This window comes from Segatella copri (assembly GCF_026015465.1).
In the GTDB taxonomy this organism is placed as follows: Bacteria; Bacteroidota; Bacteroidia; order Bacteroidales; family Bacteroidaceae; genus Prevotella; species Prevotella copri_E.
Window position 1 is genome coordinate 173,014 of record NZ_JAPDUQ010000004.1, and the last position, 57,671, is coordinate 230,684.

Here is a 57,671-nt window from a genome sequence, read left to right on the forward strand (position 1 = left end):
TTGCTCTCAGGGAAGGTGTAGGTAATCCACTCTGTGGTGTTCTTCTTTGGCCACCAGTGGATGTATGGGATAGAACGGTCGTTCTCATCGGCAGGAACCAGTCCGTCGGTAATGCTGCTCTTGGCAGGCACTGGAGATGAGAATTCTACCTTAGCCTGTGCTGCGAGAGTTGCAGGAGCTGATGGCTTTGCTGCCTTGACATCCTGTGGCAACCATACCTTCATGTTGCCGTTGCCACGATGAGCCCAGGCGAAGTATGGGATGAGAGTCAGGGTCTGGTCCTTGGTACTCAGCTTGCCGCTCTTGTCGTAGGCGAGAGTCTGCACGTTCTCGGTCAAGGTCTCCATATTCTGACCCTTGTAGAGTGTCAGTACATTCTTATATTTAGGGGCGATGAAACCATCGTACGAGAGCTTGCCCTCAGCGAACTGAGGTTCGCGGTTCTCCAGGATGCTCATGATGTCGAAGCCCTTGTTGTCTGGCCACTCTGCACAATATACAATAGGACCACGCTCGATGCTGATGCAGCCACGGTCGGCCTCTACCTTGTTGTTGGCACGTACGGTGCGCGCCTCCATATCGAAGTGAACGCGAACCACATCGCCCTTCTTCCACTTGCGGTTAATGGTATAATAGCCATCCTCTGTTACCTGGGCTACTACCTTCTTGCCGTTTACGGTGATGGTATAGCCCAGTCGCTTGCCGTCGCTGTAGTAGTAAAGATCGGATGGTACAGGCTGACCCTTCACCCATCCAGGGATGCGGATCTTCATACCGAACTGATCTGCCTTGTTGTCATCCACCTTGATGGCGATATCTCCGTTCCAAGGGTACTGTGTATCCTGGCTCAGAGAAACCTTCTTGCCGGCTACTTTCAGAGAAGAAGAGTTGCTGAGGAAGAGGTTGACATATACATTCTTATCCTTTACGGCATATACATAGCCCGGGAGGGATGGTAGGAAACGGCAGATGTTGCTAGGGCAGCAGGCACAGCCGAACCAAGCCTGACGCTGGTGCTGACCCATGCTCTCCAATGGGTTAGGGTAGAAGAAACCGCCGCCGTCCATGCTCACACCACTGATGAGACCATTGTAGAGGGTACGCTCCAATACATCGTAATATTTGCTCTCGCCATGGAGGAGGAAGAGACGGTAGTTGACATAAACATTGCCGATAGCTGCGCAGGTTTCGCAGTAGGCACTCATGTTAGGCAACTCGTAGTTCTTACCGAAAGCCTCGCCATTGTTGGTGGCTCCGATTCCTCCGGTGATGTAGAGCTTCTTGCTCACGATGTTGTCCCAGATACGGTCGATGGCGTGGATATAGGCGGTATCGCCGGTGAGGGCAGCTACATCTGCCATACCAGCATACATATAGGTAGCACGAACGGCATGACCTACAGCCTCGTCCTGTTCCAAAACCGGTTTGTGGCTCTGAGAATATTCCTGTTTGATAGATGTCTTTCCACGGTAGTCGAGGAAGAACTTAGCCTCTTCGAGATATTTCTTGTTGCCTGTAGCGAGATAGAGCTTGCAGAGCGCCATTTCGGCAATCTGATGTCCCGGTACCACGCAAGCCTGTCCTGGGTTAGGACCTACCTCCTTAACCACGCAGTCGGCATAGCGGATGGCGATATCGAGGAACTTGCGGCTACCTGTAGCCTGCCAGTGAGCCACGGCACCCTCCACCATGTGACCGAGGTTGTAGAGCTCATGGCTCAAGTCTTCCTCCATGCTCCAGCGCTTGTCGCCTGCCCAGAAGTGAGGATGCTTCGGGTTCTGTGTACGGGCGGTATAGAGATATCCGTCAGCCTCCTGAGCCGGAGCGATGATGTCGAGCACACTGTCGATATAAGCCTTTAGCTTCTGGTCTGGATAAGTCTGGAGCACGTAGCTAGCGCCCTCGATAGTCTTGTATGGGTCGGTATCGTCGAAGCTGTAAGGCATCAACTTGCCCACATCGTAACTATCGCTAGGATGTGCAGCGCGCTCAAAGTTCTTGTATCTGCCTTCTGATTCGCACTTGCTGAAAGCCAACGGGATGGTTACCTTGCGAGAGGTCTCGATACGCTGTCCCCAGAACGTATTGTTCCAAACCTTTACTGATGTGAAAGGCACCGGAGTGATAGGATAACCACCCGAGCTCTTGTTCACTTTCTGTGCCGAAGCAGGCATCAATGCCAATGCCGCTAAGGCTGATGTTACTAAAATCTTCTTCATGTATTGCTAGTTTATTTTGTTTGGTTTTTTGTAAGGAATGTATTCATCCCAGAGTTTCAATGAGTGCAGATAGCCTGAGAAAGGCCATGCCTCTTCGGCATTCTTACCCAGAAGCATAAACTGCGAAGGCTTGACGAGGAGCTGGATATCCTTCTGACTGATGAGCTTGTCGTTGATGTAGATGCTCTCGATTCTGCCATCGAAGCAGACATATACGTGCTGCCACTTGCCTTCCAGGGTCTTCATCTCCTTGTAGCCGGCATCCTCATACCATCCGTAGTGGTTCATCACACCGCAGCGTGGTTCGGTGCCGTTTACCAGCATCAGCTTCTCCAGTTCATCGTGAGAAGAGGTGAAATCGGCTACGCATTCATTCTCGGCAATCTCCGGATTCAGAATCCATGCCTCGATGGTGTATGGAGCGTTGTCGCGGATAGTAGCTGGGAGCATGAAGTTGCTTCTGTAACTCTCCTTGCCGGTAAAGGCGAATGCCTTCTTGCCCTCTATGGTCTTGATGATGGCTGCTGTATCGTGCTGTGTCTCAAACTCGCCCTTGAGGTGAACGTCCAGCGGGCTGCCGTTCTTGATGTAAGGCACAGTATCGCCCTCGTTGTAGTAGTCAGCGCTGATATCTACCACCAGTCCCTGACTGTTCTTATCGGCTACAGCCTCACGCACGATGTTGCTCTGGGCATCGAAAGCCTTTTCTGCAGCCTCCTGTTCCCAGTTATAGTAACGGAGATTGGTGATGGAAAATTGTTTTTCGTCTGCACGAATTTCAAGTTTTCCTTTAGAAAGATTCAGACGAGGATCGTTTTCATCTATCTGATGCCAGCTTCCGTTGTCGAAAGCTTGGGCGGTGAGGGTATGCTTGCGTGTCTTGCCGAGCTGTGGATGAATCATCACCAGCTGGGTGCCCGGTTGCAGGGTGATGACATCTTTGCCAGCCATACGCTCTCTGAGGGCGGTGCCTTGAAGGAGCGAAAACTTGCCGGCGAGCATTCCCTCGTTGTTATGCCAGGTAGTGCCATCGAAATCAGCTGCTGTCAGACCGAGCCACTGCTGTGGGGCTGAATCTTCTACAGAACCGTAAACCTTGATGTTCCAGATGGCGCCACCGAAACCGTTCTTCTGTCCGCCGGTATAGGTGAGACGGATGTACTGTGCCTTGGCATTTCCGAAATCTACCATCGGCGAACCAGCCAGACGGTTCTTTCGCTTGTCGGAGAAGGTCTGCCAGTGCTTGCCGTCATTCGATGTCTCGATGAGATACTGATAGAACTGTGTTCCGTATTCAAACTGAGTCCAGATGCTCTTGATGCTCTGCTTCTTGCCCAGGTCAATTTGGATCCAAGCCGGTCCGGTGGTGCGAGGGCGCCAGAGTGTGCCGTTGTTGTCATCAACCGCATATTCCGGACGGAAATCGTTGTCGTAATAAGAGGAAGCTGTAACCTTGGCACCGAAGGCGAGGTTCTTTGCCACCTTCATCTCCGGTTTCAGATCGAGACCTTCGTGGGTTGGAATGACCTCCTTGATGGTACCGTCTGCATTGAATTCGAGTTTATCGACTGCCACCTGACGATGGAATCCACGATTGGAATGTGGATTGTCGTGGCGATGATATACGATGTAGTAGTTGTCACCTTCCTGGAGCACGCTGTTGTGTCCTGGACCATGAACGGTTCCGTCGGCATTGGTCTTGAGGATAGTGCCATGGTAGGTGTAAGGACCCAGTGGATGCTGCGCAGTGGCATAGTCTACACGATAGCTAGCATCCTCGCAGTGTTCGCAAGAATAGAGGAAGTAGTAGATGCCATTGCGCTTGAATACGAATGGAGCCTCAAAGAAGTGAGTAATCTCGGTGTTAGGGATGAGTTTGGTCTCGGAGAATGATTTCATGTCAGGATTCAGCTTACCTGCTCCGCAACCGAAGCCTTTGTAGATGCCCCAGGTGCCCCAATACATATAGACCGAACCATCATCATCTCGGAAGGTCTGACCATCCAGGGTGATGGCATTCTTTACGAATCTGTCTTCCACCAGTACGGCTTCGCTCTCGCCCAGCACATTCTTCCAAGGACCGCGAGGTGTATCGCCCACACCCAGATGGAGCTTGCAAGGCTGGCAGTAGAGATAGTAATACTTGCCGTCGGCTTCGTTCTGCATTACATCGGGTGCCCAGATCCAGTGGCTGTCTGGCCAGTTCATCGGCATCAAGGTCCAGTTCTTGAAATCCTTGCTGCACCAGAGCTGTGCCGGTCCGAAACCGGCTCCGCTACCATCGGTAGTAGCATATATATAATAGGTGTCACCAAACTTCTTGATGGTTGGGTCGGCAAAGTAGCCTGGCAGGATAGGGTTGCCGGTTCCCGGAGTGTTGTAAGCAGCTTTCTGGGCAGCCCCCGTTTGAGGCGCTGCCGCAGCTGCTGTTACGAATAGTGTTACAATTATATTTTTACTAACCATATGAACTTTTTTTTTCTAAATGCTTTTTTATTTCTTGATAACCTTGATGACGAATCCACCGCCAGAAGCAAGTTGAATCTTCATTTCTGATTTCTGATTGATGACAGATTTCTCTATCTTGTAATCCTCGGCATCGTGGTTGGCATTGATGCCATCCTTCAATACGATTGCTTCGTAATCTCCATCCGCGAGGAAATCAAACTTCAGGGTGAGCGTGCGCTCATCCCAGTTGCTCTGACCGCCAACATACCAGTCGTTGCCCTTCTTTCTGGCGGTAACGATATACTTTCCGATTTCGCCTTGTGGCACGATGGTCTTGTCGAAAACTACAGGCAATGAAGCGATGTATCGGGTGTATGGCTCATCCGCCTCATAGTTGGTAGGAGTGTCGGCGAGCATCGTAAACGGACTGTCCTGTACGATGTAGCAGGCAGCCTGGTGGCATCGGGTACCCATCGAAATCGGTTTGGTGTAGATTGCCTTCCAGTTGTCGCGGGTTCCGTTTCTCATCGCTCCCGGTGTGAAATCCACCTGTCCTGCCATCATTCTGATGTATGGGAAGGTGACATCGTAGAGCGGCATATCATTCTTTGCTTCCGTCCAGCGGCATTCTTCCATACCGAAGACACTCTCGTAGTTGAGGATGTTAGGATAGGTGCGGTTCAGGCCGTGTGGCTTGTAGATGCCGTGCAGGTCGAGGATGAGATGATGCTTGGCGGTGCAGGCAGCCAGACGTTCCACCATTTCGATGGCGGTCTGGTCGTCGCGGTCCATAAAATCCACCTTGAAACCCTTGATGCCCATATCGGCATAGGTCTTGCAGATGGTTTCCAGGTTCTCGTCCATCACGTTGAAGACTGCCCAGAGCACGATATCCACGCCCTTGCTCTTACCATATTCTATGAGCTTAGGCAACTGGATATCGTCTATTGGTTTCAGAATGCTTCCCTCTTTCGAGTTGTACCATCCTTCATCAAGGACGATGTATTCCAAACCGTGCTTATGAGCAAAATCTATGTAATATTTGTAAGTATCGAAGTTGATGCCTGCCTTGAAATCCACACCTTTCAGATTCCAGTCGTTCCACCAGTCCCAGGCCACCTTGCCCGGTTTGATCCAGGAAGTATCGCCTATCTTGTTGGGAGCAGCCAGGGCGTACACCAGGTTGTTGGTTGGCATCTGGGTATCGTGTTCTGTGATGGCGAAGATACGCCAAGGATAATTGCGCTTGCCGGTGCTGGTAGCGATATAATCGCAGGTGCTCTTTACATGGCTCATGTGGCGCCAGGGATAGTAAGCCATCTCCTTAGGGTAGGGAGCGAAGGCGGCTCTCAGAATTCCCTTCTCTTTATCCTGTTCGCTGCTGTTAGCCTTCAGCCACATGCTCGGATACTTCTCCAGGTCGCTCTCCAGGATAGTGACTTTCGCCTTTCCGCAATCTATGGTTGCCGGGAGAAAAGCCAAATCCTGCTTAGCGGTATCGAGCCGTGTTTCGTGATAGATATTCTGGAAAGCCATGGCAAAAGGCTTTTCTGGTGTCGTAGTGTATGGCAACCATGCTTTCTTGTCCTTGCCAAACTGGTAGGCGGCGGTTTCATTCAGTATGATGGTCTTGCCTTTTCGCTGGGTATAGAATCGGTAAGCCACTCCCTCATCGTAAGCTCTCAGGATGATGCCGAAACCATTCTTCAGTTTCAGATTCAGTTCCTGATATGCTGTTTCAAAAGTTTTGCTGACGATAGAATGGCGCATGGATGGTTTCCTTATGGTTGCTAAGCTTGTGACTTGCTACCTTCGGATTCTTACCCATGTCCATTCCATCGTTCAGCGTTACACCTATTGAAGACTCCTGTAAAAGAATGGAGCCATTGTATTTAAATTGAAGAGAGAGAGACTTGTTGGTGTTGAGTTCTGCTACGATTTTACCATCTGGTGATTTCACCAGATAGTTCTCTGCCGATACTGTTGCCCCTATATATAATAAGGTGGCGATGAAAAAGAGTTTCTTAACCATAACTTTCTAGGTTTATTGTTGTTTTGTCCGTTTTGTTGTTCGCTTGGTGGCAATGCCTGTATTACCGGATTGCCACAAGTTTTTATTTCTGCTGCAAATTTACGAATAGAATTGTTTATGTAATGCAAAGAAAGTCCAAAATGATGAAAATATCGTATCACAAGTATCCTGTTAGACGATAATTGTATCTTTATGTACGATATTTTTAGGACTTCGTTGATTTTTTCTGTTATTTTGCAGCCAGAAAAATAAATGAAACAATAATAAACCTAGAAGATATGGATTTAAAGCAGTTTACATTATTGATAGGTGTAGCCAGTTTGCCATCCATGACAACGGCAGCCACTGTTTATCGCACCATCTCTAAGGTGGTGGCAATATCAGTAGATTGTCCGGTGGGCACAGTTCCCCGACTTCCTAATCTCGTATGGGTAACCTATTCTGATGGTTACTCAGAATACCGGCAGGTACGCTGGGCTAACTCTCCGCTTGCTGATGAGCAGGCTGAGGCTGATGCGCAGAAACATCCTGCCGGGAGCCAATATGAGATAGGTGGTTTTGTGATTGGTGATGAGACTACCGACAATGGTTATCCTGTCAAGGCACAAATCAAGGTGGTGGCTGAAGGCTATCAGACTCCAGGAAAGGAAGTGGCTCATACCTTCTCACTCGCTGATGTGAGCATAGATGGTGACAACCGACTCACCCACAACCGTGATGAGGCACTCCGTGAGATCTGTTCCTGGGATGTTACTCAACAACTCTACAACTATCGCGATACCTATGGACTCAGTACCGAGGGTTATACTAAGAGCGATGGCTGGGATTCGCCAGACACCAAGCTCAAGGGTCATGGATCTGGTCACTATATGTCGGCTATCGCACAGGCATACGCCGTGGCAACCAACCCAGAGCAGAAAGCAATCCTCCGCAAGAACATCACCCGAATGGTGAATGAGTTGCGAGAGTGTCAGGAGAAGACCTTCGTATATAATAAGGAACTGAAGCGCAACTGGGAGGCTCGTGATTTCGCTCCTGAGGCAGAACTCAGAGAGATGAAGGGCACCTGGGCTGCTTTTGATGAGTATAAGAAGCACCCTGAACTTTATGGCTACGGTTACATCAACGCTATTCCGGCTCAGCATTGCGCCCTGATAGAAATGTATCGTGCCTACAACAACTCCGATTGGGTTTGGGCACCTTATTACAGCGTACACAAGCAACTTGCCGGTCTGATAGACATCGCAACCTACTTTGATGATAAGGAAATCTGCGATAAGGCTCTCCTCATCGCCAAGGATATGGGACTCTGGGTATGGAACCGCATGCACTACCGCACTTATGTAAAGCAGGACGGCACCCAGGATGAGCGCAGAGCCAAGCCGGGCAACCGCTACGAGATGTGGGACATGTACATCGCCGGTGAGGTGGGAGGTATGAGCGAATCGCTCTCCCGTCTTTCTGAGATGGTTTCCAATCCGGATGAAAAGGCAAAGCTCCTCGAGGCAGCCAACTGTTTCGATGCGCCTAAGTTCTATGATCCGCTGAGCAAGAACATCGATGACATCCGTACCCGCCATGCCAACCAGCATATTCCGATGATTATCGGAGCGCTGCGCAGCTACAAAAGCAATCAGAAGCCATACTATTACAATCTGGCTGAGAACTTCTGGAGACTGGTGCAGGGCAGATATATGTATGCGATGGGTGGTGTAGGCAACGGAGAGATGTTCCGCCAGCCATATACCCAGATACTGAGTATGGCAACCAATGGACTGCAGGAAGGCGAATCGGAGGCTTATCCGGATATCAATGAAACCTGCTGTGCGTATAACCTCGTCAAACTGAGCAAGGATCTGAACTGTTATAACCCTGATAATGCGCAGTATCTCGACTATATCGAGCGCACGCTGTATAATCAGATTATCGGTTCGCTCAATCCGGACCAGTATCAAACCTGCTATCAGTATGCAGTAGGTCTGAATGCCACCAAGCCGTTCGGCAACGAGACTCCTCAGAGCACCTGCTGCGGTGGTACAGGTTCTGAAAACCATACAAAGTACCAGCAGTCGGCTTATTTTGCCAACGATCATACCCTCTGGGTAGGTCTCTATATGCCAACCACCCTCCACTGGAAGGAGAAGGGTGTGACCATCAAGCAGGATTGCCTGTGGCCGGCACAGCATTCAGCCATCAAGATAACGGAAGGCGAGGGCGATTTCACCCTGAAACTCCGTGTACCATACTGGGCTACGCAAGGTTTCTCCATCAAGGTGAACGGCAAGGAAGTGGCAAAGAGCTATCAGCCTAGCACCTATGTAGAACTGGAGCAGAAACACTGGAAGGTGGGAGATGTCGTAGAAATCGACATGCCGTTCAGCAAGCATATCGAATATGGTGCCGACAAGCTTTCGAGCGACGTGGCAAGTATGGACGGTACTCCGCTGAAGACATCCTGGGTAGGAACCCTGATGTACGGACCATTGGTGATGGCGGGTACAGGCGCACAGACCTGGAACCAGGCTACGCTGAACATCGACTCCCGATTGAGTAATATCACCGTGGGCGAATCAAACGGCGTTACCACAGGTGCAGGAGCCAATCTCCTTACCCTGAAGCTGGATGGCAAGGAATTCCAGCCTGATTATTATCGCAACGCTAACAGTACCCACTACTACCGCATCAATCTGACCGATGCCAAGAGCAAGAAGAGCAAGAAGGTGAAGATAGATTTCACCGAACTGAATTCTCTCCTGAATCTTGCCGCAGAGCGTAAGGCAGACCAGGAGAAGTGGAATGCCCTCTCTCAGAAGGTTCCGGAGTATGCTCCATGGGCACCGTTCGGATATGAGCGCATGCAGAAGGTGATGGCTCAGGCACAGGAACTGGTGTCAAAGGGCAAGAAGAAGGTAACCCAGGATGAACTGGAAGGTACTACTGCCATCCTGAACCGTGCCATCAACACGATGCGCCCTGGCAATCTTGCAGAGATGGAAGACCTCCGAGAACTTTCCGGTCTGCTTCGCCGTGCCGGTTGGCCGGATGACAACACCAGCGAGGAACTCAAGGAAGCTATCAGTTATGGCAGAATGGTTCAGAAATACGTAACCGACGGAAGTGGAACCCACGACATGATTCATGCCGCTGTGGGAAAACTGAAGAAGGCGATGAAACAATAAAGAAGATATAGAAACAACAAAACAATAAAACATTAAAGACAACAAAGACATCATTTAGAATAAACAACATTTAAGAGTAACAAAATCGGCTTAAAAGACGAAAATATCGTCTAAATCGCCAGGTTTGGACGATATTTTCACTTTTTTAGACGATAATGTAGCATAATATACAAAATATTTTGTTACTTTGCAATCGAAATTTTTAAAAAACAATTATCAACCTAACAAACAATAGAAATGAGACAGACACAAAACATTTCAGGCTTTGTACATAGTCAAGCTTATGTAAAAGCCATCGCGTGTTTGGTCCTTGCATGTGGGGGGGGGGCATTACCTACTCTAGCAGCAAGTGAGACCTCATCAAGCCCAAAGGTAGAAAATGTTCAGCAGAACGAAGTTACCATAAAGGGTGTAGTAAAGGATGCCAATGGTGAAGCCATCATTGGTGCGAGTGTAATCGAAAAAGGCAACGCCAAGAATGGTACAGTTACCGATCTTGATGGTAACTATACCTTAAAAGTAAAGCGTGGCGCTACCTTAACAATCTCCTATATCGGATATATTAGTCAGGAAACCAAAGGCGGTGACGTGACACTTCAGGAAGACATGAAGTCTTTGAACGAAGTAGTCGTTATCGGTTATGGTACCCAGAAGAAGGGTGATATTACTTCAGCCATTACCAGTATTAAGGCGGAAGACTTTACAACAGGTAAAGTAAAGGATGCTGCCGAATTAATTAAGGGTAAGGTTGCAGGTTTGACTATTGCCAATGGTTCAGGTGACCCTAATGCAGAATCTACTATCCGTCTTCGTGGTGTAATATCCTTGAATGGTAGCAACACACCTTTGGTTCTTGTAGATGGTATTGAAGGCTCTCTTAGTACTGTAGCTCCTGAGAATATTGCAAGTATTGATGTTTTGAAGGATGCTTCTGCTGCTGCTATCTATGGTACTCGTGGTGCTAATGGTGTTATCATCATTACCACTAAAGGTGGTCAGCGTGAGTCTAAGACAGAAGTAAGCTATTCTGGCTATGCTTCTTTGTCAGCTTTTGCCAAGACTCTTGATTTCATGGATGGAGCAGATATCCGCGAAGGTAAGACGGATTTTTCGGATAAAGGTTATGATACAGATTGGTTGGATGCTATAACTAGAACAGCATTTAGCCATAATCATAATGTGTTAATTCATGGCGGTAACAAGACTACTACTTATTCAGCAGATTTTACTTATCGTAAGGATGAGGGTGTCTTTTTGGATACCTATAATGAAAATATGAAGGCAAGTTTCGACTTGAGCCATTGGATGCTTAACGATATGGTCAAGATTCAAGTAAATCTTTTGAAAACATGGCATGAGAATGGTCCTATCGATGCTGCTGGTCAGATGCTATATCGTCAGGCTATTATCCGTAATCCTACTGAGCCAATCTATAATGCTGATGGTAGTTATTGCGAGAATTTTGGCGTAAACTACTATTATAACCCATTAGGAATCATCAAGGAGCACAAGGGACAGTATAAAACAGAAACTACTCGATATACAGGCTCTCTTACTTTCGAACCAATTAAGGGCTGGCAGACTAAGGCTATGTTCTCTACTGATCGTTTCAATAATCATGATCAGACTTATTATACTTCTAAGTATTATAGTCAGGCTTCCGAAAACCATACTGGTTATGCTTCTCAGAACTATGCTACAGGTCAGACCGATAATTTCGAGTTGACAAGCAATTTCAACCATCAGTTTGGCGAGCATCGTTTTAATGCGCTTGCTGGTTACAGCTATCAAGAAGACACATGGTATGGATTCAGTGGTAGCAACTATGATTTTCCTACCGATATGTTCGAGTATAACAATATGTATATCGGTGCAGCTCTTAAGAATGGTAAGGCGGGATTAAATAGCTACAAGAGCGAGTCGAAGTTGATTGGTTTCTTTGGACGTATCAGTTACGGCTATGCTGATAGATACAATATTCTTGTCAGTGTTCGTCATGAAGGCTCTTCTAAGTTTGGAGCCAATCATAAGTGGGGAACTTTCCCTTCTGCATCACTTGGATGGACTATCAGTAATGAAAAGTTTATGAAGGATGTAAAGTGGGTGAACAACTTGAAACTTCGTGCTGGTTTTGGTGTTACAGGTGTAATTCCTAATGATCCTTATCAATCATTGACTCGTTGGACATATGGTAGTAGCACTATAAATCCTACTTATTATTACGACAATAACAAATGGAATCTTGGTTTGATTGTAAACTCAAATCCAAATCCAGATTTGAAGTGGGAAAAGTCAACAGAGTTCAACATAGGTTTGGATTGGAGCATCTTGGGTGAGCGATTGAGTGGTACTATAGATGTTTATAAAAAGACCACAAAGGATATGCTTTGGTGGTATGATGTACCAACCCCACCAAACTACTATAAGCAAACTCTAGCCAATGTGGGTGAGATGCGTAACCAAGGTATTGAGGCTTCTGTTACGGCAATTCCTGTTCAGACAAAAGACTTTGAATATAAAACAACTGTTACAGTTTCTCATAACTCAAATAAGTTGATCAGTTTGTCAAATGATCTTTATGAGACAGCCAATCAGCGTGATGAGGCTTATTTAGGTGAGCCAATTTCTATTTCTACACAGCGATTGGAGGTTGGTAAGTCTATTGGAAATTTCTACGGAATGAAATCTGTGGGCGTTTCTGAGAATGGATTGTGGATGATAGAGAATGTTGAGACAGGAGAGGCTGAGGAGTTTAAAGACAATATGTTGTCTAATGACAAGTATCGTCAGTATTTAGGCAATGCTCTTCCTAAGGTGTATATGGGATGGACTAATGCATTCCGTTACAAGAACTTCGACTTGTCTTTGCAGTTCACTGGTCAGTTCGGGTTCAAAATCTTGAACGAGGCTCGTTGCTACTACGAAAATAACTCTATAGCATACAATCGCTTGAAGTCGGCAAATGATGAGCCTTACGGATGTGGATATAAGTTGTCTTCTGCACAAAAGCAGACTTTTGTCAGCTACTATCTGGAGAATGGTGATTTCTTGAAATTGAGTAGTGCAACTTTGGCTTATAATGTGCCTCTTAAGGAGAATAAGTATGTAAAAGCTGCACGTGTTTATCTTTCAGGAACAAACTTGTTTACTATTACAGGTTACAAGGGGTTGGATCCTGAGTTGACTAATAGTGATGTGCAAGCTTCGGGTATTGATTGGAGAGATAAGTATCCGTCTATTCGTACCTTTACATTGGGAGTCAATCTTACATTCTAACAAATTTAAGCGTTATAGATATGAATACTAAATTTCGTAATATATTATTTAGTACAATGCTGGGAGTAGCAGGATTGGCTACTACAGGATGTACCGATTTGGATGAGCATTTGTATGATACAATTGCTACCGAAAACCATGAGTTTACCAATGAGGAAATCATGGCTATGTTCGGTCCCGTATATAGCAGTTTGCGTGATGTATATTGGGGATGGTATAGTTATGCCGATATGATGGACCAATCTTCTGATGTTTGGTGTATTCCTTATCGCATTGGTATTGGTTGGGGAGATCTTTATGTGTCTATGCATAAGCACGAGTTCCATTCACAGATTGCGCATTTTAACGATACTTGGACTCGTAACTATGCAGGTATCAATGCTTGTAATAAGTTGTTGGGATATCAGCAGATTCAGGAGAATCCTAAGTTGGTGGCTCAGTTGAGAGGCTATCGTGCCTTGTATTACTATATACTTTTTGACTTGTTCCGCAATATTCCTTTGGATACAGAATTTGAGCACCCTGATGGTTGGTTACCAGAGCAAGCTAAGCCGCAGGAGACCTTTGATTTCTTGGTCAAGGAATTAAATGAGATTGCAGACGATTGTGGCACAACTATAGAGATGGGCAAGCTCAACAAGTATGCCATCCATATGATTTTGGCCAAAATGTACTTGAATCATAATGCTTGGTTCCAGGATGATTCCGACAATAGCTGGTATGGTAAGTGTATAGATGAACTTAATCAGGTAATAGAGGGTCCTTTCTCTTTGGCTTCTGCATATTCTGCTAACTTTATGGATGATATCTCGGGCTCTCCTGAGATAATCTTTGGTATACCATTCGAGAATAAGTATGCTTCAGGTAATTATATGGCAAATATGTGGATGCACGTAGCTGGTAAGGCAACTTGGGGCTTTGATGGTTGGGCAACAGGTGGTGCTGCTGTGATGCCTCAGTTCCTTGATACTTATGATAAGGATGACTCTCGTTTTAAGGATTGTTGGACTGGTGGTCAGCAGTATGATGCTTCTGGTGCTCCTATTTATTATGATGGTGAACCTTTGGTTTACACTAAGGAGTTACACAGTATAGATAATCCTGGTTGTTATCCTTTCGAAAGCTACCGTTTAGTGAAGTATGAAATCAAGGGTGGTGAGTATGGTTCTTCATATGATGATGTACCATTCTTCCGCTTGGCTGATGCTTATATGATGAAGGCTGAGTGCTTGCTTCGTCTTGGTGGTTATAAGGGCGAAACAGAGCAGACTGCAGCAGATTTGGTTACCAAGGTTCGTGAGCGTAACTTCTTGAACACCCCAGAGAAGGCAAAGGTGACCGTGGAGAAATTGAAAGGCGGTAGTGTGTATGCATACGGACACCGTGAAAACCAAGGTAAGATGGGCGAAGCTGACAAATGGATTATTACCAATGAAGGTGGACAAGACATCGAACTCGGTGGAATGCTCGATGAGTTGGCTTGGGAATTTGTAGCAGAACATCATCGTCGTCAAGATTTGATTCGTTTCCACATCAAGGGTTCTAAGGAAAATGTCTATAATGGTAAGTCTTGGTTCTGTAAGGATGCTAATCCTGATAAGACCGATCGCCATAAGGATATATTCCCTATTCCAAAGTCGGCTTTGGATGGCAACCCTAAGTTGAAACAGAATCCTGGTTATGCTGATAATAAACAGTGATAAAGTAAAAACTGAAAATAATAGTACAATATGAAAAAGATATTTTTATATACAATGTTAGCTTGCATGGCCGTATCATTCGGCTCATGCAGCGACGATCCAATGGATGCTACCGAGAAGCATGTATATGGAGAAAATGAAACTCCATATTTGCGTACAGATGCTTCTGCAACGATAGCATACACAGCTGAGTTTCGTAAGGGGCATGTAGAGGCAAAGACTATTCGTTTGTCTGATTATGCTGAGACAATTCAAACTAAGCTTGGAATGACAGTGGACGAGTTGATGTCTGCTCTGGAAAGTGGAAATGCTGTATTCTACAATATCAACCCATCTCTTGGTCAGTGGAATAAAACAGCTCCAACCAAAGGTTCTACAGGTTGGTATTATGATAACAATGGTTTGATTTGTGACCAAAGTTCTGAGGTTGCAAGTGTAGAATTAGACAAAGCTAATAAGGCCTTAGTTATAGATGTACCAGAGAATTCTGCGGCAGGTGTTTCTATTTCTGCAAATGTAGGTTTTGCCATAAATAATGGAAAGGATTATGATGATTATGTAAGATTTAACTTTACAATCATGGTGACTGATCCTAGTCTTATCATGGCTAATGTGACAATTCCTGAAGGTGATTATAATACCTATTCGGTGAAGTATGCTGATTATGAACATGCAATTACTACATGTTTGGGTATGACTGTTAAGGAATTGAATGATGCTGTATCAAATACAGAAAATGATATTGCATTGTACATGGTAAATGCAGACGATTCGTGGAATACCACAGCTTCTTATAATACAGATGCAGGTGTTATTGGCTTCTGGTGCACCAAGGATGGTACTATTCAAAATTGGGGCTCAGGATGTCTGTACTTTGTTCAAGCTGTTGACGGTAGTTTGAATATAGGACGTTACGAAAAAATTGCTTCAGGTACAACGGGCAAAGTGCACTGTGTTCTTGCTAGCAAGAAAGATCCTTCTAAGTATGTTGAGTTTATTGTAAATATAACTTTTGCTTAGGTCTTATACTAAGAGGGTGTGTCATAAGTTTATGATTCACCCTCTTCTTGTTATTGGATGAGATAGGATATGTTGTTGGATGAGATAGGATATGTTGTTGAGACAGTCAGTATCTTCGGCCGCACAACAGCTGTTATGCGCCAACTATTATTCAGACTTATGACACACCCTCATTGTACCAGAATCCATACTGGTCTATGGAACCAGATGAGGCTGCTGAGCAGTAATACAATTCTTTTGAAATAACGAATAATTCGCCCAATAGCAAAACACATAAGCTATTGGGCGATATTTTTTCCAACTCTTTAGATCTCTGTATTTAATCAAAATCAACTTAAACATAAATCATGAAACAAATTAAACTAAAAACGGGGATAGTGACAGTATTGTCAATGTTCTTTTTATTATCATTCTGTAGTTGCAGTTCCGGTAATGATTCCATGGAAACTGATACTCCTGTAAATCCCAAACCATCGGATGTGAAGCTGATGAATAAATCAAAGATAGCCAACTATGGTAAGTACTATTGTCCTGGTACATGGAATGAAGGATTTGAAAAGGGACCTGACTACATGCTCCGCAGCGATGCCAGATGGTCGTGGTGGAGAATGAAGCAGAGTGAGCACTTCTTTGTGTTCTGGGAGCCTGGCTTTGGAGATGATCCTAATGCAGAATCTGTACCGGAGGCTTTGCGTGTGGATATTGATGACTTGTTGCAGAAGGCTGAGCAGTTCTATAAGACCAATGTAGAGAAACTCGGTATGGCAACTGTCGGACAGGGAAAATCGGTCCTTGATAATCATAAGATGCAGATTTATCTCCTTTATCAGACAGAATGGCTTGCTACTGGTTCCGGCTATGATGACAAGATAGGTGCCCTTTGGGTAAATCCATCTACCTGCAAGCCGGTTGGTTCAACCATCGGTCATGAGATAGGGCACTCTTTCCAATATCAGGTTTCTGCCGACAAGCTCTTCACGGGTGAGGCTACGCCAATAGATAGAGCTGATGGTTCTCAGCTTGTGCCTGCTGGATTCCGTTATGGATTTGGTGAAAATGGTGCTGGCGGTTGTGCTTATTGGGAACAATGTGCTCAGTGGCAGTCGTTCCAGGATTATCCTAACGAGTGTTTCGACCAGGATGCTCATTATGCTGTTTGGCTCAAGAATCATCATCGCCACTTCAACCATGAGTTCATGCGTTACGCAAGCTACTGGTTCCAGTATTGGTTTACTGAAAAGCATGGCATCGAATCATACGCCCGTATCTGGAAAGAAAGCAAATATCCTGAGGATCCTCTCCAGACTTATATGCGCATCTATTGCAACAATAGTCTTGATGCCCTCTACAAGGATTTGTATGAGTATAGTGCTCATTGTGCTGATTATGATTTCAAGGCTGTGCATCAGTATAAGAAGGAGGCGGCTATCAATTACTCTACCAAGCTTTATAAGAGCAATGGTTATTATCAGGTGGCTTATACTAACTGTCCGGGTACAACAGGTTTCAATCTCATTCCGCTGAATGTTCCTGTTTCAGGCAAGGTAAGTGCTACACTTGAGGGGTTAGCTCCTGGTTCTGCTTTGGCAGTTGCAGATCCTGGTACTGTGGTAGATGGAGATGGTAATGCCAAAAGTAATGTGACCAAGTATAATTCACAGAGCAACACTCAGAAGAATTATCGTTATGGTTTTGTGGCAATCACCAAGGATGGAAAGTCTCATTATGGAGAGATGCATACAGGCAAGAAGGGCACAGCAACCTACGAAGTTCCTGCCAATACAGAGCGATTGTACCTCTGTGTACTGGCTGCTCCTGATAAGTATAATCGTAATGCCTGGGATGATGATGAGACCAATGATGAGCAATGGCCTTATCGTGTGAAGTTCTCGGGTACAGACTTGCTCGGCAACGTGACGATACCTGAAGGCGACCCTACTGATTTGGAGACTTCACTTGAGGTAAGTCTTGACGCAAGCAGCGAAAGCTATCCTCTGCATACCTTCAATCTCTTGAATAATGGTGTCATGGAGAAGATTGCAAAGGCATTCAAGTTGCAGCCTTCTGAGATTGCAAGTGCTACATTGGAGGCTGGCGATGTGAAAGCTGAGGGCTTTACGGGTCCTGCTGATGGCAAGGTGGCTGTGGGCTTGACCAACCCTGATGGTTCAGTATCTTATGCATACTCTGCCAATGGAATCGGCTTCTGGATTGCAGAAGATGGTTCTGCCGGTGTTTGGGGAGACGGAACGAAAATCTCACTTCGAATATGATACCGGTGGCTACGCCCTGACTGTGGGGCATAAGCCTGGTGCTTCTGAAAAGGGCAAGACTTATATCATCAAACCAACCATGGTTTATAATAAGAATGGTAAACAGCATAAGGCTGTTATTACCATCAAGATGAAATTCGCATAGTTAATATAGTTAGTTCCGTTGCTGACGTAAAACTGTTGTTTTGCAGAATGCAACGGAACTTTTTTGTTTCTTTGCTTATGTTGATAACACTCTCGTTTCTTCTTTTAATACGTACGCATCCGAAGCGTAAGATGTGTTGTCTTAATACCCTATAACTCATTACTTAAACAGTTATACTTCTACGTTTATTTGGCTTGAACTTCTTGATTTGTATAGTTGCTGCCATATGCCGGAAACATTGCTGCCATATGCCAGCAATCTTGCTGGCAATTGCCGACAACCTTGCTGGCATATGGCAGCAATCGCATACATCTAATTCTTTAAGGCGATAGATTGGTCTTCTCACATCATATCAGCTATGTGTTTTAGCCTTTTAAGAATACTAAAGAAAGCATTCTTTCATCAAAATAATAAAGAAATATAATATTGAGGTTTCGTATTAAAAAGAAAACCATCCGGTAGAACTAATGCTATCAGATGGTTTCCTTGTTTTATTATTGTTTAAACAAGTCTCTCTATATCTTCTATTGAAAGACCTGTACCTTTGGCAACTTGCTCTAGTGTGAACCCCATGCCGAAAAGACGCTTGGCGGTGGCCAACTTTTCTTTGGCAACACCTTCTTCTCTGCCTTCTTCTCTGCCTTCTTTTCTGCCTTCTTCTCTACCTTCTTTTCTGCCTTCTTCCTTCGCAGTATCGATTGAATTTTTTATGTCTCGATAGGCCTTAAGACTATCCTCGTATTCTCGTAATTCTTGTTGACTGAATTTAGCGATTTCAGCTTCTTCAAACAATTTCGTGAAAATTCTCTCTTTTAAAGCTTTCGGTCGTTTGTCAAGCTTGGGTAAATTCTTGAGAACATAGAGCCATTTGTCATACAGAGTTTCTAGCTCAGTCTCGCTTTTGTTGAATTTGGCAATCTCAATATACTTGAAAGAAAGCTTGTCGTTAAAGACCTTGAATGTCTTTTTGTCTAGCAGGCCAACATCGTGATTGATTTCTTTTTGGTCGAAAGCTTCTTCCTTAAAATCAAAGTTGAGCAATGCTACTGTATAAACGTGGTCTAGCTTGAAATTCCAATCCTGTCCTTTTGGTGCTTGCTCTCTGATAGGAAATGTAGAATAGAAGAGAGAACGGTCTTTGAAGTATTTCTGAAAGGCGTTCTGCATTTCAACGATGAACTTTTCTCCTTTCTCATTTTCACAATACACGTCAAAGATAGCTTTGCGCTCAGCGAAAACATCACCAACGTGCTCGCTATTAAGGTAGCGAACATCCTTAATGACTTGCTCTCCATCAAAAAGTGAATTCAGAAAGTTGATGAGCAAGTCTTTGTTTGGCTTTGTTCCAAATATACGTTTGAAACCAAAGTCGGTAAGTAAGCTAATATATCGTTCTTCTGATAATCTCATAATCATTTCTTTTTATAGATTTCTTTTGGCAAAGATACGACTTTTTATAATATCTCCCAAGTTTTTTTGCACAAATCTATCATTTTGATGTAATTTTTGACAAATCTCTGAGATGTTCTTTGAGAAGATACGATATTTATATCATTTTAGACGATATTGTGAGCGTTTTTGCAAGATTATCAGTACTTTTGTGGCGAAATATCAATAACGAAAATAATAAATAACGCAAAAATATAAATAACGCAAAAATCATAACCGAAATGAAACGAATCTTTTTATCGCTGATACTCACAGCGGCAACCTTGCCTTGGGCTACTGCAGTCCTGGCACAGCAGGACCCATCTGAGGCTCCTGCCACCAGACCCGTAAATCCTGTTTCTGCATCACAGAAACTCATCTTCGTACCGGACTCTCTGAAACCCTATGATTTCAATAAGGATGATGAGAGATGGTGCTGGCGACATAGTGCACAGACCCAGAATATCGTGTATTTCTGGGAAAAGCCATTCGGAGATAATCCGCAGAATCCTCCTTCGCTCGAAGGTAAGCCGATGAAATTCGACCTGGGTAATCTTCAGACTCAGGTAGAACGGTTCTACCGTTTCTTTCGCGATACCCTGAAATTCTCTCTGCCGGGAAGCATCTGCGACCAGTATAAAATGATGGTGATGGTGAACTATTCGCTGGAAGGAACCGCTTACGGCGGAACTTATGATGACTTTATCGGGGCGCTTTGGGTAACGCCTAACCGTATTCAGGATCAAAAACTCAACTGTCTGGCTCACGAGTTGGGACACAGTTTCCAGCTTCAGATTATGGCAGACAAAACGGGTGAAGCCTGGGGTGGTAGCGGTTTCTTCGAGATGACATCCCAATGGATGCTCTGGAGAGTGAATCCCGACTGGCTAACGGACGAGAAGTTTCATTTTGATGCCTTCAGACAGCTTACCCATAAGGGTTATCTGCATCTGGACAACATCTATCATTCGCCATACGTGATAGAGTGGTGGGCTGAGAAGCATGGTTTGGAAAGCATCGCCCAGCTCTATCGGGAGGGAAAAGTAGGAGAGGACCCGGTTGTTACCTACAAGCGGAAGTATAAGATGAGTCAGAAGCAGTTTAATGATGAAATGTTCGACTGCTACCGTCATCTCGTGGACTTCGATTTCAATTATGCCCGTAAGGAGACCCGTCCTTATGCCTGCACCTTCGACACCAGGATGCTGAAGCAGAAGAACGGTTATCTCCGTCCGGATACAGCTTCGGTTCCAGAGAACTATGGTTTCAACGCCATCAAACTGGAAATCCCGAAGGCAGGCAAGAAGGTTACTGTAGATTTCAGAGCACTCGATGCTGAGGGTAAGGCGTTCAAGGCTTCCAAGGACAAGATGGCACGCACCATCGGTTATCGTTATGGATTGGTGGGAGTAACCGCCGATACTGATGAATGCATCTATGGTCAGATGGGTGATGCGATGAATGGAAAGGTTTCGTTTCAGGCTCCAAAGTCCCAGCTTCTCAAGGCGCTCTATCTCGTGGTGATGGGAGCTCCTTCGAATCATTCGCTCGATCCATCTTCCCGCCGTTTCCCTTATGAGGTAAGAGTGAAGTAAGGATTGGACTTCCCTTAACTTCTCTAACTCCCCATATACGAAAGTTCGATACTTAAGAAATCAACAAGTAAAATTTTAAATATAATGAAGAATCAGATTTTAGCTCTTTCGCTGTTGAGCGCAGCTTTGGCGATGCCGGCAGCTACAGCTTCAGCACAGGGCACATTAGAAGATTACAACAGAGCCTATGCGCTGCGTCATCAGTTCTCTGCCGATTCCGTGTTCTATTGGGCACGTTCATCGGCTTGGTGCGATTCCACCCACGTACTGCATTATCAGATTTCTACTCCTCAGGGCAAGAAGTTTGTATCCTATGATGCCGACAAGGATGAGATGAAGACTTATGATTCGCAGGAAGCGATGGAGAAGGCGCTGGGCATCAAGCCTCGCCGCCCTTATAAGCCTCAGTTTGGCAGACGCCATGAGCGCCATTGGATGGAGGTAGATGAGGAGAAGGAGGCTTATCCGGTACTTTCGCCCGACGGCAAGATGGAAGCCTACATCGAAGGTTACAACGTGGTGGTTCATGAGGCAGGAAAACCTTATACCGAAGCCAAGCGAATCCTCACTCAGGATGGTACCATCGGATGCTATTACAGCAACCGCATCCAATGGAGTCCAGACGGCAAGCACATCTTCGTATGCAAGCGTGTTCCGGTAGAGAAACGCTATGCCTACTACGTAGAATCTTCGCCTGCCGACCAGCTGCAGCCTATCCTCCACAAGCAGGAGTATGCCAAGCCGGGCGATGCCCTGCCACAGCACTATCCGGTCATCATCGATGTGGCTACCGGAAAGAAGGTGGAGGCTGACAAGCATCAGATAGAAAACCAGTATGAACTGGAGTGGATGCAATGGACACCAGACAGCAAGGAGGTGACGATGGAGTACAACCAGCGTGGGCATCATCTTTATCAGATGCTGGCGATGAATGCCGAAACCGGCAAGCTTCGTACCGTGGTAGAGGAGCGTGCCAATACCTTTGTGAACTATGGTCGTCTGTGGCGTCAGTTTATCAAGGATGGCAAGCAACTGCTCTGGATGAGCGAGCGCGACAACTGGAATCATCTCTATCTCTACGATGTGCAGAAGTCGAAGGTTATCCGACAGATTACAAAGGGCGACTGGTTTGTTCGCGGCATCCAGCGTATGGATGAAGAGAAGGGAGAAATCTATTTCTCGGCTAGTGGCGTGAACAAGAATGAGGACCCATATCTGGTGCATTATTATAAAATAGGTATCGACGGCAAGAATATGGTGGCGCTCACTCCTGAAGAGGGAAATCATAGTGCCCAATATACCTATGATTACCGTTATCTTCTGGATACCTATTCTAAGGTGGATGCTGCTCCTGTTACCGTGCTCAGAGATGCGCAGACCGGTAAGCTCGTCAAGACTCTGGAGACGGCTGATATTGCAACGCTGAAGAAGCACGGATGGGTTGCTCCTGAGGTATTTGTGGCTAAGGGGCGTGATGGTAAGACTGATATGTGGGGCATCATCCAGCGCCCTACCAATTTCGATCCGAACAAGAAATATCCGGTTATCGAGTATATCTATTCGGGTCCGGGCGATGCCTATACTCCGAAGAGTTTCATGCCATACAACTGGTACACCACTTCGCTTGCCGAACTCGGTTTCATCGTAGTTCAGCTCGATGCGATGGGAACTTCCTATCGCGGCAAGAAGTTTGAGGAGGTTTGCTACAAGAATCTGAAGGATGCCGGATTCCCAGACCGTGAACTCTGGATCAAGGCTGCAGCCAAGAGGTATCCTTATATGGATGCTGATAATGTGGCAATCTATGGCTGTTCGGCAGGCGGACAGGAGAGTACCACAGCCGTATTGCTGCATGGCGATTTTTACAAGGCAGCCTATAGTGCCTGCGGCTGTCATGACAACCGGATGGATAAAATCTGGTGGAACGAGCAATGGATGAGCTGGCCTATCGATTCCAGTTACGTGGAGTGCAGCAACGTGGAGAATGCCCACAAGCTGGAGCGCCCATTGATGCTGGTGGTAGGCGAGATAGATGACAACGTAGATCCTTCGAGCACCTATCAGGTGGTGAATGCGCTGGAAAAGGCGAACAAGGATTTCGAACTCGTGGTGATTCCTGGAGCCCATCATACCATGGGCGAACTCTATGGCGAGCACAAGCGTTACGATTTCTTCGTGAAGAATCTGCTGGGTGTGAAACCGCCTAAATGGAGTGATGTAAAGAGCAAGTAATTCAGGTTTCAATCTGTTGATAGTGAAACTTCTCACTTGAATCATTATTTAAGTTTTGCCCTGAAGCAAACGGATAGTCTTACTATTAAAAAGTAGCTATTTGCTTGTTTCGGGGCTTTTTTTGTTCTTTTTGTTGTATTTCTCGTTATATTTTTGTAATTTTGCGGCATTAAATTATCTAACAACAGAAAATAAAGACCCATATAATGAGAAAGATATCTACTCTAATGGTTTCTGTGCTCTGCATGATGATGCCTGTAGGGGCTGAGGCGCAGGTGCCGACCGCTTTTGTCTCGAAAGGGGCTACGGATATTCAGGCGCAGCCACATACGGTAACGCAAACCAACTCGGGTGCACAATGGGCTCCTATCGACCCTATGGTGCGCTCTATCACGATGGATGATGGTTTGCCGAGTAATGCTGTGCGTAGCGTGGTTCAGGGTTCCAAGGGATACATGTGGTTTGGTACAGACAACGGATTGTGCCGTTTTGACGGATACGATGTCAAAACCTATTATAATCCCTTTACGACTGTAGACCAGTTTGTGAGCGCCCTTACTGCTTGCGAAGAAGGCCTGCTGGTAGGTTGCAATAATGGAGCCTATCTGTTCTGTAATGCAACCGACCGATTCCAGAAACTGAGTGATAAGATTACGGCGCCTGTCTTTAATTTTTCGCTTGACGGCGATCAGAATATTTGGATTTCTACCAACGGACAGGGTGTGTTCAGATACAATCGGACAACTCACGAACTGCACCAGTATCCAATGAAGAATATTCAGGGTAAAGTGCAAAGTACGCTGGTTGATGCCAACAACCAGGTATGGATGCTTTGTAACCATGGTGAAGCCAGCATCTATCATCTCAACAAGTCGACAGACCAGTTTGAAGCATTCCCTCTGAAGGGCGATGCAACCATGTTTCACGGCATGGCGATGCTGGCTGCTCCCGATGGCAATCTTTATGTCGGAACCTGGGAAAACGGACTTTACAAGCTCAACGCAGATGGTAGTGCCGAACAGCTCATCAGCGGAACCTTGAGTAATGCTGTTCATCATATCCACCAGCTTTACAACAACGGCAACAAGTATATTCTCATAGCCAGCGATGATGGATTGGTGCAGTATGACATCCAGAACCGCTCTTGGAGTATGCTGTCGGAAGTAAACGATCCGAGCCGGAGTACCAACGAGCGTTTTGTTTATGGTATTGCTGGCGATAATGAAGGCGGCATCTGGGTAACTACTTTCTATGGTGGCGTAAGTTATCTTCCTTCTACGAGTGTTGAAGAACGTTTCCGTGCTTACTCAGCTCGACAGGGGGGATTGCGCGGTAATGTGGTAGGAAGATTCTTCGAAGACCAGCAGCATCGCATCTGGATAGCTACCGATGATGCTGGACTTGACTGCTTCAATCCCCAGACCAACAGTTTTGTTTCTTATCCGGGCAAGGCGGCTATGGGCAAGTATAATGTTCATGCTCTCTTTGCCAATGGTAATGATCTGTGGGTGGGAACCTATGGTAATGGTGTCATCAGAATGAACATGGCTACCGGAGCGCAGCAGATTTTCCAGACCGATGGAATGGTTTCGGGAAGTAATGCCTATTGTATTTATCGTGACCGGAAGAACCGGCTGTGGGCGGCTTCGATGGATGGAGCCAGCCTTTTCGATGAGGGGCAGCAGAAGTTTAGTAAAATCAAGTCGTTCAAGTCGCTTACCATCGATATCAAGGAAGATCCTCAGGGCAACGTATGGTTTGCTACCCAGGGAGGTGGCTTGTGGCGCTTGGACAAGAATAATGCCTGGAAACAGTATAAGCATGTTGAGAATGATTCTACTTCGCTGGTAAGTGATCAGGTAAACTGTCTGGTTATTGGAGAAAAGGGGCAGCTCTATGCCGCAACCGGCGATGGGCTTTGCGAATTTCTGCCTTCAAAAGGTATATTCCGACGCATCACCATCGAGGCGCCTAGCCTGGATTTCGCGAGTCTTGTCATTTCGCAGGGAGTAATGTGGATTTCTACCAGCAAGGGTATTGTGAAATATACGCCGGGTGAACCTGTCCAGCTGTTCAATAAATATGACGGACTTACCTGTGACCAGTTTATGCCAAACGCCGGACTTCTGGCCTCTGATGGCAGAATCTATTTCGGTTCTACAAGAGGTTTCAACTGCTTTTATCCATATCTCGTCAAGATCAACCAGGTAGCTCCTCCTGTAGCAATCACCTCGGTAGAACTCTTCGGTCAGCCGATAGAGGCGGGGAGCGACCAGCTGGAGAAATCTCTGAGTCATGCAGCAGAACTCAATCTGTCTCATAACGAGAATACCATCAATATCTCGTTTGCCGCCCTAAGTTATGTATCGCCTGAGAAGAACCAGTATGCTTACAAACTTGAGGGAGTAGACAAGGATTGGATTTATACCCACGAGCATCGTGCCAACTATACCAATCTTCCTGCCGGAACCTATACCTTCTTGGTTAAGGCAACCAATAATGATGGTGTATGGTCGAAGAATGAGGCAAGACTCCAGATTGTGGTTCATCCGCCGTTCTGGTGGTCTCTGCCAGCCAAGATTCTGTATCTTCTGCTCATCGGTTACGCAATCTACTGGTTCATGCAGAGCCGGTTGAAACGTGAGAAACTCCGTCATCAGGAAGAACTCGACCAGTTGGAACTCAAGCAGGATCAGGAGATGAGAGATGCCCGCCTGCAGTTCTTCACGATGATTGCCCATGAAATCCGTACGCCGGTAACGCTTATCATCGGACCTTTGGAGAGTCTGAAAGAGCATTGGAAACAGGTTTCCGGAAAACTGGCCGATGGTGAAACTATCACGCAGACGCTTTCTGTTATCGACCGTAATGCCCAGCGGTTGCTCCTGCTCGTCAATCAGCTGCTCGATTTCAACAAAGTGCAGCAGAAGGGCATGCAGGTTCATTTCCGTTTGAACAACATTTCGAAGCTGATGCATGCTGTGGCAGAGCGCTTTGCTCCTACCTTCGAGCAGAAAAGCATCCGTTTTGAGGTAGATTATCCAGCTGATGAGCTCGTGGCGATGATAGATCAGGAGGCCATTACCAAGGTTATCAGCAATCTGATGACCAACGCCTTGAAATATACCGGAGATTATGTACGCTTGTCCTGTCGCCTTCTGGAGAATGAAACCCATTTCCGCATAGAGGTGGAAGACAACGGATTGGGAATCAGTCCTGACGAAAAGGAGAAAATCTTCGGAGCCTTCTATCAGGCACGCGACAATAAACCGGGAACAGGAATCGGTCTCAACATCGTGAAGAATCTCGTTGAGGCTCATCATGGTATGGTTGAAGTAGAATCTGCAGTAGGTAAGGGATCTACCTTTATCGTAACCTTGCCGCTTAACCAGGTGGATGCTGTGGTAGAAAAGGCAGACGAAATGGTGAAGGAAGAAGAGGTTGACGCAGAGGAAAATCTGCTGACAGATGAAACTCCTGCTGAGCAAGGTTCTCAAAAGGCAGGCGATGCTATTGTTAGTCCGCTTCGTGAACCGGCAAAACCGGCGATGCTGATTGTGGATGACGATGAAGACATGCGCCAGTTTGTGAAGGCTCATTTCGAAAAGATGTATACGGTTTATACCGCCGACAACGGAAAGGATGCGCTCCGTAAACTGGAGAAACATCCGGTTTCGCTCATCATAAGCGACTGGATGATGCCGGAGATGGACGGTCCGGAGTTCTGCCGTAGGGTGCGTGAAAATTCTGAATATTCTCATCTGCCGTTCGTGATGCTTACGGCAAAGACCGATGATGCGGCGAAGACGGAGAGTATGAACTGTGGAGCCGATGTCTACATAGAAAAGCCGTTCTCGATGAAGTATCTTGAGGCAAGCGTAAGACAGCTTCTTGAGATGCGCCGTCTGTTGAGGAGTAAGTTCTCTCATACTCCGCTTGAGCCGATAGCAGAGATTGCTCCAACTCAGGTTGATAATGCGTTCCTGGAACGAATGTCTCGCATCATTGAAGAGAATGTGGCGAATCCGGAGCTCAACGTGGCGTTCCTTGCAGAGAAGATGGGCATGAGCCGCTCTTCGCTCTTTAATAAGATTCGCGGTCTTGCCGATGTTACGCCAAACGAGATGATCCAGCTCGTGAAACTGAAGAAGGGCGCAAAGCTCCTGAAAGAAGGAAACTACCGCATCAGCGAAATCAGCTATATGGTAGGTTTCAGCAGTCCTAGCTATTTTGCCAAGTGCTTCCAGAAGCAGTTTGGCGTCAAGCCGATGGATTTCGTAGCTGCGGAATCGTAGGATAGAAAAACTATTCGGATAGAATAAAAAATCGCCTGGGTGCTCAGATGCATCCAGGCGATTGTCTTATTTGTAAAAAGCCTATTCTTTATTTCTTTGTGGCTCTGATAAAGAAACCGATGAGGCAGATGTAAGCCAGGAGCGAACAAACCTCAGACATCGGATTAACCCACCAGCTGTCGGCGATACTTACTTCGATGCCGCCAAACTTCAGAAGGGCGCTAACCACACCCATCAGGGCTCCACCGGCGATGAAGCCGCTGGCGATGAGCGTTCCCTTCTCACCACGTTCGCTGTTCACCTTGGCATCCTTGCTGCGTGAAGTAACATACCAGTTGATGGCTCCACCCACGAGCAGAGGAACGTTCAGTTCCAGCGGAATAAACATACCCAGAGCGAAAGCCAGGGCAGGAATCTTGAAATAAGTCAGCACGATGGCTATCATGGCTCCGATGCCATAGAGCACCCAAGGAGCTCCCACGCCATTCATCAAAGGGTCGATAACCGCAGCCATCGCATTAGCCTGAGGAGCTGCAAGCGAACCCGATGCGAAACCGTAAGTCTCGTTCAGCAGCATCATCACGCCGCCCACGGTAGCCGCACTCACCAGGGTACCGAGGAATTTCCATCCCTCCTGTTTCTTAGGAGTTGTTCCCAGCCAGTAACCAATCTTCAGGTCGGTAATAAACGAACCTGCTACCGAGAGGGCTGTACAAACCACACCACCCATAATCAGGGCAGCCAGCATGCCGCCAGGACCTTTCAGGCCGACAGCCACCATCACCACAGAGGCGAAGATGAGCGTCATCAGGGTCATTCCCGAAACTGGGTTTGAACCCACGATAGCGATGGCATTAGCCGCTACGGTAGTAAAGAGGAAGGCGATGGCAGCCACGAGCAGAATGGCGATAATGGCGAAGAGAAGGTTGCCCTCCATCACGCCAAACCAGAAGAAGAGGAAGGTTACGAGGATGGTAACAAGCGAACCGATAGCGATAATCTTGAAAGAGATGTCGCGCTGGGTACGCTTCACGTTCTCATCCACATCGCTCTTGCCCTTCAGCTCCGTGGCAGCCAGACCTACGGCACTCTTGATGATGCCCCAGCTCTTGATGATGCCGATGATACCTGCCATGGCGATACCGCCGATACCGATGCTGCGGGCGTAGGCACGGAAGATTTCCTCCGGACTCATCGCACCCACGGTCTTCACGATGCTAGGATCCCAGGCGCTCAGCACGCTATCATGGAAGATAACGCTCATGCCCGGAACAATCAGCCACCATACTACGAGCGAACCCAGACAGGTGAAGAAGGCATATTTCAATCCGATGATGTAACCCAGACCCAATACGGCTGCACCTGTGTTCACCTTGAACACGAGCTTCGCCTTGTCAGCCAGGTCGCATCCCAGACTTACCACACGCGATGTGAAATTCTCATTCCACCATCCCAGGCTGGCTACGATAAAGTCGTAAAGACCACCCACCAGTCCGGCTATGAGCAGCGGCTTAGCCTGGTCGCCTCCCTTGGCTCCGCTCACCAGTACCTGCGTGGTAGCCGTAGCCTCAGGGAACGGATACTTGCCGTGCATATCGCTTACGAAGTACTTGCGGAAAGGAATGAGGAACAGAATTCCCAAGACTCCTCCCAAGGCCGAAGCCATGAAGATCTTCATAAACGAAGTTGTCATCTCCGGATATTTAGCCTGCAGGATGTAGATGGCTGGCAGGGTAAAGATGGCTCCTGCCACCACAGCACCCGAACAGGCTCCGATGCTCTGGATGATGACATTCTCGCCCAGCGCCTTGCTACGCTTGGTAGCGGTACTTACGCCCACGGCGATGATGGCGATTGGGATGGCTGCTTCGAACACCTGACCCACCTTCAAACCCAGATAAGCTGCGGCGGCAGAGAAGATGACTGCCATCACGATTCCCCATGTAACTGACCATCCGTTCACCTCAGGATAAACCTTGTCAGGCGACATCAGCGGCTTATATTCCTCCCCGTCTTTCAGTTCGCGGAATGCGTTCTCGGGGAGTTGCAAATTGTCTTTTTCTTCCATTATTTCTCAATTCTGATGATATACTCACTCATGAAACTTGCACCTGGCTGCAGACGGTTCATCAGATACTTGTCCTTAAACTCGCCATCATATTCAGCCCAGTCGTTCAAACCATACCATGGCTCGATGCAGATGAATGGAGCGTGCTTGCCTGTTGGGTTCCAGATACCTACGGCTGGAGTCTTGAACTCGAGGGTTACATGAGGTTCGCCCTGCTCGTTGAGAATGCTCACCTGCTTAACCTGACTCTTGTCGAAGATAACAGCATCTTCTGCGAAAGTCTCCTCGTTTACTTCCCAGATACCCTTGTCGGTTTCTACGGTTTCCTTAGCCTGACGGTCGATGCATCCGCCTACGTTGCCATAGAGACGAACAGGAGCCTCGTTGTCGAGTTTCAGGGTAGCCTTCATTTCTTCGCCCTTCTTGCAGCCAGGAACCATGAATGCTGGGTGACCGCCAATCTGGAAGAAGATTTCCTTGTCGTCGGTATTCTCTACGTGCCAGATGACATGAATCTCGTTGCCCTGCAGGCGGTAAGAGATGGCAAGGTTGAAGTGGTAAGGATAGTTCTTCTGAGTCTCTTCGTTGTCGATGAGCGCGAAGGTGAGGCGGTCGGCAGTCTTGCCAACGAGTTTGAACTCTGTATCGCGTGCGAAACCATGGCGAGGAAGGTGATACTCCTTGCCCTCTATGCGATAAGTGTCTTTCCACAATCCGCATACGATAGGGAAGAGGATAGGAGAGTGGCGGTTCCAGTATTTCTCGTCGCCATCCCAGAGATATTCATTACCATTAGCATCCTTGATGCTCTGAAGTTCTGCTCCGAGAGATGAAATCTCAAGTGTGAGCTGATCATTCTTAATCTGTTCCATTGTTATTAATTCTTTTGTTTAGTTTTTAATGTTTCATCTGATTATCTTTTTTCAAAGATATTGCAAAGGTACAATTTATTTTCGTAAAGCACAAGAAAAGAGCGTTTTTTCTCAGATATTACAATATATTTATACGATTTTGTTAGCTTATCTCGAATATTTGCTGTAACTTTGTAGCCCGAAATAGATAGATAACAAGAAGTATAAGAAAAAAATAGTATTTAATCTAATGACAAGCAGTAATAAAGTTAAAGGCTTTGCGGCGGGTATTGTTGCCGCAGTATGTTATGGTACCAATCCTTTGGGCACGCTCGAACTCTATGGCGACGGATTCAATTCCAGTTCTGTACTCATCTATCGTTATCTCTTGGCGGTACTGATGTTTGCCGTGGTGATGCTGTTTCGCAAGGAGAGTTTCAAGGTGAAGTGGGGACATCTGATTCGTCTTGGCGTGCTGGGCTGCATGTTTTCGCTCTCATCAGCTACGCTTTATGTCAGTTTCCATTATATGGCGGCAGGTATTGCCAGCACCATCCTCTTCGTTTATCCTATTATGACAGCCATCCTGATGACGGTCTTCTTCCACGAGAAGGTAACGTGGTCTACCTCGCTTGCCATTCTTCTGGCGGTATCGGGAGTAGGATTGCTCTATCAGGGCGATGGAAACGATAAGTTGAGTACGGCGGGTTTTGCCCTCGTCATGTGTTCATCCCTGCTTTATGCCCTTTACATCATCTCCATCAACCAATGGAAGAATCCGGGCATGTCGAACATCAAGTTCACCTTCTACATTCTGGTGTTCGGACTCATCACGATGCTCATCTATTCGTTTATTGCGGGCGAGCCGATACAGATGCTTCAAACGCCTAAACAATGGCTCTGTGCTGCCCAGCTGGCTTTGTTGCCAACGGTATTGTCGCTTTTCTTCATGACCATCTCCATCAATCTTATCGGCAGCACGCCAGCCGCCATCATGGGAGCCCTGGAGCCAGTAACAGCCGTCATCATCGGCGTATGCGTCTTCGGCGAGAGCTTCTCTCTGCAGCTGGCGATAGGCATCCTCGCTATCCTGGCTGGCGTAACGATTATCATCGCAAGAAAGAAAGGGTAAAAAGGCTGTTTAAAGGTAAAAAAGTAAAAGGGTAAAAAGGTAAAAAAGCCTAGCGGGGTTGCGTGTCATCCCTCTGGTTCCCGTTCCCAGCGATTCCATCGCTGGTCCCCATAAAGGTAAGAAGAAAAAATCCTCGCTCGAAAAAGAACTCGAACGAGGATTTTTTTTATCTGTTCTAGCCGCAAGCAAATAGGCTCGCAAGCCGCCAGGCGTTAAGATGATTATCTCAGGATATCCTTCAGGGCAAAATTGGCGAGGATGCTGGTGCTCTGGCTCAGCATGCGGATAAACTCCTGGGCTGAGTTTTTCATGTAAGCATCTTTCAGAATGTGGATGCAGCCATCCATTTCGTTGTCGGCAGCATCGATAGGAATCGCCTTCATGCCGTTCTGCAGAATGGTGGTCGATTCGGAGAGAATGGTCACCAGATTGCTGCGGCTCAGAAGGTCGAAGATGATGTTTACATTATTCACCTCTACCATAATCTTGTAGTTCAAATCTTTGCCCTCTACCATGTGATCAAAGGCGTTGCGTGCCTGCAGACCCTTGCAAGGAAGGATGAGGTCGTAACGCTCCAGATCGGAAAGCTTGACCGATGAAAGGCGCGCCAGCGGATGATTCACGTTCACGATGGCGGCAAGACGGTTGCTGAAAATAGCTCGGCTGTCTACCGCCTTTTCGTTCTTCAGAGGCTTGAAAGCCAGAACGAGGTCGAGTTCGCGCTTCTTCAGTCCGTCCATCAGTTCCTGCATGGTGCGGTATTGGATGTTGAGCTTTACATGAGGATAGGCGTGGAGAAAGGCGATGAGCGTCTCGGACATGATGTTGCTGAAGGAGAACGTTACGCCGATGTTCAGTTCGCCTGTAAGCATTTCCTTCAGATCGTTCATGTGGTCTACACAGGCTTCGGCAGAATTGACCGCGTTTTGGGCGTAAGGTCTCAATTCCTTGCCCGCCTCTGTGAGGTAAACCTCATGAGAATTGCGCTCGAAGAGGGGCAGACCTATCTCCTGTTCCAGATGCGAAATCTGCTGTGAGAGGGTGCTCTGGGTGATGTATAACTTGCGCGAAGCTTCTGAGAAGTTGAGCGTCTCGGCTACCTTCAAGAAATATTTCAGTTGTCGTATTTCCATATTGTTCCTTTATTGAAGCTATCGGCTATAGAAATAACCGATAGCTAAATTTGGGTGCAAAGATAAAACATTTATTTTAATATCCTCTTTTTTTGAAGAATAAAATGGTGTTTTATCGCATCTCTACTTCTTTTTATCCGGTTATCATCCGATGAAAAACCGGTTAACATCGGATGAATTTCTGATTATCATCCGATGAAAATCAGATTTCCAACCAGATGATTATTTGATTTCTACTTCGTGCAAATCTACGAATTCGCCATTCTTCTTCTTTCTTTCTACCAGCATGGCAAGCAGCTTGCGCTTGCGGTTGTCGGCGATGAAACGGCGGAAGAATACGTTTGGAATTGCCACACCAAGGGCGATGCAGATGATGGCGAGCGAAGCCTTGATGAGGTTGTTCATACCTACGGTTACTTCGCCTACCACGCCATGCATGTCGATGAAGGCGAACAGGGCGCGATACATCAGAACTCCCGGTACCATTGGGATAACGCTAGGAATGGTGATGCATTGGTGAGGGGTATGGAACCAATGGCGCGCCTTGATCACAATGATGCTGATGAGCGCAGAACCGGCAAGCGAACCGATGCTCAGACCCATGTCGAGACCGATGTTGCCGTTAGATGGACCCAGATTGACGAAATTGCGGAAGCAAACGGCGATGATACCGCCCACAGCTACAACCGGCAACAGACGGCGAGGTATGCTGAAGATGGTTGAGAACCCCATGGCCGATACGGCAGCTGCTATGGCAAACTCCCAGTATTCGTGATGAGGAGTCATCGTAAGATCCTTCACAAAGTTGTCGATATGGCAAACCTGGATAGCGAAGGCGATACCGAACGCCATCGCGAAGAGCATCAGCAGGGTGTTCAGGGCACGAACCATTCCCACCTCAATATATCCGTCGAGCATATCGCACACAAAGTTGATGAGTGGAACTCCCGGCACGATGAAGAGGGCACATGCCATCAGCGGATGCCAAGGGGTATCTGAATGCATGAAGGCTGGAAGCGCTTCGGCAATCGATGGGTTGAGCGAAAGGAATGAGGTCAACCAGGCTATCAGAGTGGCTACGAAAGCCGAAATACCGATGGCTACATAGTTGTTGCAGCCCTTGGTTGGCAGGAACATTCTCAGGCGGAAACCCAGAATGGCTGCAAGCGAACAGAAGAAGAAGGCTGGCCAGTCGCAACCGAACTGGATGCAGAATCCGCCGCAGGCAAAACCGCCGCCGATGGCTACCTGCCAAGGGGTGAAACTGCGTGGGGTGGCCTTGATGTCGTTCAGGGCCTGCTCATACTGTTCGAGTGAATAGTTATCCTTGATGGCCTTCCAGGTGAGCTTACTTACCTGGGAAATAGAGGTGAGGTTGATACCGTGCTTCTCGCATCTCTGGAACTTGGAGAAGGAATGCTCCTCGTCGCTATAGTTTACCATCAGCACGTTCCAGTTGATGTAAAGGTGCATGTATCGCTCGTCGAGACCGAGGAAAGCTGCTGCACGCTTCATGGTTCGCATGATGCGGGATGTGTCGGCAGCACTCTCCATGAGAATGCTACCGGTACGTAATAATAAGTCGAGTTTTCTTCTGAGTTCTGATTCTGCTATTTCCTTGCAGTTGCAGTTGTCCTCTACGCAAGCGCAGGTTTTCAATTCTTTTTCTGTCATATATGTTTATCCGAATACAAAAATAATAATCTGAATGGTTACAATTCTGAGGAACATGGCGAATGGATATACATTCGCATAGCCTACTGTTGGCGCATCTGCCGAAGTCTGCTCACGTACGTAAGCCAGGGCAGAAGGGTTGGTGTTGGCACCTGCCAATACGCCGAGTAATGTATAATAGTTGATGTGGAACACGAGCTTGCCGATGATGCCGCCCAGAATGATTGGTATCATGGTGATGGCGATGCCGTAGAGTATCCAGGTCAGTCCGCTTTCTGATGCTACGGTCTGGATAAACTGTTCGCCTGTGCCGAGACCCACGCAAGCCAGGAAGATGCAGATTCCGATTTCGCGCAGCATCAGGTTGGCTGAAATGGTATTGTAGGTAACGAGGTTGTATTTCGGTCCGAAATAACCTATCAGAATGGCTACTACCAATGGGCCGCCGGTAAGTCCGAGACGCAGATTCTCGTTGATGCCTGGGATGAAGAACGGAATGTTGGCTACGATACAACCCAGCATGATGCCCAGGAAGATTGGGATGAGGTTAGGGTAGTTCAGACGCTTCATCTGGTTACCCAGCACCTTCTCGGTATGAGCGATGGCGAGTTCCTTGCCCACTACGGTTACGCGGTCGCCCAACTGGAGTTTCAGGTCTGGGGTTGCGATGAGGTCTACACCATTTCTGTTCACGCGGGTAATGTTGGCGCCAAGGTTGCTTCTAATCTGCAACTGGCTGATGCTCTTGCCGTTGATGCCCGGCTTGGTAATCAGGATTCGGCGGTTGATGAGTTCGCTGCTGAATTCCTCGTCCTTTACGTCAACCTTCTCGCCGAGCAGGGCGATGATAGGTTCTTCTACGGTAGGATGAGCCACAATCTGCAGAATGTCGCCCTCTTCTATCACGGTCTGTCCGTTAACTACCTCGTCCTGGCGTTCGCCGTTGTTACGGATAATCTTGGAAACCATGAAGTCGCGCTTCAGAAGATAGCGGATCTGCTTGACGGTATCTTTGAAAACCATCTGGTTAGAAACCTTTACGGCGAAGGTGTTCAGGGTCATCGCTTCAAGATGTCCCTTGCCTCGCTTAGCTTCATCCTCTTCCTTCTGCTTGTCTACGCGTAGCGCGAACCTTAATATAATGAAGCTGAGGATAACGCCGAGCACACCCATAGGATAGGCGATGGCATAGCCGGCTGCGATGGATGGGGCGTCGATGTGGCGCAGGTCGCTGAATGCCTGCTGGGCTGCACCCAATCCAGGAGTGTTGGTTACGGCACCCGAAAGGATACCTGCCATAGAGGTGATGGATGTTCCCGAAAATGAGAAGATGACTAAGGTAGTAATGATACTCAGGGCCACAACAATCATGCTGAGCAGGTTGAGACTCTTGCCGCCGTTCTTGAACGAAGCGAAGAAGCCCGGACCTACCTCCAGACCGATAGAGTAGACAAAGAGGATCAAGCCAAACTCCTTGAGAAAGTGGAGCAGATGCTCGTCAAGATTGAGAGAGAAATGTCCAAAGATAAGACCGATGAACAGAATCCAAGCCAAGCCCAGGGAAACACCTTTTACTCTGAGCTTACCTAAACACAAACCCAAGGCGATGACCAGCGAAAGAATCATCACAGAGTGGGCTACTCCGCCTCCCCAAAGGTCTGGGAAGCCATAAAATAGATTTTTTAAAATCTCCATTTTTCTTTATCTATTAATGTAAATACTGAATTTTCAAAAACATTCTTTCTTATCGATTTCTGAAATCGATTGCAAAGGTATAGATAAAAACGAAAGCAAAACTCGTTTTATGTTTAAAAGCTACGAATGCGGCTATAAGTGTTTTCTGTAGCGTAAATAGGCTTTGCGGGCTTTTCTTTTCTCTTTCTCATGCATTTCTAGCCCTTTCTTTGCTCATTATATCAGTTTTTTTTCGTAATTTTGCAACCGGATTATTATAAACAGGAAAGAATATGCTGAATATTGACGAAATAAAGGATAAGAGAATTGCCGTGCTCCTTTCGGGAGGCGTCGACAGTTCGGTTGTGGTTTGGGAGTTTGCCCAGCTGGGCCTGCATCCTGATTGCTTCTACATCAAGATTGGTCCTGAGGAGAAAGAGGAGTGGGACTGCTCTTCGGAGGAGGACCTGGAGATGGCTACGGCTGTGGCCAGAAAGTATGGGTGCAAGCTGCAAGTGGTTGACTGTCATCATGAATATTGGAACGAGGTAACCCGTTATACGATGGAGAAGGTGAAGGCTGGTTTTACGCCTAATCCGGACGTGATGTGCAACCGCCTGATTAAGTTTGGTGCCTTCGATGAGAAGATGGGTCACAACTACGACCTCATCGCCACGGGGCATTATGCGCAGACCGAAACGGATGAAAATGGCGACAAATGGCTTGTTACGAGTCCTGATCCTGTAAAAGACCAGACCGATTTCCTGGCTCAGATAGAGAGCTGGCAATTGAAAAAAGCGATTTTCCCTATCGGCCATCATATCAAGAATGAGGTTCGCGAGATAGCCGAAGAGGAGCATCTGATAAATGCCAAGCGCAAGGACAGTCAGGGAATCTGCTTCCTGGGACAGATTAATTATAATGATTATATCCGCCGTTATCTGGGCGAGAAACCGGGCGATGTCATAGAGATGGAAACGGGCAAGCGCATAGGCGAGCACAAGGGTTTGTGGTTTCATACCATCGGCCAGCGCAAGGGCTTGGGCTTTGGCGGCGGTCCCTGGTTTGTGATTAAGAAGGATGTAGAGAACAATATCCTGTATGTGAGTCATGGTTATGATCCGCAGTCGGCCTACAAGAAGGATTTTCCTCTCCATGATTTCCATTTCCTCACACGCGAGGTTGCGATGCAGAAGGTAACTTTCAAGATTCGTCATACGCCGGAATATCATCCTGCTACGATAGAAAAGCTGGAAGACGGCCGCTGGATGATTCATTCAGAAGAGGCGATTCATGGTGTGGCTCCCGGCCAGTTCTGTGTAGTTTATGATGAGCATCATCATCGTTGCTATGGCTCGGGCGAGATTACGGTATAAAAAGAAAAAGGGAGTATCATCAGCATTTTTTCATTTGCTGAATACTCCCAATATTTATAATTCTGTTTCAGGCATTTTGCTCGTGGGCATAATTTGCATAGTTGCCCAAAATCTGTTCAATATGGATTACTTCTGGACAAGAATCCCAAGTAAAGCCACCCCCCATGAGATACCAGTTGTTTCTTTCTTTTACTGGGACTTTTTTCATGCTTGGGAATGCAGAGATAGGCATCGTTATGGAACGGCCATCTTGCAGGGTAACTTCAAACTTACCTCTTTTGGGAAAGGATAAAGCCTTTATCTTTGGCTTCACATCCCAATAACCTTCTTTCTGATACATATTCTTACTCTTTTATTTTAATGATTTTTATTGTCTTACCTTTCTTGAACTGCTTCCATTGATGAAGTAATTCAGATTGGTATTTTTCTGCTATCTTAATCACTTCTTTGACCTGCTTATCTGTTAAGTCACCTTGTTTTGCCAATTCTATATTTGGCTCTAACCAAATTTTGCAGAGTTCTTCTGTCCCTCGTTTACCCACATGAACATGAGCTCTGTTTTCATGGAAATCTGTATTGTAAAACAGAAAGTTCCATATTATTTTGGCAGTTATATAGAGAAGTACTTTAGGCATAATTTAATATAATCTTATTGTTTTAACAAATCTATTTGCAAAGATACAAAGTTTTAGCGAAACAATAGCACTTTTATTGATTTATTTCTCTAAAAAATCAAACTGCATAGGAATTTATACTTTTTACCCTTCTCCGATAATGCTGTCCAGCAATTCCTGGCAGGCATCTTCGAGAAGCGTGATGACGAGTTCGAAGTCGCTATAGTCGCCATAATACGGATCGGGAACGGTGGTGTATTCACGATGGTGGGTCAGGAAATCGGCCATGCGCACAACTTTCTTCCTATCAGACTCAGAAGAAGCCATGGAGGTAATGGCACGGTAGTTTTCGTTGTCCATTACCACGATGGTTTCGAAACGGGCGAAGTCTGACTTCTGGAACTGGCGGGCATGGCTGTTGAAATTGTAGCCATGCTCGGCGCCACATTTGCGCATGCGGCTGTCGGGCAACTGACCTATGTGCCAGCTCCCGATGCCCGCAGAATCGATTTCAAACTCATCCTGAAGCCCTGCTTTTTCTACAAGACTCTTCATGATTCCCTCGGCTGCCGGAGAGCGGCAGATGTTGCCCAGGCAGATGAATAATACAGTATGTTTACCTTTCTTTGTCATGTTGCTAACTTTTTTTGTTTGCAAAGTTAGCATAAATCTCTGTATTATGCAAGATTTTTCTTCATTTTTCTTCCCACAAATTCTTAATTCTCACTTTATTTCCGTATATTTGCAGCCAAAAAAAGCACATGACAACAACACTTATCATATTGGTTATTACGGTAGCCCTATTCATCTGGGGCAGGGTGAGGGCCGACATCGTGGCGCTTACCGCCCTGGCAGCACTCCTGGTTCTGGGTATCCTGACGCCTGCCGAGGCGCTGGCGGGCTTCTCTTCGCCTATCGTCATCATGATGATAGGACTCTTCGTGGTGGGTGGAGCTATCATGCAGACCGGACTAGCCAAGCTTGCGGGCAATAAGCTCATGGCGCTCTCGCGCGGCAACGAAACCATCACCTTCCTGCTGGTGATGCTCGTAACCTCCTTTATCGGCGCCTTCGTGAGCAATACCGGAACGGTAGCCCTCATGATGCCTATCATCATGAGCATAGCTGCGGGCTCGGGCATGCAGTCGTCGCGTTTCCTCATGCCGCTCGCCTTTGCCGGAAGTCTGGGTGGAATGCTCACCCTCATCGGTACGCCGCCCAACCTGGTTATCGATGAAGTATTGACCGAGGGCGGTTATCAGCCGCTTGCCTTCTTCAGTTTCTTCCCTGTGGGCATCATCGTCATCGCCATCGGCATCATCGTGCTCATGCCGCTCAGCAAAATCTTCCTCAGCAAAAAGCAGAGCGGTAAGAAAAAGAAGCAGGGCAAATCGCTTGATGACCTGGTAGACGAATATCAGCTGCTCGATAATCTGCATCGCTACATCGTGCCTAGCCGCCGCCCTTCTGCCGCAATCGACGAGAATGGCGAGCAGATGGATATCGTGGGCAAAACCCTGAAGGATCTGAGCATCCAGAAGAAATATGGCGTGAGTATCATCGAGATAAGAAACGAGAAGAAATCGAGACTCGGACTGGTGAAGGATGTGAGCCAGAACATGGCGAAGAGCAGCAGCACCATTCAGGTTCACGATACCTTATATATAATAGGTGAGGAGGAGAAGATGAAACGCTTTGCCAGCGATTACGGCCTCAGGAAGATGAAGGATGTGAAGATTGATTTCTACGATCTGGGACTGACCGAAATCGTGGTGATGCCTACGTCTAATTTTGCCGGTCTGCGCATAGGCGAGGCTAATCTGCGCAAGCGTTTCGGCATCAACGTGCTGGGCGTAAAGCGTGGCGATGAATATATTACCGACAATCTGATAGCCACTAAACTGCATGTGGGCGATATGCTCCTGGTGCAGGGCGAATGGACCAATCTGGCTCATCTGGCTACCGATACGAGCAACTGGGTGGTTATCGACCAGCCAGAGAAGACTGCCGACAAGGTGCTCTTGGATTATAAGGCGCCTGTGGCGGCTGCCATCATGCTGCTGATGATTGCGATGATGGTGTTCGATTTCATTCCTGTGGCTCCGGTCACGGCGGTCATCATCGCCGGACTGCTGACCGTCTTTGCCGGATGTTTCCGGAATGTGGAGGCGGCTTACAAGACCATCAACTGGGAGAGCATCGTGCTGATAGCCGCCATGATGCCGATGTCTACGGCGCTTGAGAAGACGGGTGCTTCAGCCTTGGTTTCTCAGGGGCTGGTAGAGAGTTTGGGTTCGATGGGGCCTACGGCTCTCTTGGCAGGTATTTACTTCACCACTTCTATGATGACGATGTTTATCAGCAATACTGCCACGGCTGTGCTGATGGCTCCTATTGCCCTGGTGGCGGCCCAGCAGGTAGGTGTGAGTCCTTATTCCTTCCTCTTTGCGGTTACGTTGGGCGCCAGCATGTGCTTTGCTTCTCCGTTCTCCACGCCTCCTAATGCGCTGGTGATGAAGGCGGGTGGCTATACGTTTATGGATTACGTGAAGGTAGGTTTGCCGTTGCAGATTATCATCGGCGTTGTGATGACCTTCGTTCTTCCGCTCCTGTTTCCTTACTAAGGATTTTTGATATCAAAATAAAAGCCCCTGATGCTCGTTTCCTTGCATCAGGGGCTCTTTTCTTATTGTAGTAAAATCAGGGATTCCTGTTCGGTTTTTCGGGGAGTTCGCTTACTCCAAACCGTCTCCCTCATTACCGCCGGTGGTTCCGCCGCCTTCAGTATTTCCGCCGCCCGGGGTGTTATCCGAACCGCCGCCACCTGGGTTATTGTCTGGGTCTTCCACATCGCCCTTATCGTCGGAGGTAACGTTTTTCACCACCTTGCCGTTGCGGTCGTAACAGGTAATCTGGATGGAGGTTTCCTGCAGCTCGCGCTTGATGTCAACGCTTGGGGTGAAGATTACACGGCGGTTGGTAATCAGACTGGTAGCCACTTCGCCTACGGTAGGCACACTCTTGGCTCTTACGCCGAATCGCATGGTTCCCAATCCCGGAACGGCTACGGAATGGCCTTCGGTACACCACGCCTTGATAACCTCGCCTGCTGCATCCCAGCAAACCTGCATCACGCCCACGCTAACGCCGCTTCTGATGGCAGCCTCCTTGATAACCTTGCTCTCTGAGAGCTTGTTGTAAAGTTCGGTACCGAGGATGAATCTGTACTGACCCTTCATTTCGCCTACTTGGATAAGGGTCTCCTTTGCTTTCAAATTAATTGCCATAATCTCAATAAATTTTAATGGTGAATACTATAAACTATTAACTATCAACTCTAAACTACCTGATGGTGATGGTTGGCACGTAGTAGGTAGAATCTACTTTGGTGGAGATGTTGTTCTCCTGATGTTGCCGCTGGTTCTTTCCGATTACGAGTCCTGCCGTGCAGGAGCTGGATAGGAAGGTGACGATGGCTGAGCAGATCGCCACGATGAGATACCGGATGAATGCCTTCATGCTCTGGTTCATGATTTTTTTCTGCCCCCTGTTAAGTTTCGCTAGCGAAACGACTCGTTTCGAGGCTTGGAGTCTTGTTTTCATTACTTTTTTATTTTCCCAATTAGGGAGATATTTTTCTCCAACTGGGCAAGTGATTTTGCGCGCTTTCTGAATCACGATGCAAAGATACGAAATCCCGATTTATCAGGTGTGCGATAGCGTGCGATACCATGCGATAGCGGAACATTTTATCCCGGTTCCCCGAGGTTATCGATAATAGCCTTCACCTGCTTGGGTGTGAACGACTTGCAAGTCTTTTCATACCCCATCTCCTGCAATTCATCCCAGAGCGGTTGGCATCGCCGAATCCAACTCATGAGATGATTCACGGCCGTGCGTGGCATACTCTCGGGAAAGTACATCAGCCCCAGTTCCTTCTTCGTATACGTGCGGTTTATAAAATCTTCCATAATCTTAATTTTTTAATCATTTGTTCTTCGGCTCCCTGCTCCCGGAAGGTGCAGCCCCTAAAAGATAGTATTCGCTGAAATCCTTGCAGCCCGGTGGCAACTGGTGGTGAACCAGCTGGGGGAGCATCTCCCTAAGTTGCATGAAGAGGCTTTCGCCCGGTACATCCTGATCGGGAAACATATGGAATTCCACCTGATACAGTCTTCCGATATCCGTCAGCAGCTGCTTATCCTCAGGTTTGAGAAGCGTGGCAGAAGGGATGGCAATCGCCTTATGTCCGGCAGAAAGCATCGCCCAGCAGTCGCTACATCCCTCCGTAATAAACAGCCTTTCGCCCGGTTCCAGTCTCTTCACAACCGGCAGGTTATAGATGCTGCATCTTGCGCCGTAAGGGAACCGGAAGCGGGGAGCATCCTGCTCCTTTTCTTCGCCCGGACTTTTTTCTTCAGAAGAAACATTCCCCTCAGAAGAACAACCTCCCGATGAAGATTTTTTCTTCTTGTAATCCAGATTCCTGTTCTGGATTCCGATAAGCCGCCCATCGGTATCGAAGTAAGGAATCTGCAGCCAGTTGATGCCCTTCTTATCCGTCCATGATGTCAGTCGGCACCAGTTCACCACTCTCCAGTCAATCTTCCTCTCCTCGAAGAGAAATCTCCGAGCTGCCTGATTGAGCCAGGGATGTTCGAAGAACCTAGCATACCTGCTTGCATCGAAGGAAGATTTCTCCGAATTATTACCCGAAGAAGAATCACCGGATGAAGAGCCCCCAAAGGAAGAGTTTTTCTCCGAAGAAGAATCCTCCTCCAGCTGAATCTGATGTTCCCCAGCGAGCCATCGGCAAGCCGCCGGAAAATCCTTCCCCAGGTATCGCATCACCAGGTCGATGGTGCCGATGGAACTCCTCATGCAGACATAACATCTGCAGCTGTTCTTGGTCTTGTTGAACGTGAGGCTGGCGTGGTGGTCGTCATGGAAGGGGCAGAGCGCCTTATGGTGCTCCACCTTCATTCCCATCTCTTTCGCGACCTTCTCTATCGGAAGTTCGCGCAGTTTCTGTATCTCATATTTCTCCATTCATTTTTCTTTTTATAGAATTATGTTTATTTCTTCTCCTTCGCCTCCGGCGTGCCCGTAAGATACTCCTGCGTCTTCGTGTAAAGCCCCGTCTGGCTGCAATAGGTGATGAACTTGCGATGCACCCACTTGTAAAGTTGGTTTTTCGTGCCCTCCTTTGTCTTTCCCTGCGAAATGCGGAGTGCTTCAAGCTGCGCCTCGTTAAATGGATTAGGCAGATTATCGAGCAGATTCTTCGGCCCTCTTCTCTGAGCCTCGCTCACCGAGTCGGCATCCTGGTTCAGCAAATCTGAGAAAAGCTGCGCCTTGCTCCAAAGATCGTGATACACCAGCCACTCCACCAGCTCGCCCATCGACTTCGTCCAAGTCTGGTTATTCAGCACCCAGAGCAGGCAACCCGCCTTCCATGCCGATACGATGGAACGCTTCGAAATGTCCCAAAATACATCGTCGTCAGTTAAATCGGCAAGTGTAGCCATGTCTTGAGCCAGCTGGTCAGTAAGTTTATTCAGCGGCTTGATGATGAACCTGCCCTTGCAGATGCTTAGCTTCACAATATACTCATCCAGCTTCTTATAGAAAGCCTCATCATATTTTCCCTGTCTCGGAATTCTGCCGTCACGTCCCATTCTCGCCTTATACGAGAACACCATTCGCCCGAATGTACCATTGAAGAGCTCGTTCTTATAGAACTTGCGGGTTGCATACGGAGTGGAGGAGATGGTGAGGTTGGCACGGAGCACCGGATTACCGGTCACGCCATCGGCTGTAGCTCTTAATGCTCCCGAGCGCTGGCGGTCGTAGATATTGCGCAGCATCTGCGAAATCTGCTTGTGCCCGCCGCACATCCTGTCGGCCATCTCCACCTCGGGCAGATTGAGGTATTGCGTTCTTTCGCCCAGGTTCTCGCATCCCATGGCGTTCAGAATAAAGGCCGCATTGGTTACATCGGCAGGTGGAAACCAGAAACTCACGTCGGGTCTTACAGGCTTTTCCTTGTTTGCCGACTTGGATTTTATCTGTTTTTGCCACTCCACGAGCTTCTCCAATTCCTTTTCATCGTGTTCTCGGAAGTTTCGGCAGATGGCTTCCACTAAGTTTCCCAATTGTCCTTTATTGCAGCCAGAATCGGCAACGAGATTGGCCATCATGCCACATGATTCCTTCCAACTGAGGTCGGGATACTGAAATTCCGTGCCGCTGACCTGCGCTCCAAGAATAGGGAAGAGCATCGGAACAAGGGGTTCGTGCATGTCTTTTGATACCTGAGAGAGCAAAAGTTGCACACATTCGGTGCCTTTTCCCAGTTTGGGCATCTTCGGAGCGGCGTTTTTTGTAATGTCGTACTTCAATTTTGTTTTGTTCATTTTTCGATAATTGTTTGATAATGAGCTTTTTAGAGGAAGTGGGGATTTGGGGAATCTTCCAATTCCAGTTCTTCCAATTAATTTTTTGAGGGTTTCCTTTCTCTTCTTTTTTATATAACTATCTATATATTAATTAGTTATAGAATCTATAAAAAGAGGTTTTGTCTTGAAATACCCTTTTTGGAATATTGGAAGAACTGGAATATTGGAAGATTTTGTTCTTCTTGTTTCTCTTATTCCTCTTCTTCTAGAAAGCCCTAATCCTTTAGTTTATCTCTTCAGCTGATACTCAACGATGGCATCTCGTGCTATCTCAGCCTCGGCAGCAATAGCCTCGCTGATGTTCACACCCTCATCGCAGTAAACCTTCAGGGTGAGCTGGATGGCACCATCCTTGGTCTTCGACACCCTGCCGTGCGCCAGCTTCCTGATCAGCAGCGACTGCGTCTTGAGCTGCGGTTTCGGAACGAATTCGAAGGAGCCGTCATTCAACTGCTGTGCAACGCCGAGACGGTGGAAGCGTGGCATGCTGCCCACCACAGGCTCATCGGGGGCAAACAGAAAATAATGAGTATCATCGTAGTAAGCCATGCCGCTCTTCTGAGTGTGCTGGCAGTTCATCAACTTGTGGATGTCATTAAAATCCTTTTTCATAATCGAATGAATTTTAAGAGTAAAGAAAGCGAGAAACGTAGCGCTACTTTATCTTCGGAGATTCCTTCACTCACTTCACCCGGTTAATAATTAAATGATTGCAACTCGATAAAACTGATAGAGTTTTCAATTCAATTTATACATATCAGTGAGGAGAATATCCTGGAACACCTGTCCATTATATTCACGTGTAGAAAATCTGAGCGTCACCGCCACCACATCGCCCGGTGCCAGTTTAAACATAGCCATGTTTCCGAGCATAGTAGCTACGTATTGGTTCTCAAACTTTCCGCCCATTTCCTGTAGCACGATATTGCATTTCATGAGCTGTCCGTTCTCACTCTTCTGACTCTGTACAGCGAAGGCCTCGCCCTGCTGCACCACACGCATTAATTTTGCGTTCATAATCTTAATAAAGCAAGACCTAACCTTCCTTTAAGGCTCTTTAGTTTGTGGCTCCGATCTTGCTGAAAGCTGATGCAAAGTTAAGGAGAAATATTCGTGTAAGTGCAAATTTCTTCGTTTTAAATCGTTGAAATTCAGTGTTTTCGGAGTCATTCGGAATCATTCGGAATCAATCGGAATAAAATCAAGGAATCAATCGGAACCATAAAAACACAAAAAGCGGCAACCACTATCCTTTGGTAGGATAATCGTTGCCGCTTTCTATAGCGTATTTAGTTTTCAGGAAACAACAGATTATACATCTTTTGTAGTCATTGCTTTGTAGATAGCATCTCCGATATTTCTATCAGTTCCCGTCCATTGTAAATGCTTTGGTGGGAGTGAAGGTACTTTTTTGTCCTTCTTCTGGCTTCCGTGCAATTTTCTGTTCATTCCATCTGCCATATTTTTTATGGCTTTTTCATCGCTATACTTTAGCACTCCAATTCCAATCAAGGCACGGATAAAATCAATACACTTTGTTCCTGGACGAATAGCTTTTACTTCCATGACAACAGCCATCATCATAGCTACCTGTACATTGGTTGTCAAGTCAATCACAGAAACTGCTTTTATAATTTGATTTCTTGAATTCATCACAACTCCATTGGGTAAAGTAAATGTAGGCTTCATTATTTTAATAATAGCTTCTCTACAGTCGTGTGGGATGATTACTTCATCAGGAACTACGTTTTGTTGGTCTGTATTGGATTCCTGATTAGACATTGACTCGTTTTGATAGAGTTGCTCTTTGAGTCTTAAAACCACAAGTTCGGTACCCATGATATCATACATTTCTCTTCTTGAAAGGTGCAGATAACGCATTTGTGGTACGATATCTTTCTTTTGCAAGTTGTGGGAGTGGAATATACCTCTTGGCACTTTGTCTAGCCAATCTATCAGTCTGTTGAGTTCAGATTTTAGAATATCCGTTTTAGCCAGATCCAGTGGTGCTTTTAGATAGTTGTCGTCGTATCTTTTAAAAAATCCATCCTTTTCATTTGAGAAAAACTCTTTCATTCTTGCCAGATGGTTCTCGTAAATCTTGTTTCTATCCTCTTCTCTATGTATATTTGCCACAAGGTTCTGGATTTTATGGCAGAGATCTTCTAATTTCTTTTTAGTTGAACTTGATATTGCAGGGTGATTGTTTGTGAAATCTTTCAACTTGTTGAGAATGCGACTTGTGTTTTTGCAATCAACATCGCAGAGTGTTAGGGGAATTTGGGTGTAGTAGTACTCACTTAGATTAATGAGTTCTTCGGCATCCTTATCATTAAAATCTCTTGGTAGCAGTAAGTTAGTAACCAATTCAATCTTATTCTCTTCCTCCATGAATGGCATGGAAATATCAAATGGGGATGGAGCGATTCGTCTTTTGTATGGTTCGGGGGCCAATAGGCATTCCTTGGGGGTGTCAACATCTGCCGTTAAAGTGATGTTGCCAATCTTGCCTATCACCTTAGCCTTTACTATTGTTGTAGAGGACAGCTCTGGGGGAAATACACGTTGTATTTCTTTTGTATAGTTTTCTGATATATAACCAATCTTGTTGTAGTTCTGATAGTACACGGCGATAGCGTTTGAACTATAAACATTATCTGGTTCTCTTTTCAAATAGACCATAGATGGAATAGGTAGCTGTGCTACAAAATCTTTGGCATTTTTGGTCTTTTCCTCGAAATTCTTTCCAGGCATTTGGTATCTGATTGCTGTAATCTCAAAATTCATTTTTATCTATATTATTAAGTTTTCTATATAATGTTTTTATACTCTCCATACAACTCGGTCTAATCCTCCTTATCTAGATAAATACTTCCAAGGAATGGTAAATGAAGTCGCTCGCTTTCAGCATCTGTAACAGGAAGTGCTTCTTGCGGCTGTGATTATCCAGAAGAAAAGGAATGTACCCATTTCCATATTCTTGTTTTCCGGCTTGTCGAGCATGGTGCGGCGGAAGAATGACAGGGCATCGAGCAGGGTGGTTTTGCCGCTGGCGTTGCTACCATACACGATACCAATCTTGAGGAGTTCAACACCTTCTGCCACTTCGTATAGGTATTGGCTTCTCATCTTGTCATCATTAGTAGGAAGGAAACTTAGCGTTTGACTTTCTCTGATGCTGAAGAAGTTTTGTATTTGAAATTCCTGTATCATAGCTGTTCTTTTTTATAGTGGTGCAAATATACGATAAAAAAGCAGAAGTGCAAAATTAAAATTCTGTTTTCGTGAAAAAATCACGTTATTTAATATTAAAAGCCGTGTCTTCCGTAGTTTTTCCTATTTTAAAGAGGTTTTTCATACAACAGTATCTTGATAACATGTTTGAAGCGTGATGCGGCTGATCTGTATGTTAATGTTTATCAAAATATGATAAAGTTTCGTCTTTTTTTGTTATCTTTGCAACCAAAAGTTTATTCATAGCATGGCAGAGTATTCAATAAATCGAATAAGAGTTGTCTTAGCCGAACAGAACAAAACAAACCGTTGGCTGGCAGAACAAATGGGCAAATCTGAGATAACAATAAGTAGATGGGTACAAAATAAAATACAACCATCATTGGAACAGCTTTTGCAAGTTGCCAAATTATTATCAATAAGCCCTAAAGATTTAATCAACGACATTAACAATAGTAGCACAGAAAATGTTTAGATATATAGAGAATAAAGATAGAACATTCCTTTTTGGCGCATACCGAGGAGAAAAGTCGCAGTTGGACTGGATATTGGGAGAAAAAACTCAACGATATGAGAAACTTTACAATATCCGTTTCAACCAAGACTTGTTTTCTCAAAGAAATGGTGGAACTCTTTCAAAAGTTCTGCCCGATTACATATTGATATACAACACCCAAAATCCCCAGGAGGGTTACCATCTGTTCCCTTGTGTAAATTCGTCAATCAAAGAACAAGCGGAGATGGAGCAATTAAAATACCCTAATCCAAATGGGGCGTATGTGGTTTTTTCATTGGGGGAAGAATTAGCTGCGGAGCCGTTGAATATAAATGAATTAATAAAAGAGGCTTTTCCTAAAGGTGATAAAGAAATACCATTTACACCAAAAATACTCAAAGGAAAAGATATAGCAAATGTAGTAGATGCCTCTTTCAGCCAGCCCAAAGTTGCTGTTTGCAAGAACCACAAAGTATTGCGCTTTATAGATCTGTTTGCTGGCATTGGCGGTATTCGTTGTGGACTTGAACTGGCAGCTAAGGAAAAGGGGTTAAAGCCTGTTTGTGTCTTTACTTCAGAAATTAAGCCATATGCTGTCAAGGTCTTGCAAGAGAACCATCCTGGCGAAACTATAACTGGTGACATCACAAAGGTTGAAACAAAGAACATCCCAGACTTTGACATCCTTTGCGCTGGTTTTCCCTGCCAAGCATTTAGCTCTGCTGGCAAGAGACAAGGCTTTGCCGATACACGAGGAACCATGTTCTTTGAAGTTGAGCGTATATTAAAGGATAAACGCCCGAAAGGTTTTATCCTCGAGAATGTGGAAGGACTCGTAAATCATGATGGAGGCAAAACGCTACAAGTAATTGTAGATAGGCTTGCAGCATTGAATTACAAGTTTGATTTCCGTGTTCTCAACTCAAAATTCTTTGGAGTTCCACAGGAGCGTAAAAGAATATATATTGTTGGTAGCGTCAATGAAACGCCAAATCTTAATAATTTCCCAATGAAGGAAAGCAAGTTAGGGGATATTCTTGAAACTGGATTGCCAACAACAGACACTCCTTTCACAAGAACATTGCTCAAACACTTTACAATAGAGCAACTATATGGAAAATCAATAAAGGATAAGAGAGGAGGCAACACCAATATTCATAGCTGGGATTTGGAAATCAAAGGCTCAGTTTCATCAGGACAAAAGCGGCTTCTTGATACAATTTTGACAGAACGCCGTAAAAAGAAATGGGCTGAAATCATCGGCATTGATTGGATGGATGGTATGCCGTTGACTTTGGAACAAATCCGCACATTCTTTGACTCGAAAAATCTCGAAGAAATGTTGGAAGATTTGACGCAAAAAGGCTATTTGAAGTTTGAGCATCCAAAGAAACTCATTCGTGAAACAAATGAGAATGGAGTTGTAACCACACACCGAGAATATGACACGACCAAGCCAAAAGGCTACAATATTGTTGCTGGAAAATTGAGCTTTGAAATAAACAAGATAATGTCGCCAAACGAAATAGCTCCAACGCTTGTCGCTATGGATATGCAGAAGCTCTATGTTGGAGATAATGGTGGATTGAGAAGATTGTCACTTCGAGAGGGGTTACGACTTTGCGGCTATCCTGACAACATTAAGTTCAATGTGAGTGAGAAAGATGGTTTTGACCTATTAGGCAATACCGTTGTTGTACCTGTTATCAAGGCAGTTGCAGAACGATTATTAGACAGTACAAATATAAAATAAATGTTTATGAAAATGACAGCGACAGAGGTTTACAATAAACTTCTTAATGACGATAAAATATTAACCCAACAAGGTCGTATCACGTTTAAATTTAGTGATGTTGACATCATTGTAAAGCAGAGGGATGTTGTTGGTAATATTATGCAAGAATGGCTCGAGGGTTGGCTTCGTCACAATGGTGTAGAATATGCCCCGAACGAGAATACCCAAATGCCACCTGATGTATTTCTTGACCCACAAGACAAGAAGCACAACCTTATGGAAGTAAAAGCATTCAACTATGCAGCAAGTCCTGGGTTTGACATTGCGGATTTTCGTATGTATGAGCGAGAAATCAAAGAGAAACCGTGGATGCTTGATGTGGACTACCTTGTTTTCGGCTATGACATGAGCGAAGATGGTGTGGTGACGGTTAAAAACCTTTGGCTGAAGAAAGTATGGGAAATATGCCGTCCTATGTCGTCTGGTTCTGGCAAGAATAAAGTGATTTGGCCATTAAACTTGCAAATCAAACAAGGAGTGGTTCACAAGATTCGTCCTGCAAAGTGGTATGGGGTATCAAAGAGTTTCAAAACATTCGAATGTGTTGAGGATTTCCTTTCGGCTGTAGAAGAGACTGTTTACAAAAACAAAGATACCCGTGATGATGGCCCAGGTTGGCTTGATGGCACTTTAAGAAACTATGAGACATTCTATGGAAAACAACTTCGTGTTCCACGGTGGTATGAAATAGAAAGTAAGTACTACTTGAAAAATAAGAAAAAGTAATCGTTTGTGAATATTCAATGCTGTTTTCTCTAAACGAAAGCAGCATTGGATGTTTGTCAAAAAGAAGGATGTTACTATCGGCATCTTTGACACCAAAGAAGGTCAGACTGCTCATCTTTTATCTATTGTGTAACCGATGATGGCAAGCATTTCATCGTTGAGATGCAGAACAGATGGGTATCCTTCTTTGTGAACCGTTCCATCTATTATGCTAGCAAGGCTTTTGTCGCCCAGCGCAAGAGGTTTGATGAAGCAGGAGAGCGCACTCCTGTTTTATACAAGTTTGTGCCGGTTTATGTGGTTTGCATCATGAATTTTATGCCAAAGGAGCATGAGGTGATAAAGTTTAGGACAGACGTTGCTTTGAGGGAGAAGTCTAGCGACTCCGTTTTTTCTGACAAGCTTCGTTTTATCTATCTTTCTCTTCCCTTCTTTGATAAGAGTGAGGAAGAATGCGAGACTGGTTTTGAAAAATGGATTTATGTGTTGAAATATATGGAAGTATTGGAAAGATTGCCTTTTACGGAACAGAAGAAGATGCTCGATCATCTTGCGAAATTGGCAGATGTTCGTTGCTTGAGTAGTGAGGAGCAGGAAAAATACGATGAGAGTATTAAGGCTGTTGACGATTACTACTCGGGTCTTTATGGCTCTTATGTTGAAGGCGAGGAAAAGGGAATAGCTAAAGGTAGAGCTGAAGGCCGTGTGGAAGGTCGTGCGGAAGGTGAGCTGTCTAAAAGTTTGACAATAGCCCGCAACCTATTGGCAATGGGTATGACTTTGCCTCAGATTGTGAAGGCTACAGGATTGAATGAAGAGCAGTTGAAGCAGCTTTTGGAGTAGTTCCAGAAGATAATGAAGCCAAGATTGCTACCATCGGCGTTTTTTAATACATTATCAGCTAAAGAAAAAGGGCAAAAGCATTACCTAGTCAATATATGGTATGATGCTTTTGTCCTTTCTCTGTTATTTCCCTTCTTATTCTACTTCCTCGCACATCGCCATCTCTGCTCCCCGGTAAATCACAACGAGCTGATGAAGCTTCGTGGTTTTCACGGATTTGTGCACGATGTCGCTATTGGCGTAGCGCCTTATCTGGGCTGAGGCTTCCTCGAAGAGATGGTTCAGCTGCTCATCGCTGGTGCCCGGCTTGCAATATTTCAATTCCACGATGTAGGAATCTTCTATGTCCTTATAGATGTCGCAGAGGGGCAGCAGGAAGATGTCGGCATAACCGCCATCGTTGTCAAGTTCAGAAATAGGACGGTAGAACTTGCATTGGCTCGTCATCGCCAGAGTGAAACCATGAACGTAGGCTTCGCCCTTCTGCTTGTCGCGCTGGGAGGAGAAGCGTTTCAGACAATCGGCTATGTAGGCAAAGTAGGGCTTGAATGCGCCTTCGTAGGCAAGCTTGCTCTCCAGTTGGGTTTTGTCGTATTGCTCAAAGGTGAGGTCGTTCTCCTTGTAGGTATCCAGCAGATAGGTGTACATCTGGTCGCGTACCACCTCGTTGGGAACCACAAAACGGGTGTTGCCCTGGTAGGTTCCGCCTATCGTTACCATGCCGAAATAAAAGAGCAGACTCAGGAAATTGTCAGGATCGTTGATGCGCTCGGCAGGGAAATTCTCCATCAGGGTTCCCGTGGTGTATCCCTTGGTTACAATATCCTGTATGATGCTGGCATCGTGGGCAAACTCCTTGTCATGGCGGATGAGCATGCGAATCTTGTCGTAGTCGATGCGGATGTTGGTTTCCACCAGTTTCTTCGGAATATCATAATCGTTGCGGATGTAATTATCTACAAAGTAGAGTACCATCACGGAGTTGTACATGGTTGTCTTGCCGTACTCTTCTTCTGAGAAGCAATAATTATCATACCATGGCTTCATCACTTCTATCAGCTCATCCACGCTGTGATGAAATGGCAGCACGCTAGAGTAATAAGCCAGCATTTCACGCACTTCCTCCTCGGTGAATCCCACCATCTCGTTGAACTCCGGAGCCAGGGAATAGTTGGTACCGATGTTGAAAACATTGGCTAAATTGTACATGGTTACAGGGGTTACTCCTGTAATGAAAACTCTTGCTATAGAACTTGCTGCGGCACCCTTGATATTATTGAAAAAATGTCGCAAGTGTTCTTCGCCAAGAGTCTGTTCTTGGTGTTGTCCTTCATGTTCCTTGTGGGCAAGAATCTGATTGGTTAAATGGTCGTATTCGTCGATGAGGAGATAAATCTTCAGGCCTGCTTCTGCACATTGGTCGCAGAGAAATCCCAATTGGGCAACGGCATCTTCCTTTTGGTTCATCTCTTCCTTTGTGTCCGGTGGCAAAAGGTGGGCGTATCTGCTGCAGAAGGAATTGAACTTGTTGTTGCAATGGGCATCAAGTCCCTTTTTATAATTATCCAATCCTGCTGAAATCATGGCAAAATTCAGATGCAGGATGAGATAGCTGTTGCGTTCAGGGGTAGGATTCTCTCCGATGTAAAGTTTGCCGAAGAGGCTCTCGAACTTGTCTTTTTTATTGATGTCGTAATAGTTTTCGAGCATGGAGAGGGTAAGGCTCTTGCCAAATCGGCGAGGGCGAATGAAGAAGAAATACATGTTAGATTCTTCTATTTTCTCAATGAATGGGGTCTTGTCAACATAGTAACAATCTCTTTCCATTACATCTTCAAAGTTCTGCATTCCGTAAGGGATGCGCTTGCGATAGATTCGCTTTTGTCTTTCTATTCTTTCTATTTTTGCCATAATCGAAACCATTTTTTGTTTGATGCCGCAAAGTTAAGATTATTATTTGGAATAAGCAAAGTTTTCGGGGCTTTTTCTTGGTGGTTTATCAAAAAATGAGTAGTTTTGTGGGCGTGAATCAAATAGACAATGGATAAGATTATGGATAAGATAACGAATCAAATTACGATGCTGGGTACGGGAAATGCTACTGTTTCCCAGATTTATAACACCTGTTTTCTGCTCCAGACTCCCAGCTCCATGATGCTGGTGGATGCGGGCGGAGGAATTGGGGGTGAAGAATCTTATTCTTTATCATACGGAGGAGAAGACTCTTGCTACCCGTAAGGAAAATTATACCCGTGAAGCTGCCGAGAACTTCAAGGGTAGAATCTTCGTTCCGGATGATTTGGAAGTGATTGAGCTATAGGGCTTTTCTTTGTCCCACAGATTTCTTTGTCCCACAGATTTCTTTGTCCCACAGATTTCACAGATTAACACAGATTTTTTGTTTGGATATTTGGGGGAATCCTTCTCCCGATTATGGCAAGAATGAATCTGTGTAAATCTGTGGAATCTGTGGGACTTTTGAATTAATGAATTAATGGGGTTATTCAATAGAATCCGGTAGGAAAATTTCGGTTACTTCCCGCTCCCCGAAATCTATCATGGCGTTGAAGAGACTCACTTTTTCCGCCTTTCTGAGGTCTTCTAGTGTGAGGTCGGCTTCCTGGATGATGCCGGCTTCCAGGAGCTGGGCACGCTTGGTTCCCAGGAGCAGGGGATGCTTGGGGGTGAGCCATCTGTTGCCATCAAAAAGGGCGAGATTGGTGAAGGAGGTATCGGTAATGAGCCCGTTCTTTACAATGATGATTTCATCGCAATCGTCCTTCTGGGCTACCAGGGCGTTGAGCGCACTTCGGTCTGTGCTCTTATAGGTGTAGTCGATATTATTATCCTCTACCACCTTGAGGGAATGAATCTCCTTCATCTTGTAGGGGGCGTATTCGATGGCTTCCACGCCCTGGGCACCATAAACCACTCGTGCCTTGTAAAGGTGCATTTCCTCATTTGGGGAAATGAGGGATGAGAGTTTTATTTCTTCAGATGCGAGGGATGGAAAAGATGGAAAGAACCTGCGGATGGTTCTCTCCATTCTTGCCTGATGATAGGGCAGGGCCAGGGCCTTGCCGTTCTTGATTTTTATTGTTTCTACAAATTGCTGTTTCATATTTTAAAAAAATCGTGTATTTTTTTGGGGGAATGAAAGGCGAGTTTAAAACGGAAGATAGATTTTCTGAATCACTTCCTCGTATTCCTTCCGGCAATCGCTCTTTGAGGTGATGCCGCCGCCTGCTTTGAAATACAGTTTTCTGCTTGCCTCATCTCTCTTTCCTTCGCTTGCCTCATCTCCCTTACCTTCGCTTGCCTTGAAATTCTTTTCTCCATCTGTTTCAAAATCAACTGGCGAAGTTTCTTCTTCTATGAATCGAATCATGACGGCGGAATTGAGTTCGCCATGGTCGTAGATTCCCATGATGCCCGTGTAGAAGCCGCGGTCGTAGCCTTCTGCCTCTTGGATAATCTGCATGGTTTTATCTTTCGGGGCACCCGTGATGGAACCGGCTGGGAGCTGGGCATCGAGGATTTCGCCCAGATGGTGCGGGTAATCTTCGGGCAGGCGACCGCTGATTTCTGAACTGGTTTGCAGGATGTCGCCCTTGTTGGTGTGCAGCACGTCGACGTAACGGTATTTATCTACCCTTACATCTTCTGCCACCCGGCTCAGGTCGTTTCTTATCAGATCTACGATGGTGGCGTGTTCTGCTGCCTCTTTCCTGTCTTCCATCAGCAGTTTTTCTGCATTGGGGAGTGATGCATCCAGGGTTCCCTTCATGGGATAGGAGTAGATTCTTCCGCCCTTGATTCTGACGAAGGTTTCGGGAGAAAAGCAGACGAAGGGGGTGAGATTCTCTTCTATGTTCTCTTCTTTCAGATGAGCTTTATCTTCTGCTTGAGTTCTCTTTCTTCTGAGCAGCAGTTTATACTTCCCTTTTGCGCGATGAAAAATATCCTCTAAAGAGAGATTGCAGCTCACGGGAACCCGGCAGGTGAGATTCGTAAGATAGCTGTTGCCCGCCATAATGTTGCTCTTCACGATGTTGAAGCTTCGCTCGTAATCCTCGTAAAGTGGGGGTTCTATCTGCCAGGTGGTCTCCGAAATCTCTTCCTTCCAAATCTCTTTCTCCGAAGTCCCTTCCTTCCAAGTCTCTTTCCAGGCATGAGAAAGGTTCCCTCTTCCTTCGAAATCGAAGAGGCATTCTTCGGGATTTATACCGGATAGCAAGCGGATGAAGGCCTTGTCTCCCTGATAGTTAATAACAAAGAGAAAAGGCTCATCCTGGCTTGCCAGCTGATTGATTTTATCTATGATTTCCTGTTTCATGCCTGCAAAGATACTGCTTTTCTTTGGATGAGCAAAAGATTGGTGATAAAAAATCCCGAAACATGGAAAATGCTTCGGGATTCGGTTGATATGCGTTTGTGTTCTTTATTTTAATACGCTTCTCCCTGCTCTATTTCCTCCTGCGTGATGCGCTTGCGGTCGATGGCGCGCCAGGCAAAGACGATGTAGGCGAGCACGAACGGGATGAGGAGGGAGACTATCGCCATGGTGCGGAGCGTGAACTCGCTGCTACAGCTGTTGGCGAGAGTGAGCGAACTCTGAAGGTCGATGTTGGATGGATAGTAGGCGGTATTGTTCCAGCCGGCTATCAGCAGCAGAACCAGCACGGTGAGCACGGTTCCGATGCCCGTAAACCAGATTCCCTTTCTATACTGCACGCTCCTCGATGACTTGAAAATGCCAAAAAGAACGAGTACTACACCTATTAATAATATTACAAGCAAGATTGGCATCTCCAGAAGATTGTGAAGATACTTCATGCTCTCAATCGTAATGCCGGAAGAAGAAGTGCTGAATCCGTCCTTTACCAGTAATCTGATGAGGAATGGCAGGAAGAACAATAGAAAGAGGAGGGCATTCCATGGCAACTGGCGGGTGCAGCGCTCCTGAATCTGCTGGTGCTCGATGTTGTTCTTGATGTAGAGCATGCCCAGAATACGGGCTAGCATCAGTACGGCAAGTCCCAGCACCACGTTCCATGGGTCGAGCAGGGCATCAAGACCATGACTGGCGTTTGCCCAGCGGCTGATGACGGGTTGCAGACTGTTGGTAATATTGCCTTTGTCTATCAGGAAATTGCTGCCGTTGAAGAAGGTGGCTACGGCTCCGCCAAGAAGCAGCGGACCCACGATGCCGTTGATGATGAGGCAGATCTGAAAGGTTTTCGGTCCAAGAAAATTACCTATCTTGTTCTGGAATTCATAGCTCACGGCTTGAATCACAAACGAGAACAGAATGGTCATCCACAGCCAGTAGGCTCCGCCGAAACTGGTGCTGTAGAACAATGGGAATGAGGCGAAGAAGGCTCCGCCGAAGGTGACGAGCGTGGTGAAGGTGAACTCCCATTTTCGTCCCGTAGAGTTGATGATGAGGCGACGCTCCTCTTCCGTTTTTCCCAAACAGAATATCAAGGTGTTGGCTCCCTGTACAAACATGAGAAACACCAGCAGGGCTCCTAATAATGATACGAGGAACCACCAGTATGATTGCAAAAATTCGTATGCCATAATGCTAATGTCATAAAGTTAATTCATAATCTTAAGTTTTTATTCATATTCCGGTCCTTTCTTGATCTGCTTCACCAGGATGCTGATTTCTACGGCAAGCATGGTGGTGAAGAGTGCCAGGAAGATGAAGAAGGTGGTGGCCACGCTGCCTGCCCCGATGTCGGAGATGGCG

Annotated in this window: 43 protein-coding genes and 1 pseudogene (2 of these 44 only partly in view); 17 read left to right on the forward strand and 27 right to left on the reverse strand. The window is 46.2% G+C overall.

Annotated features, from left to right (window positions below; translation table 11 throughout):
* The 4 genes in view from ONT08_RS14105 to ONT08_RS14120 are tightly spaced (at most 27 nt apart) and all read right to left on the reverse strand, a layout consistent with a single transcriptional unit that may run on beyond the window.
* Positions 1 to 2,219 carry the 5' portion of a glycoside hydrolase family 127 protein gene (locus ONT08_RS14105; RefSeq protein WP_264960254.1) on the reverse strand. The gene continues 256 nt to the left of window position 1, outside the view, so the window shows 2,219 of its 2,475 coding nt (coding positions 1-2,219); the start codon lies at positions 2,217 to 2,219; its stop codon lies beyond the left edge, outside the window.
* A gap of 6 nt (positions 2,220 to 2,225) precedes the next feature.
* The gene (locus ONT08_RS14110; RefSeq protein ID WP_264960255.1) at positions 2,226 to 4,685 is read right to left on the reverse strand and encodes a family 43 glycosylhydrolase; all 2,460 of its coding nucleotides are present in this window, start codon (positions 4,683 to 4,685) and stop codon (positions 2,226 to 2,228) included.
* A 27-nt stretch (positions 4,686 to 4,712) separates the two neighbouring features.
* Positions 4,713 to 6,437: a glycoside hydrolase family 97 protein gene (locus ONT08_RS14115; RefSeq protein WP_264960256.1), complete on the reverse strand. Its 1,725-nt coding sequence runs from the start codon at positions 6,435 to 6,437 to the stop codon at positions 4,713 to 4,715.
* Positions 6,406 to 6,699: a glycoside hydrolase family 97 N-terminal domain-containing protein gene (locus ONT08_RS14120; RefSeq protein WP_264960257.1), complete on the reverse strand. Its 294-nt coding sequence runs from the start codon at positions 6,697 to 6,699 to the stop codon at positions 6,406 to 6,408. Before ONT08_RS14120 ends, ONT08_RS14115 begins: the two co-directional genes overlap by 32 nt.
* A gap of 278 nt (positions 6,700 to 6,977) precedes the next feature.
* On the opposite strand from ONT08_RS14120, the gene ONT08_RS14125 reads away from it, so the two are divergent.
* The 6 genes from ONT08_RS14125 to ONT08_RS14150 all read left to right on the forward strand — a co-directional run bounded on the left by ONT08_RS14125 (position 6,978) and on the right by ONT08_RS14150 (position 18,292).
* Positions 6,978 to 9,878 (forward strand): beta-L-arabinofuranosidase domain-containing protein, encoded by a 2,901-nt coding sequence (locus ONT08_RS14125; RefSeq protein ID WP_437183605.1) that lies wholly within the window; start codon positions 6,978 to 6,980, stop codon positions 9,876 to 9,878.
* A 237-nt stretch (positions 9,879 to 10,115) separates the two neighbouring features.
* Entirely contained in the window at positions 10,116 to 13,154 is a 3,039-nt protein-coding gene (locus ONT08_RS14130; RefSeq protein WP_264960258.1) for a SusC/RagA family TonB-linked outer membrane protein, read from the forward strand.
* Between the two features lie 56 nt (positions 13,155 to 13,210).
* Positions 13,211 to 14,854 carry a RagB/SusD family nutrient uptake outer membrane protein gene (locus ONT08_RS14135; RefSeq protein ID WP_437183612.1) on the forward strand — a complete coding sequence of 548 codons (1,644 nt, stop codon included), beginning with the start codon at positions 13,211 to 13,213 and terminating at the stop codon, positions 14,852 to 14,854.
* 30 nt (positions 14,855 to 14,884) lie between these two features.
* Positions 14,885 to 15,874 (forward strand): DUF4859 domain-containing protein, encoded by a 990-nt coding sequence (locus ONT08_RS14140; RefSeq protein WP_264960260.1) that lies wholly within the window; start codon positions 14,885 to 14,887, stop codon positions 15,872 to 15,874.
* Between the two features lie 440 nt (positions 15,875 to 16,314).
* Entirely contained in the window at positions 16,315 to 18,147 is a 1,833-nt protein-coding gene (locus tag ONT08_RS14145) for a DUF4859 domain-containing protein (protein WP_264960261.1), read from the forward strand.
* Positions 18,086 to 18,292: a DUF4859 domain-containing protein gene (locus ONT08_RS14150; RefSeq protein ID WP_259326471.1), complete on the forward strand. Its 207-nt coding sequence runs from the start codon at positions 18,086 to 18,088 to the stop codon at positions 18,290 to 18,292. The genes ONT08_RS14145 and ONT08_RS14150 overlap by 62 nt, the downstream gene beginning before the upstream one ends.
* Positions 18,293 to 18,793: 501 nt before the next feature.
* On the opposite strand, the gene ONT08_RS14155 is transcribed toward ONT08_RS14150, so the two are convergent.
* On the reverse strand, positions 18,794 to 19,708 hold the full coding sequence (locus tag ONT08_RS14155; RefSeq protein ID WP_264960262.1) for an Rpn family recombination-promoting nuclease/putative transposase: 915 nt from the start codon (positions 19,706 to 19,708) through the stop codon (positions 18,794 to 18,796).
* A 254-nt stretch (positions 19,709 to 19,962) separates the two neighbouring features.
* Here ONT08_RS14155 and ONT08_RS14160 point away from each other — a divergent pair, with 254 nt between their 5' ends.
* The 3 genes from ONT08_RS14160 to ONT08_RS14170 all read left to right on the forward strand — a co-directional run bounded on the left by ONT08_RS14160 (position 19,963) and on the right by ONT08_RS14170 (position 27,842).
* Positions 19,963 to 21,315: a DUF6055 domain-containing protein gene (locus tag ONT08_RS14160; RefSeq protein ID WP_264960263.1), complete on the forward strand. Its 1,353-nt coding sequence runs from the start codon at positions 19,963 to 19,965 to the stop codon at positions 21,313 to 21,315.
* A gap of 84 nt (positions 21,316 to 21,399) precedes the next feature.
* Positions 21,400 to 23,547, forward strand: a complete 2,148-nt coding sequence (locus ONT08_RS14165) for a DPP IV N-terminal domain-containing protein (protein ID WP_437183604.1) — start codon at positions 21,400 to 21,402, stop codon at positions 23,545 to 23,547.
* Between the two features lie 206 nt (positions 23,548 to 23,753).
* The gene (locus ONT08_RS14170) at positions 23,754 to 27,842 is read left to right on the forward strand and encodes a hybrid sensor histidine kinase/response regulator transcription factor (RefSeq protein ID WP_264960264.1); all 4,089 of its coding nucleotides are present in this window, start codon (positions 23,754 to 23,756) and stop codon (positions 27,840 to 27,842) included.
* An 88-nt stretch (positions 27,843 to 27,930) separates the two neighbouring features.
* Here the strand turns inward: ONT08_RS14170 and ONT08_RS14175 are convergent, their stop codons facing one another.
* Both ONT08_RS14175 and ONT08_RS14180 read right to left on the reverse strand, forming a co-directional pair.
* Positions 27,931 to 29,910: an OPT family oligopeptide transporter gene (locus ONT08_RS14175; protein ID WP_264960265.1), complete on the reverse strand. Its 1,980-nt coding sequence runs from the start codon at positions 29,908 to 29,910 to the stop codon at positions 27,931 to 27,933.
* Entirely contained in the window at positions 29,910 to 30,782 is an 873-nt protein-coding gene (locus tag ONT08_RS14180) for an aldose 1-epimerase family protein (RefSeq protein WP_264960266.1), read from the reverse strand. Before ONT08_RS14180 ends, ONT08_RS14175 begins: the two co-directional genes overlap by 1 nt.
* Before the next feature lie 229 nt (positions 30,783 to 31,011).
* Here ONT08_RS14180 and ONT08_RS14185 point away from each other — a divergent pair, with 229 nt between their 5' ends.
* On the forward strand, positions 31,012 to 31,893 hold the full coding sequence (locus ONT08_RS14185; RefSeq protein ID WP_117586009.1) for a DMT family transporter: 882 nt from the start codon (positions 31,012 to 31,014) through the stop codon (positions 31,891 to 31,893).
* 221 nt (positions 31,894 to 32,114) lie between these two features.
* Here ONT08_RS14185 and ONT08_RS14190 read toward each other — a convergent pair whose 3' ends face one another.
* From ONT08_RS14190 to ONT08_RS14200, 3 genes are all read right to left on the reverse strand, one after another.
* Positions 32,115 to 33,026: a LysR family transcriptional regulator gene (locus tag ONT08_RS14190; protein WP_117586008.1), complete on the reverse strand. Its 912-nt coding sequence runs from the start codon at positions 33,024 to 33,026 to the stop codon at positions 32,115 to 32,117.
* 222 nt (positions 33,027 to 33,248) lie between these two features.
* Complete coding sequence (locus ONT08_RS14195; protein ID WP_182429193.1) at positions 33,249 to 34,700, reverse strand: threonine/serine ThrE exporter family protein; 1,452 nt, start codon at positions 34,698 to 34,700, stop codon at positions 33,249 to 33,251.
* 6 nt (positions 34,701 to 34,706) lie between these two features.
* Complete coding sequence (locus ONT08_RS14200; RefSeq protein WP_117691671.1) at positions 34,707 to 36,395, reverse strand: putative transporter; 1,689 nt, start codon at positions 36,393 to 36,395, stop codon at positions 34,707 to 34,709.
* 275 nt (positions 36,396 to 36,670) lie between these two features.
* Here ONT08_RS14200 and mnmA point away from each other — a divergent pair, with 275 nt between their 5' ends.
* Positions 36,671 to 37,750 carry a tRNA 2-thiouridine(34) synthase MnmA gene (gene mnmA / locus ONT08_RS14205; protein WP_040552972.1) on the forward strand — a complete coding sequence of 360 codons (1,080 nt, stop codon included), beginning with the start codon at positions 36,671 to 36,673 and terminating at the stop codon, positions 37,748 to 37,750.
* Between the two features lie 67 nt (positions 37,751 to 37,817).
* Here mnmA and ONT08_RS14210 read toward each other — a convergent pair whose 3' ends face one another.
* From ONT08_RS14210 to ONT08_RS14220, 3 genes are all read right to left on the reverse strand, one after another.
* Positions 37,818 to 38,090, reverse strand: a complete 273-nt coding sequence (locus ONT08_RS14210; protein WP_117691669.1) for a DUF2442 domain-containing protein — start codon at positions 38,088 to 38,090, stop codon at positions 37,818 to 37,820.
* A 4-nt stretch (positions 38,091 to 38,094) separates the two neighbouring features.
* Positions 38,095 to 38,385 carry a DUF4160 domain-containing protein gene (locus ONT08_RS14215; protein WP_118200076.1) on the reverse strand — a complete coding sequence of 97 codons (291 nt, stop codon included), beginning with the start codon at positions 38,383 to 38,385 and terminating at the stop codon, positions 38,095 to 38,097.
* Positions 38,386 to 38,508: 123 nt separating this feature from the next.
* Entirely contained in the window at positions 38,509 to 38,997 is a 489-nt protein-coding gene (locus ONT08_RS14220) for a low molecular weight protein-tyrosine-phosphatase (protein WP_022121675.1), read from the reverse strand.
* A 128-nt stretch (positions 38,998 to 39,125) separates the two neighbouring features.
* Here ONT08_RS14220 and ONT08_RS14225 point away from each other — a divergent pair, with 128 nt between their 5' ends.
* The gene (locus ONT08_RS14225; protein WP_264960267.1) at positions 39,126 to 40,988 is read left to right on the forward strand and encodes an SLC13 family permease; all 1,863 of its coding nucleotides are present in this window, start codon (positions 39,126 to 39,128) and stop codon (positions 40,986 to 40,988) included.
* Between the two features lie 111 nt (positions 40,989 to 41,099).
* Here the strand turns inward: ONT08_RS14225 and ONT08_RS14230 are convergent, their stop codons facing one another.
* The 9 genes from ONT08_RS14230 to ONT08_RS14270 form a co-directional block, all read right to left on the reverse strand.
* Positions 41,100 to 41,651, reverse strand: coding sequence for a hypothetical protein (locus tag ONT08_RS14230; protein ID WP_006846604.1), 552 nt, complete (start codon positions 41,649 to 41,651; stop codon positions 41,100 to 41,102).
* A 55-nt stretch (positions 41,652 to 41,706) separates the two neighbouring features.
* Entirely contained in the window at positions 41,707 to 41,967 is a 261-nt protein-coding gene (locus tag ONT08_RS14235; RefSeq protein WP_151200846.1) for a hypothetical protein, read from the reverse strand.
* A gap of 146 nt (positions 41,968 to 42,113) precedes the next feature.
* Positions 42,114 to 42,335 carry a DUF4248 domain-containing protein gene (locus ONT08_RS14240; protein WP_117586186.1) on the reverse strand — a complete coding sequence of 74 codons (222 nt, stop codon included), beginning with the start codon at positions 42,333 to 42,335 and terminating at the stop codon, positions 42,114 to 42,116.
* Between the two features lie 16 nt (positions 42,336 to 42,351).
* Positions 42,352 to 43,413 (reverse strand): CHC2 zinc finger domain-containing protein, encoded by a 1,062-nt coding sequence (locus ONT08_RS14245; protein ID WP_264960268.1) that lies wholly within the window; start codon positions 43,411 to 43,413, stop codon positions 42,352 to 42,354.
* 26 nt (positions 43,414 to 43,439) lie between these two features.
* Positions 43,440 to 44,780 (reverse strand): hypothetical protein, encoded by a 1,341-nt coding sequence (locus ONT08_RS14250; RefSeq protein WP_254974961.1) that lies wholly within the window; start codon positions 44,778 to 44,780, stop codon positions 43,440 to 43,442.
* 270 nt (positions 44,781 to 45,050) lie between these two features.
* Positions 45,051 to 45,434: a hypothetical protein gene (locus ONT08_RS14255; protein ID WP_119235740.1), complete on the reverse strand. Its 384-nt coding sequence runs from the start codon at positions 45,432 to 45,434 to the stop codon at positions 45,051 to 45,053.
* A 126-nt stretch (positions 45,435 to 45,560) separates the two neighbouring features.
* Complete coding sequence (locus ONT08_RS14260) at positions 45,561 to 45,839, reverse strand: DUF3127 domain-containing protein (RefSeq protein ID WP_119250262.1); 279 nt, start codon at positions 45,837 to 45,839, stop codon at positions 45,561 to 45,563.
* Positions 45,840 to 46,133: 294 nt separating this feature from the next.
* Positions 46,134 to 47,609, reverse strand: coding sequence for an HIRAN domain-containing protein (locus ONT08_RS14265; RefSeq protein WP_264960269.1), 1,476 nt, complete (start codon positions 47,607 to 47,609; stop codon positions 46,134 to 46,136).
* Positions 47,610 to 47,726: 117 nt separating this feature from the next.
* Positions 47,727 to 48,035, reverse strand: coding sequence for an AAA family ATPase (locus ONT08_RS14270; RefSeq protein WP_264960270.1), 309 nt, complete (start codon positions 48,033 to 48,035; stop codon positions 47,727 to 47,729).
* Between the two features lie 268 nt (positions 48,036 to 48,303).
* On the opposite strand from ONT08_RS14270, the gene ONT08_RS14275 reads away from it, so the two are divergent.
* The 4 genes from ONT08_RS14275 to ONT08_RS14290 all read left to right on the forward strand — a co-directional run bounded on the left by ONT08_RS14275 (position 48,304) and on the right by ONT08_RS14290 (position 51,916).
* Entirely contained in the window at positions 48,304 to 48,531 is a 228-nt protein-coding gene (locus ONT08_RS14275) for a helix-turn-helix transcriptional regulator (RefSeq protein WP_264960271.1), read from the forward strand.
* Positions 48,524 to 50,305 (forward strand): DNA (cytosine-5-)-methyltransferase, encoded by a 1,782-nt coding sequence (gene dcm / locus ONT08_RS14280; protein WP_264960272.1) that lies wholly within the window; start codon positions 48,524 to 48,526, stop codon positions 50,303 to 50,305. The genes ONT08_RS14275 and dcm overlap by 8 nt, the downstream gene beginning before the upstream one ends.
* 6 nt (positions 50,306 to 50,311) lie before the next feature.
* A complete protein-coding gene (locus ONT08_RS14285; RefSeq protein ID WP_264960273.1) occupies positions 50,312 to 51,073 on the forward strand; it encodes an NgoBV family restriction endonuclease in 762 nt (253 codons plus the stop codon).
* A gap of 120 nt (positions 51,074 to 51,193) precedes the next feature.
* Complete coding sequence (locus tag ONT08_RS14290) at positions 51,194 to 51,916, forward strand: Rpn family recombination-promoting nuclease/putative transposase (protein ID WP_264960309.1); 723 nt, start codon at positions 51,194 to 51,196, stop codon at positions 51,914 to 51,916.
* A gap of 135 nt (positions 51,917 to 52,051) precedes the next feature.
* Here the strand turns inward: ONT08_RS14290 and ONT08_RS14295 are convergent, their stop codons facing one another.
* Entirely contained in the window at positions 52,052 to 53,827 is a 1,776-nt protein-coding gene (locus ONT08_RS14295; protein ID WP_264960274.1) for an ATP-binding protein, read from the reverse strand.
* A 259-nt stretch (positions 53,828 to 54,086) separates the two neighbouring features.
* On the opposite strand from ONT08_RS14295, the pseudogene ONT08_RS14300 reads away from it, so the two are divergent.
* A pseudogene (locus ONT08_RS14300) lies at positions 54,087 to 54,236 on the forward strand (MBL fold metallo-hydrolase); the annotation flags it as partial.
* Positions 54,237 to 54,416: 180 nt separating this feature from the next.
* Here ONT08_RS14300 and ONT08_RS14305 read toward each other — a convergent pair.
* From ONT08_RS14305 to ONT08_RS14320, 4 genes are all read right to left on the reverse strand, one after another.
* Entirely contained in the window at positions 54,417 to 55,037 is a 621-nt protein-coding gene (locus ONT08_RS14305) for an aminotransferase class IV family protein (RefSeq protein ID WP_264960275.1), read from the reverse strand.
* Between the two features lie 45 nt (positions 55,038 to 55,082).
* The gene (locus tag ONT08_RS14310) at positions 55,083 to 56,252 is read right to left on the reverse strand and encodes an aminodeoxychorismate synthase component I (protein WP_264960276.1); all 1,170 of its coding nucleotides are present in this window, start codon (positions 56,250 to 56,252) and stop codon (positions 55,083 to 55,085) included.
* Between the two features lie 110 nt (positions 56,253 to 56,362).
* Entirely contained in the window at positions 56,363 to 57,499 is a 1,137-nt protein-coding gene (cydB, locus tag ONT08_RS14315; protein WP_264960277.1) for a cytochrome d ubiquinol oxidase subunit II, read from the reverse strand.
* A gap of 39 nt (positions 57,500 to 57,538) precedes the next feature.
* On the reverse strand, positions 57,539 to 57,671 hold the 3' portion of the coding sequence (locus tag ONT08_RS14320) for a cytochrome ubiquinol oxidase subunit I (RefSeq protein WP_264960310.1). 1,403 nt of this gene lie beyond the right edge of the window; the window shows 133 of its 1,536 coding nt (coding positions 1,404-1,536); the start codon falls outside the window, past its right edge — the gene reads right to left on this strand; its stop codon occupies positions 57,539 to 57,541.

Bases quoted from the DNA above. Each gene is read 5' to 3' on its own strand.
- ONT08_RS14310 (WP_264960276.1), bottom strand. From the start codon at position 56,252: ATGAAACAGGAAATCATAGATAAAATCAATCAGCTGGCAAGCCAGGAT.
- ONT08_RS14175 (WP_264960265.1), bottom strand. From the start codon at position 29,910: ATGGAAGAAAAAGACAATTTGCAACTCCCCGAGAACGCATTCCGCGAA.
- ONT08_RS14200 (WP_117691671.1), bottom strand. From the start codon at position 36,395: ATGGAGATTTTAAAAAATCTATTTTATGGCTTCCCAGACCTTTGGGGA.
- ONT08_RS14220 (WP_022121675.1), bottom strand. From the start codon at position 38,997: ATGACAAAGAAAGGTAAACATACTGTATTATTCATCTGCCTGGGCAAC.
- ONT08_RS14185 (WP_117586009.1), top strand. From the start codon at position 31,012: ATGACAAGCAGTAATAAAGTTAAAGGCTTTGCGGCGGGTATTGTTGCC.
- ONT08_RS14210 (WP_117691669.1), bottom strand. From the start codon at position 38,090: ATGTATCAGAAAGAAGGTTATTGGGATGTGAAGCCAAAGATAAAGGCT.
- ONT08_RS14195 (WP_182429193.1), bottom strand. From the start codon at position 34,700: ATGACAGAAAAAGAATTGAAAACCTGCGCTTGCGTAGAGGACAACTGC.
- ONT08_RS14265 (WP_264960269.1), bottom strand. From the start codon at position 47,609: ATGAATTTTGAGATTACAGCAATCAGATACCAAATGCCTGGAAAGAAT.
- ONT08_RS14140 (WP_264960260.1), top strand. From the start codon at position 14,885: ATGAAAAAGATATTTTTATATACAATGTTAGCTTGCATGGCCGTATCA.
- ONT08_RS14275 (WP_264960271.1), top strand. From the start codon at position 48,304: ATGGCAGAGTATTCAATAAATCGAATAAGAGTTGTCTTAGCCGAACAG.
- ONT08_RS14285 (WP_264960273.1), top strand. From the start codon at position 50,312: ATGAAAATGACAGCGACAGAGGTTTACAATAAACTTCTTAATGACGAT.
- ONT08_RS14115 (WP_264960256.1), bottom strand. From the start codon at position 6,437: ATGCGCCATTCTATCGTCAGCAAAACTTTTGAAACAGCATATCAGGAA.
- ONT08_RS14125 (WP_437183605.1), top strand. From the start codon at position 6,978: ATGGATTTAAAGCAGTTTACATTATTGATAGGTGTAGCCAGTTTGCCA.
- ONT08_RS14180 (WP_264960266.1), bottom strand. From the start codon at position 30,782: ATGGAACAGATTAAGAATGATCAGCTCACACTTGAGATTTCATCTCTC.
- ONT08_RS14155 (WP_264960262.1), bottom strand. From the start codon at position 19,708: ATGATTATGAGATTATCAGAAGAACGATATATTAGCTTACTTACCGAC.
- ONT08_RS14145 (WP_264960261.1), top strand. From the start codon at position 16,315: ATGGAAACTGATACTCCTGTAAATCCCAAACCATCGGATGTGAAGCTG.
- ONT08_RS14225 (WP_264960267.1), top strand. From the start codon at position 39,126: ATGACAACAACACTTATCATATTGGTTATTACGGTAGCCCTATTCATC.
- dcm (WP_264960272.1), top strand. From the start codon at position 48,524: ATGTTTAGATATATAGAGAATAAAGATAGAACATTCCTTTTTGGCGCA.
- ONT08_RS14250 (WP_254974961.1), bottom strand. From the start codon at position 44,780: ATGAACAAAACAAAATTGAAGTACGACATTACAAAAAACGCCGCTCCG.
- ONT08_RS14135 (WP_437183612.1), top strand. From the start codon at position 13,211: ATGCTGGGAGTAGCAGGATTGGCTACTACAGGATGTACCGATTTGGAT.
- ONT08_RS14130 (WP_264960258.1), top strand. From the start codon at position 10,116: ATGAGACAGACACAAAACATTTCAGGCTTTGTACATAGTCAAGCTTAT.
- ONT08_RS14160 (WP_264960263.1), top strand. From the start codon at position 19,963: ATGAAACGAATCTTTTTATCGCTGATACTCACAGCGGCAACCTTGCCT.
- ONT08_RS14295 (WP_264960274.1), bottom strand. From the start codon at position 53,827: ATGGCAAAAATAGAAAGAATAGAAAGACAAAAGCGAATCTATCGCAAG.
- ONT08_RS14120 (WP_264960257.1), bottom strand. From the start codon at position 6,699: ATGGTTAAGAAACTCTTTTTCATCGCCACCTTATTATATATAGGGGCA.
- ONT08_RS14165 (WP_437183604.1), top strand. From the start codon at position 21,400: ATGAAGAATCAGATTTTAGCTCTTTCGCTGTTGAGCGCAGCTTTGGCG.
- ONT08_RS14245 (WP_264960268.1), bottom strand. From the start codon at position 43,413: ATGGAGAAATATGAGATACAGAAACTGCGCGAACTTCCGATAGAGAAG.
- ONT08_RS14235 (WP_151200846.1), bottom strand. From the start codon at position 41,967: ATGAAAACAAGACTCCAAGCCTCGAAACGAGTCGTTTCGCTAGCGAAA.
- ONT08_RS14305 (WP_264960275.1), bottom strand. From the start codon at position 55,037: ATGAAACAGCAATTTGTAGAAACAATAAAAATCAAGAACGGCAAGGCC.
- ONT08_RS14240 (WP_117586186.1), bottom strand. From the start codon at position 42,335: ATGGAAGATTTTATAAACCGCACGTATACGAAGAAGGAACTGGGGCTG.
- ONT08_RS14230 (WP_006846604.1), bottom strand. From the start codon at position 41,651: ATGGCAATTAATTTGAAAGCAAAGGAGACCCTTATCCAAGTAGGCGAA.
- ONT08_RS14255 (WP_119235740.1), bottom strand. From the start codon at position 45,434: ATGAAAAAGGATTTTAATGACATCCACAAGTTGATGAACTGCCAGCAC.
- ONT08_RS14170 (WP_264960264.1), top strand. From the start codon at position 23,754: ATGAGAAAGATATCTACTCTAATGGTTTCTGTGCTCTGCATGATGATG.
- ONT08_RS14110 (WP_264960255.1), bottom strand. From the start codon at position 4,685: ATGGTTAGTAAAAATATAATTGTAACACTATTCGTAACAGCAGCTGCG.
- ONT08_RS14270 (WP_264960270.1), bottom strand. From the start codon at position 48,035: ATGATACAGGAATTTCAAATACAAAACTTCTTCAGCATCAGAGAAAGT.
- ONT08_RS14215 (WP_118200076.1), bottom strand. From the start codon at position 38,385: ATGCCTAAAGTACTTCTCTATATAACTGCCAAAATAATATGGAACTTT.
- ONT08_RS14260 (WP_119250262.1), bottom strand. From the start codon at position 45,839: ATGAACGCAAAATTAATGCGTGTGGTGCAGCAGGGCGAGGCCTTCGCT.
- ONT08_RS14190 (WP_117586008.1), bottom strand. From the start codon at position 33,026: ATGGAAATACGACAACTGAAATATTTCTTGAAGGTAGCCGAGACGCTC.
- cydB (WP_264960277.1), bottom strand. From the start codon at position 57,499: ATGGCATACGAATTTTTGCAATCATACTGGTGGTTCCTCGTATCATTA.